Raw genomic sequence first — 57,671 nt, 5'->3', positions numbered from 1 at the left:
ATGCTCGCCTGAATACGTAGTTCCTGTTACATAAAAGCCCAGGCTGCTTTTAAAGCTATTGGCATCATTCGAAAATTCTGTGGCCATCTCTTTGCCTGAATTTCTGCCATGAGACACAAAAGTATTGAACAGCAATTTGCCAGTTGTTACATCAATTACAAACAATCTCTTTTTGGTAGAAGGTAAACTGAAATCGACAATGGATAGAATATGGTCGTTCCTGATCGATCCATTCGAAACCAGGTCGTTATAGCCCTGCAGCGCATAATCAAATGCGGTTTGCGAAAGCCCCATACTGTCTAGTTTCATTTGACCATACAATGTATGGTATCTGCTAACTGCTTCACTGGCATGGGCATTCCCCATGGCTGAATCATTTAAAAGGGTAGCTGTATCGGCTTTTTTATTGTATAGGAAATCAGCTGCAGGCGCTGCATACATAAAACATACTACTATCAGTAGTAATAGCGGAATGAAGATTAAAGCTTTGAATCTGGGATAGTTGGATTTTGACATTCACTTGGTTTTTGATTAAAGCTACAGTATAAAAAATCAGCTTACCCTATACTAACATATAGTGGTGCAAGTGGTTTGCCAAAGGGGACCGTTAAATAAATTTTAACAGTTGTATGGATCGGTGTTGCTTGCCCTGAAATACAGTATTTATTGTTTGTTTTTCTCTGCTTCTTTGCGGGCTTTTTCCTCCTGTTTAGCCTTCTTTTTAAAATAACCGCGGAATAAAAAATTATGCTGGATGGCTTCCAGATCATCATCGAGTTTCTCGCTTCCTACACTCAGGTTTTGGATAATGATTTTCATTTGCTCGGCAGTTTGTTGATCATTCAATAACATACCGAGTGTATTGTCGTTTGTATGCAGCTGATCACTTACCGTTTTTAAATTGGCCGTAAAGGAATGGGCAGCATCGGCCGCATTATTTATTTGTTGTACGGCAGCTTGTAAATTGGCCATGATCATGGTATCGTGCACCAGCCCATTGGCTAGACTGCCTGGCTTGTCTAACTGTGCTGTATAAGCAGCAATGCGACTACTTAACAATTCACTGTTGTGTGCAGCCTGCTGCAAATTACTGGCGGTGCTTGCAAGGCTTTTGTATAAGGTAGCATCATTCAATAAGGCGCCTGCTGTGCCTTCGCCGTTGGCAAGCCGGTTGCTTACTGTTTTAAAGTTGGTAGTAATAGCAACCAGGTTCTCATTATTTTTCTGCAGGGTGGCCATCATGTCATCGGTGCTTAAGGTGTTTTCTACCTGCAGGTGTTCCCCACCTTCAATTGCCTCGGCCTTTGTGGATCCGCCATAAATAACGATCAGCTTATTGCCTATGAATCCTTCCGCGCCTACTTTGGCTTTGGCATCTTTACGAATGAATTCCTGTGCCTTTTTTTCAATTTGCATCGTTACCCGTATGCGGGAACTGCCATCAAAATCCACCGCCTTTACAGTGCCTACCTTAACACCCGAAAACCAAACATTGTCTCCTTTTTGTAACCCATTCACATTATCAAAAACGGCCTGTACCTTTATAGAAGGTACAAATGATTTTTTCTGGCCGCCCAATGTAAATATTCCAACCAAAAAGATCAGCAGGCCCACTGTTACAAACAGGCCAACTATTACTGCGCGTTTGTTTTTTCCTGTGCTCATCGGATAATATTTTTAGTGGTATAGATCAGGTTATGAAATTGTAATCGTAAAAACTTTTTAACCGTTCATCATCACTGGCAAACACTTCTTCAAATGTGCCTTCTTTTGCAAACCTGCCATCCAGCAATACCGCCAGGCGGTCGCCGGTTGCTTTGGCACAGGTAAGGTCATGTGTAATAATAATAGAACTGGTGTTAAACCGTTCCTGCACTTCATTGATGAGGTCATTAATTTCCATACTGGTAATAGGATCAAGACCAGCCGTTGGTTCATCGTACAACATAATAGCCGGTTGCATGATCAGGGTGCGTGCAATACCAATGCGTTTACGCTGACCGCCTGATAATTCTGCCGGCCACTGGTTGATGGTTTGGGATAACCCAACTGCTTCCAGTGCGTTTTCAACAGCCTGCGTTAGCTGTTCCCGGCTTAAATCTTTTGAATTGCGTAACAAGGGGAACTCCAGGTTTTCGCGTACCGTCATACTATCGTACAACGCACTGCTTTGGAAAGAAAAGCCAATGCGCAATCGCAGTTGTTCCAGCTCCTGGTAGCTGATCTTCGCCACATCCTGCTCCAGCACATTCACTGTACCGCTGTCGGGTTTCAATAAGCCGGCTATGATTTTTATCAACACCGATTTACCGGTTCCTGATCTGCCCAGCACCACTACATTCTCTCCCTGGTAAACATCGAGGTTAATGCCCCGCAACACATGATTTGTTCCAAACGATTTATACAAGTCGTGTATGGAAATAACCTTTTTTGTTCTGTCGATATGTTTGTTCTTCTTTTCCATCAGGGCATTCTGAACCAATTGATGATCTGTACTACAATTATTTCTTCAATAAATATCAGGAACATGGCCATTACCACGGAGGTATTGGCGGCACGGCCTACGCCCTGTGTGCCCTGGGTAGTGTTATAACCCTGGTAACAACCCACTATACCTATAGTAAATCCAAATATTATTGACTTTATAAACGAGGAGTAAATATCCAGGAAGCTAATGCTGTGAAAGCCGTTCTCGATAAAGGAAACAAAACTGGTTTGTTCGTTGCTGTGCACATTTACAAATGCGCCCATCATGGCTAACAATGCCATATACAACATCAATAACGGCACCATACAAGTGGTGGCCAGTACCCTGGTAACCACTAAAAATTTAAAGGGATTGGTGGCCGACACTTCCATTGCATCTATTTGCTCGGTTACTTTCATGGAGCCGAGCTCGGCGCCAATGTTTGAACCTACTTTACCAGCAGTGATCAAACCGGTTACCAATGGCGCCAGCGCCCGCACAATGGCAATAGTTACCAGTGACGGTAACCACGAGGTAGCGCCAAAATCCGATAAGGAAGGCCGGCTTTGTTTGGTGAATACGATGCCTGTGATGAAACCGGTCAGTGTTATAAGCGGTAAGCTTTTTACGCCTATTGAATAACTCTGCCTCACTATTTCCTTAAACTCATAGGGAGGCAAAAACAGGCTTTTAAAAAAGCGTGAGATAAACTGACCAAAAGTATATACATCGGTAAAGAATGCATCGATCTTTCCGGTAAAAACATATCTGCGCGGCTGTTTCTGTTTTAAACTCATGGATGCATCATCCATCGAAATTTAAAACCAGCATTCCTTGGGCAACTAATTCCCCAATATGCATACTAACCGGCCTAAGTATTAATTATTTATGGGCAATGGGATAGGCTATGCCGTCGGGGGCGTTTTTTGATGTTCCGGATGACTTTATGGCGCTTCCTTCCAGCAATAACAAACCGGCTACATGCGGTGTCGCCATGGATGTACCACTGATGATGGCGTACTTGCCATTTAAAAAAGTAGAAGTAATGCGTTCACCGGGTGCCGCAAAATCCACCACATCATTCCCGTAATTTGAAAAAGAAGAAAAATTATCAAGACTATCAACAGATGATATGGTATAAACATTTTTTGCATTCACGCGGCCTGGTGAAAACTGCGCAGCTGGTTTATGATCATTGCCCGCTGCAATAGCTATATATATTCCTTTAGACGCGGTGTTTTGAACGGCCTGGTCCAAAATAGCCGATACGGTATCTTCACCAAGGCTCATATTCACTACATCACCGGCTTTGGCATTGCCGTTTACATAAGTCAAAGCCTGAATGATGGACCCCAGTGTGCCTTTGCCATCTTTATCAAACACCCTCAGGGCTACCAGGTTGGCGCCTGATGCTACGCCCAATGTTCCAAAAGAGTTATTCTTGGCGCCAATAATACCGGCAACATGGGTACCATGCCCATTTTCATCGCGGGCAGAGGTTACGCCATTTATAAAACATTTACTGCGTGCTGAATCTGCATTCAGATCGGGGTGGGTAAAATCTATCCCGGAGTCAATGATCCATGCGGTTTTACCGGTTCCATCGCCATAACCCACCCGGTTTACGTTCCAGGTAATCGTTTTTGGTTCAACCACCTGAAAACAGGAACCATAGGCTACAATGCGGTCCGGTTCAATCTTACTGATGGTAGAATCCTGCCGTAAACGAAACAATTCAGGGCCCGATAACCGGGCAATAAAACCTCTGGCGCCACCGAAGAAATTTCCCCTCATGGCACTCACATTGATCTTGTTCCGTTGCAATAAACTATTGGTAAAAGATGAAACACCTGCGGTAGAAGTCAGATCTACCCCGGTTGATTCCCTATAAGCTACTATGTATTGATCAGGAATAATTTCTCCGCTGCCAACACTTTGTCCTACCACACAATTGTTGGTAGAAGCATTGTCATTTCCTGAATCGGAAGCATTAAAATCATTTTTTTTACACGCTGCAAATACAGTCAAACCTGTAGCTAGTGTAAAGAATATTTTTTTTATCTGCATTTTTGAAAGGACCTCCGGGTTGTATTAACGGTTTTTGAGATTATATGGCTGGGTGTTTATGATTACTTTAACCCCTTTTTAATTTTTTAAATATGGGTGTTCAAGGTCAAATAACGAGCCAATGCTCCGCAAAGTTCGTTTTTAATAAGGCCAGGCAAAGGCATGTTGATTTTTTTTAACATTTATCAAGTTTGCTCCATTTCTTCAGATGCTTTTTTATCAATGGTTTGGATGAGCGCCTGCAGGGTATTGAGAATGGCTTCTTTTGTAGCTGCATCCGACACCTCCCCTTTTTCGTTGAATTTTGTGCGAATAAATGGAATTAATAAGGCGCCTCCTGCAGGAATGTCGGCCGACAGGGCTGAAAAGATCTGTAACCAGGCGGCATGGGCCTTATCGCCGCTGGAGGCAGCCGTTATTAATGCTAACGGTTTATTAACCAGCTCGCTTGATTTAACTGTCCACTCAATGGCATTTTTCAAAGCACCCGGAACACCAAAGGCGTATTCGGGCGAACAGATCAATACACCATCCGCGTCCGACAGTTGCCGGCGCCATTCAGTTACGCTTTCCGATATTGTTGTACTGTCGTCAAATGCAGGCAATGTGGCCAACCCTTCATAAATCGATATCGCAACATTTGCCGGCGCCCATTTTTGTATTTCCTTTACCAGTAACGCATTGGTTGAAGTGGGTCGCAACCCTCCTGACACGGCTAAGATCTTTATTCTTCTATTCATATATGATATGGATTATTAATTTTCAATTGCATGATCAATTGGAATGGCTTCCCCCTGCCAGGCTTTTTTGGCGGTCCAGTCGGCATCGGCATTTTGCCAGAAGGCATCCGTAGCTGGCAGTCCCAACACCAAAAATACCTGGGAACACAAATACAGGCTACCGGTTGAAATATACGGTTCGCCCACTCCCGGCTGGTGACCAGCCAATCCTATGGTGAGCCAGCCTGCTGAATCAAAAGTATGGGGGGCTTCCAGCTGCCGTTTCACCACTTCATAGAAGGCGCAGCGTACCTGCTGCGGCAGCACATCATTGGGTAGTTGGTGCATCAGGGCAATCTTCGACAATAATTGAAAGGCACCAAACCGGTAAGCCAATGAGCGGCCAATGGGCGGATAAGTGCCCTCCGGGGAGATCATACGTTCCTGGATGGCAGCATAACGCCGGGCCCGGTTCAACTCCAGCTCATAGGTTTTATTCTCATTCTGGCCGCTGTTGATCAGTATTTGCAATACTTCCAGGAACATGGGCTGAATGACGAAACTGTTGTAATAGTCCCAATGAAACGTGGCTCCATCGCCATAAGCGCCGTCCCCTTTATACCATTGTAGATGTTGTGACACGGCATAGTCTACCCGCATTTTATCGCAACTGCCCTCAAATTGTAACAGGGCCGCTTCAATCATGGCACTGAAAAAAAGCCAGTTGCTATGGCCCGGCGTTATTACCCGCGACGATTTAAGAGCTTCCAGCAGATTTTTTCTTGTTTTAGCATCGAGGCGCCCCCATAACTGGTTGGGTGCCCGTAACAGGGCCTGCGACAAAAACGCCGCATCTACCAGCGCCTGGCCGCCTTTATTAAAATTCATATAATCAGGCGCCGCCGGATCGGTGGCATTGCGAATGCAGGTGATCGATAGATCGAGGTATTTCTTTCGTAATTTTCCTTCTGTGGTGCTATCGGGTCCCAGTTCCAGCCAGGGCGCCATACCTGCCAGTAAACGGCCAAATGCTTCGAGATAGGTAAAGTTTTGCCGGTCGCTGGTTTTGGCTTCCACCGGCATTTTCTTTTTTAGTTCATTTTTACTCAGTGCAGTCAAAAGCGGATCTGCTATCCGAACCATAGCATTTACAAAGTAATCGCGGTGCAGGGCACCATTTGAATTTACTTTTTGTGCATGCATCCATAGGGGTAACAACAATAACACAACAAACAGGTGCTTAGTAATTTTTTTCATCTGATTATAGTATCGTTGGTTTAGCCGGCAGCCATGCAATCGATTGCCGGCGGTATCGCAAGGCTGAAGTTACCTATTTCAGGAACATTTTTTTGTGATCAGGCAATTTCCGGCATCTGTTACAGGTACAAACAGGAGGCGTTGTGTATAAACACTATCACAAATATGTATTGGGAAAATCTAACTCTTTTTACCAGATTAAAATATTCTGTGTAAGGGGAATTACTCCCGAAAATTGGTAATTTTATCTATTATTACCCACTTCATGGATAAAACCAGAACCCTTTTCATAATTGATGATGATGAAGACGATCGGCTGTTCATTAATGAGGCCATGAAGGACTTGAATATCCCTTTTGAATGCTTTTATGCCAACAATGGTGAAGCGGCATTAAAACATTTAAAAGATGAAACGGTTCCATTCCCCGATTTTATTTTCCTTGATCTGAATATGCCAAAATTGAATGGCAAGGAATGTTTGATAGAAATCAAAAAGCTTTCCAGGTATTCAACCGTTCCACTGATTATCTATACTACCAGTTCCAATCAAAAAGACAAACAGGAAATAATGCAGTTAGGTGCGCATTATTTTTTAACCAAACCCACCCGCATCAGTGAGCTGTGCGTCTGCTTGAATAATGTTTTCTCTATGGACTGGAACCAGGTTGCCGGCTAATAACTCATCTTACCAAAACTATCGTTCCACGTTGCACATACGGTGCACCCAGGTAGTCAATAGCTTTTACCATCCACACATACGTGCCTGCGGGTTGTACTTTACCACCAATGGTTCCATCCCAGCCATGTTCGTTGGTAGAAGTCCTGAAAATCAGTTGGCCCCAGCGATTAAAGATCTCGAAATAGCCGATGCGGGCTATTCCTACCGCAATCGGACGCAACAGATCGTTCTTTCCATCGCCATTAGGTGTAAATGCATTGGGCACAAAAACTGTTGGCACAGTTTGAAATACTTTCACTTTTACGTACGCAGAATCAACACACCCGGCATCATTAAACACTAACACTTTATAGGTAATACCGGTTGAAGGCGCTGTATAGGTGGCAGTGGGATTGTCAATACCCGGGTTCGATAAACCGGTGGCCGGGACCCATTGATAGGCTTTACCGCCACTTGCCTGCAATTGTAGTAATTGATTTACCACCACCGCCGTATCGCGGCCTGCAAACGGATCTATATCGGGTAATACATTCACCACTACTGTATCATACCCTGGTTTGGGACAGCCCTTATTATCATAAGCCGAGAACACGTAAGCCGTTGTTGCTTTTGGTGAAGCAACCGGGTTCAATAGGTTGATATTGCTCAATGAGGCCGCCGGCAGCCAAACAAACCGAATAGCCTCTGTGCTGCCCATAAGCCAGGCTTTGGTATCAAAACAAATGGTAGTGTCTAAACCGGCATCCGCCATGGGATAAGGGACAGTAGTAACCAGTATCTGGTCTTTAGCCAGGCAACTACCGATGTTGGCTGTTACCGTATAATTTGTACTGGTCGTGGTTACCACATCCGGATTAGCTGCGGTTGCATTCAATACCTGGCCGGCTGGTGTCCAGCTATATTGCAAACCGTCTGATTGTATATGCAGGTGAATGGCATCGCCCTGGCAGATAGTAGTATCATTCATTGCCAGCAAGGTTACATGGTCTACTACCCGCACTTGTACCGAATCACTATTGAGACAACCATTGTCATTGAGTTGAACGCTATACGTTGTAGTGGTCACAGGATTCACCGTGGGTGTTGCCGTATTCCCATTTACCAGGGCAGTGCCCGGCGACCAGCTAAAAACACCATTACCAATTGCCCGCAATTGCAGTGCATCGGGGATGCAGATAAGCGTATCGCGAAAAGCCAGTGTCAAAGGCGGTTTATCAACTATGGAAATATTTTTAACCATTGTATCGCGGCAGCCCCTGGTATTGGTGGCTATCAGTCGTACCTCTTTAAAACCCATCGACTGAAAAGTATAAACAGGGGAAGGCTGCGAAGAGAAATCATTCCCGGTTCCATCACCAAAGTCCCATTCCCATGAATCCACATTGCCATAAACAGTAGCCGACGCATCGAGAAACTGCGTTGGCTTATTAAAGCAAATGCCATGCACGCTAAAATCGGGTTTAAAGCCAGGATATACATAGGCTAGCGAAATGGCTGAATCGGAACATTGCTGATTGCGATTGATCACCAGTTTTACAGTATAAACACCCGTATCGGGAAACGTATAACTGGTAACAGCATCGTTTGAGTTGAACAGGGAAACCCCTTTGCTATTGATCAGCTCCCAGGTAGTAGAGGTAATGAGCGGACTGGTACTCAAATTGGCGAGCGTTATGGTTTGCGAATTCTTGCAAAGCATGTAATCGGGCGGCATAGATGCCGACGCAATGGAGCAGGCCGTAATGCGTATTTGCAGGTCTTTTCGTTGCGTGGCAATTACAACGCCATTTCTGATTTCTTCCACCTGTACCGTTACCACATATGTGCCCTGCCCGGGCGCTATACCCGTTATCATGCCCGTGTTCGCATTGATCTTTACATTGCCGCCTAGTGGTGCTCCAGGCCCGTAATTGGCGCCATAAGGCACGGAAGAATAGGGTGGGGAAACCGGGGGAAAATTCACACCACCGCCACCTGATCCGCCGATATAGGCATTGGTAAATGAATAACGCAACTGGTCGTTATCATTATCTACCGCTGCGAAGTTGTAAGAGAAAGAATTATTGGCGCAGATCACCACCATATCATCCCCATTAAATTGAGCGCTGCTGTTCTGCGGCCCTGATGCCACCACGCCATTGCCTGGAATTTCACCTGTATAGGTTGCACCAATATTACCATAACCCGGTGTAAGATTACTTATGCCCTGCACCCGGTATACAACCTGTATTACAATAATGTACCCTTCTGCCACCGGCGGCAGGTTCACATTGAAATCATAAAAACCAATATCGTAACAAACAGATGGCGGATCGGTGATACAGGGACTGGCATTACTTAAGATCAGTCTGTCCTGGTGGGCCATTGGGATGGACATATCCATAATATGCGCACCGGTGCCCTTATTAAAAACACCAAAATAAGCCGGGTCTGGCAGCCGCCGGTTACTGTAACAATCCATAAATAATTTGGCGGTGACCAGATAGTTGTACATACCATTACTAATGCCGGTATAGGTATAATGCATTTCACCACCGGTGATGTGATCGGCACGGGCGGTCAGTAATTGCATAAGCAGCAGCAAGCAGCCAACAATCGACTTCTTCATGCTTTGGCAAAAAGTAATGAGAATGAAATAATGTAAGTGAACGATGGTTTTGTAAAAGAGATTCTACAGTCAGTACTCCTCTATCAATTTACGATTTTTTAGGTAGAATTTTCGCCACGATTTTACTGTAAAAATGGATCGTCCCTGTTTTTGTGAATAAAACAGGCAACTGAATACTTTAAAATAAATTACTAATTCCCAATCACTTGAATAATTCCAATTACTTTTTAACCCGATTTCCCACAATAATGGAAGGATTATTGTGCACCTTTGTAGTGCGTTAAACAGTTGATCATGGAAACAGATTTTTCAACAACCATTTTATGTACCGACGGGCTGAAACGGGAGTTTCATTTTGCCCGCATTAATTCTGTGGCCATTTACTTTCATATTTCTGTTGTCGATAGCAGTGGGCGGCTGATCACTGCAACCCTTGCACGTGATTCAGCAAATCACTGGAAACTACATGAACAGGAATTACCTCGCTGGTTTATTACTGCTGAACCTGAATTAGGCAATGAGGTGGAACATAAAGCGGGTAGATAAAACAAAAAAAGGAACCGGTAAACACCAGTTCCCTATACCTTTATGTTATGACTGAAAGAAGTTTTTAATTAACCCAATACCACTTTCTTCGTCTGCAATACATAGATCCACAACGCAGCAGATAAATAACTGGTCAGAACCAACAGTGCAGAGAAAGCATAATGTCCATGTTTAAATAATACAAGGCTTACTAAACTGGCAATTACTATCAGAATAATGGTAGTGAGGGTAAAAAACGTTTTCATATAAAATGCTTTTAAGGTGAATATTTTTGTTACTTGTTATTAGCGTGTTGCTTTGTATAATAGAAGGCGCCAAAGGCTGGAAGTTTATTAAAGAAATGCTAAGAAGAAAGGCGTATTTGTATGGGATAAACGGGAGCCTGCAGGTATTAGTAATTCCTTAACAGACAGGGTTTAAACTAAAAAACGCCTGACGCAATAGATACGTCAGGCGTTTTTAGTCAAGTATTTCGCTTTATTGAACGGGATTCCTCAATGTTTTTATTCTTTCCTGTAAACCTGCATGGATATCCACATCAGCTACTTTCATGGTGGCGGCAAACTCCATAAAGAAGGCTGGGTGGTCTTTTCTACGGCCTGTTTTTATATCTACGCTGGTGAAGTTAGTCCACATAATAGCTTTCAGGTTTTCCTGCTTTTCATCAAACATCAACAATTCAACCAGTACATGCGATTCTCCTAACTCAATCAACCGCGATTCAATACAAACGATCTCGTTATAAAATACCGGGCGCAGGTACCGGATATTATGGCTATGGGTAACCCAGGCCAATCCCTGTTTATGATATTCAGACAACGTAATGTTGAAAAATTGTTTCAGGTGATCTTCGCGCGCGTTCAACATATAATCGATGTACCGGGCATTGTTCAAATGCCCCAGCGGATCGCAATCACTAAAGCGTACTGTATAAGATGTTATCAGTTGCATATATACTTTTTTATGGATGGTTCTTATATTCTGTTTCCATGCGATGCCTGAGGCTTTCCAGTAACCTGTTCAGCACCGTTACATCATCGAGCACTTTGGCCATCATGATTCCGCCTTCTATTTGGGCAAAGATCAATTCAGCTTCTTTCTTTACATTCAAATCGGTTCTGAACGAGCCTTCCTGTATGCCCTTTTTTAATATATGCTGCAGCGATCCCAACATTTCCTGCAATGCCAGCCGGGCTTTCTTTTTTAAAAAGGGATAAGCATCATCGGCATCAACGGCCGTATTCAACAACGGGCAACCACCTTCAATTGATGGTGTAACGGTGTAGTTCTTATAATACTGTAAAATGGTTTGCAGTTTTTCAACGCCTGTCTTTTTCGACTTAATCTTTTGGCCAATATCTTCCTTTAACTGATTATAGGAGTATTCAAATGCGAGGGCGGCAATTTCATCCTTGCTTTCAAAATTGCCATATAAACCACCTTTTGCCAAACCCGTTGCCTTCATGATATCGCTCATACTGGTACCTGCATATCCCTTTTTATTGAATAGGGGAGCGGCCCTGGCAATGATGAACTCTTTTGTTTTTTCTGCTTTTGTCACCTCACAAAAATAAACCGATCGGTCTAATTTAAAAATTAAAATATGCCCGCGCCCTTCAGTCCCGGAAAATCCGGTTTCATCGGTTATTATTTGTATCATGGCATCTTGCCGGCAAAAAAAGTTTTGGTTGTTAAAGCCATTCTCTACCTTTGCTTCCTCTTCAATTTTTAGAATTATGAAATTTTAAGACTCATCTCACTACAGCACCAGGTGTGTTCGTCGAATATGCCGTGATCCCCCTTGCCTTTTAATTGCGCTTTGCAGCGCTGGTGTTTCATTTATTGTATTACTTGTTAAACAGCATTTGTATGTCGGACCACACACCCAACATAGTTACTATGCGTATCAAATCTTTTTTCTCTTTATTTAAGCTGGCATTATCGGGCCAGGAACAGGATTACACGCAGGGTAGTATTCGCCGTGCCGTTTTTTTACTGGCCGTGCCCATGATACTTGAAATGTGTATGGAGTCGGTTTTTGCGGTGGTGGATATTTACTTTGTAGGTCATCTTGGCAAAAACGAAGCAGTGTCAACAGTGGTGCTTACCGAATCGGTGCTTACCATTGTTTATTCACTGGCTATCGGTTTAAGTATGGCCGCTACTGCCATGGTAGCGCGTCGCATTGGTGAAAAGAATCCCGAAGCTGCATCAAAAGCCGGGATGCAATCGCTGATCATTGCATTCATCTTAACTGTTATTATCAGTACTACCGGTTTAATTTTTGCGCCGGAAATTCTGAAAGCAATGGGTGCTTCTGCCGAAACCATTCATATAGGCACAAATTATACCCGCATCATTTATGGTGGCAGCGTGGTAATTATGTTGCTGTTCCTGATCAATGGTATCTTCCGGGGAGCCGGTGATGCATCCATGGCTATGCGCTCGTTATGGATCGCCAATTTCTGTAATATCATCTTATGCCCGGTACTGATTTACGGGTTGGGGCCTATACCTGCTTTTGGAATTACCGGCGCAGCTATTGCCACTACCATTGGCCGCGGTATTGGGGTTCTTTATCAGCTCTATCATTTATTCAGCGGTAAAAGATCGATCAAGGTAAGAAAGCAGGATTTTAAGCCCGACTGGCCCATCATTAAATCTATTTCAAATATTGCCTGGACGGGTACTGCACAATTCCTGATCGCTTCTGCCAGTTGGATGGTACTGGCCCGTATTATGGCTGAATTCGGTGATACGGCGGTTGCCGGTTATGGCGTTGCCATAAGACTGATCATGTTCTTCTTATTGCCCGCCTGGGGTATGAGCAATGCCGCAGCCACCCTGGTTGGTCAAAACCTGGGCGCACAGCAACCGCAAAGAGCCGAACAATCAGTATGGCGTACCGCCAAATACAATACCATCTTCATGATCTTTGTTACGCTGATATTTTTGTTATTTGCCCAACCAATAGTGGCATTCATGAACAAGGATGTTACGGTTGAATCTTATGCAGTAATGGCCTTACGCATCGTAAGCCTGGGTTATATCTTTTATGGTGTAGGCATGGTAGTTACCAATGCCTTTAATGGCGCCGGGGATACCCGTACCCCCACGCTGATCAATATATTTGGTTTCTGGATGTTCCAGGTGCCGCTGGCTTTTTTGCTGGCTATGGTGTTTAAGCTGGGCCCCAAGGGCGTATTTATCGCTATTGTGCTGGCTGAAACCGGTATTACTATTGCCGGTATCATCCTCTTCAAAAAAGGTAAATGGAAGAAAGTTAAGATATAACAGCTTTCTGGTTAAAAAGGGCTGACGGTACCGTCAGCCCTTTTTCATTTTTGGCGGAATAGCTTTTGCAATTACTGGTTAATTCCTTAAGTTACAACCAGCATGAAGCAACAAATACCTAACAATGCCATCAGGCAGGTCCTTATTTTAGCTACTATTATTATTCTCGGTCTGGTTTTATTTAACCAGTTAAAAAGCCTGATACCTGCTTTTCTGGGAGCCTATACCTTATATGTTCTGCTGCGTAAATGGATGTTTGTTTTACAAGGCCAGTATAAATGGAAAAAAAGCCTGGCGGCCACCCTGCTTATGCTGTTGTCTTTCCTGGTTATTCTGCTGCCTATTTTCCTGGTGGTAAATATGCTTAGTTCAAAAGTTGCCTTTGCCATGCAACATTCGCAGGATGTGCTGGAGAGCCTGAAAACATATATAGGAAAGCTGGAAGGCCAGTATAAAATAAACATCCTCACCGATACCAATCTGCAGAAAATAACCGCCTGGACCGGAGAAACAGTACCCAAGATCCTTGGCGGCGCTTTCGATACACTCACCAGCATAGTGATCATGTATTTTATTTTATACTTCATGTTGGTGGAAGGACGCAAAATGGAATCTAACTTTTACGACTGGGTACCCGTGAAAGACGAGAACACGCTGTTATTGCGCAGAGAGCTTAACACCATGGTATATTCGAATGCCATCGGGATTCCCCTCATCGCCATTCTGCAGGGTGTTGTAGGACTGATCGGTTATCTCATTCTGGGTGTTAATGAACCCTGGTTCTGGTTTGTGATCACCTGTATCACCAGTATGCTCCCTATATTAGGCGCGGCTATTGCCTATGTACCAGTAGGACTGTTATTTTTTGCCGGCGGTCACACAACCAAAGGCGTCATTATGCTTTTATATGGATTTGGCGTTATAGGCACGGTCGATAACCTGTTTCGGTTTGTAATACTGAAACGCATTGGTGATGTGCATCCCCTGATCACCGGTTTCGGAGTTATTATCGGGGTAGGCCTTTTCGGGTTTATCGGGCTTATATTCGGTCCTATTTTAATATCACTTTTCCTCGTCCTCATCAAAATTTACGCGAACGAGTTCAACATTGAAAGAAGGGACCATGCCGGTCCTCAATGATTTGTCGTCCAGATACTTGCTTACCACTACGTAGTTTTACTTAGTACACAATAGGCCTATTTGCATACCACCGGAAATATTTCGGAAAACACGGCATTTTAGGCTAAAATGACGAAAATAAATTTCGAAAACCTTCGTTAAAGGGCGTAAATCTTGAGAAAAAAATAGTCGTTAATCGTTTTAGAAGTTCAAAATTCCTATGAAGCGGACATATAAGAAAATGTCATTGGGTGTGTTGGTGTGCTTTTTAGCAGTATCACCAGTAGTGAAATCAGGAGCAGCAGAAGCCGAAATCGTGAAGGAGGAGCCAGTAACGGTAAAATCAACCAATCCCGTCCCGGTTTTTAAATCGGTGAAGGTGCTTGCAAAAACGGCAGCCCAAAAGCTGGCGGAAGAAGCAATAGGGCTGTATACGCAAATGGAACTGGGAAAATATGGTCTTTCGGTGTCAGCTTTTGAATATGCGTTAAAAGGATATAAATACCTGGTGGAAAAAGGACAAGTCGTGAAGAATGAAGTGCTTTCTATCTGCGACTTCAGCCAGTCGTCGCGCAGAAAGAGATTCTATGTAATTGACATGGCCGAAAAGAAAGTGCTGATCAACACCTTTGTAGCCCATGGCCGTAATTCTGGTGGTGAGTTTGCCCAGTCGTTCTCCAATAGCCCCGAGTCGCACAAAAGCAGCCTGGGTTTTTATGTTACCAGCAATACTTATTATGGTAGCCACGGCCTGTCTTTAAAAATTGAAGGACTGGAAAAAAATATCAACGACAAAGCCGACAAACGGAACATCGTGATTCACGGTTCTTACTATGTAGGTGAAGATTATTTAAGCCGCGCCGCTATGAATGGCCGCAGTTACGGTTGCCCTGCGCTTCCTGCAGATGAAACCGATAAAGTAATTGAAACAATCAAGGATGGTACCTGCTTATTCATTTATCATCCTACTAAAAGTTACATCCAGAAGTCTAAAGTATTGAACGGATAATAAGAACCCTTTACAATGGGTTTGAAACAAAAAAGAATCCCGACGGTAACCGTCGGGATTCTTTTTTGCCCTAAGTGGAATCGAAGGGTTATTGTAACCATACGGCGAGTAACTGGCAAAAGGCGCCACCTACAAGCCCCATGTAAATCTCTTTTTGGGTGTGATCTGAAACTATAAGACGGGAGGTACAAACTATTCCGGTAATCAATATAGCGATAGAGAAATAAACGCCTGTAACATCCTGCTGGTTAAATGCCTGTAACAAAAAGAAGGTCGCCAATCCGCCTACACCAATAGCATGCATGCTCACTTTTGCGATAATATTCAAAAACCAGGCGGCACAAACTCCTAGAAAAGAACCCAGCAGAAAATCAAGAAATGCCTGTGGGTTATCCTTCTGATTATGGAAAACGTACCAGGCCCAGAAGTAAAAGATCATGGCAGCGGCATAAGGAATGATCCTTTCTTTCTGCGTGCGCAACTGCATGGATTGTATCAGCTTCAACCGCCACATTAAAAACACGGCGAACCCCGGAATGAGGGCCGTATTAAAGAAAACGGAAATAAGCCGGAAGAACTTGTATTTATAATTTATTCCTGCAAACGAATAGGGATCAACATATAACAAATACGCGGTTACATACGCCGGAATAAACAACGGATGAAAAACATAGGAAAACAAATGCGCCAATACCCTGATGGGTGCTGGTTGTTGGGGGCGAGGTACAGCAGTAACCGGTGTTGTTGACATAAAAAGTTTGCTATTACAGTTCTTTCCGTAACCGGGCCACGGGAATGTTCAATTGTTCGCGGTACTTGGCAACGGTTCGGCGTGCAATATTATAACCTTTTTCCTGCAATAGCTCAGTGAGTTTTTCGTCGCTCAATGGTTTCTTTTTGCTTTCTCCTTCTATCAGGTCGCTGAGAATCTTTTTTACCTCCCGGGTAGATACCTCTTCCCCACTGTCGGTACTGAGCGATTCACTAAAGAAGAATTTTAACCGGTAGGTACCAAACTCAGTTTGTACAAATTTGCTGTTGGCCACCCGGCTTACGGTAGAAATATCGAGTCCGGTGCGTTCGGCAATATCTTTCAGGATCATGGGCTTCATGGTAGTTTCATCGCCGGTGAGGAAAAACTCCCGTTGATAGGTCATGATGGTTTCCATAACGCTGCTCAGCGTATGCTGGCGTTGTTTAATGGCATCGATGAACCACTTGGCTGCATCTATCTTTTGTTTTATGAATAATACCGCTTCTTTTTGCCGCTTGTCTTTCTTACTGCCTTTATCGTATTCCCGCAGCATATCCCGATAACCTTCGCTGATGCGCAGATCAGGAGCGTTTTTGGAGTTTAAGGTAAGCTCCAGCTTGCCGCCGTTGTTAAATACAAAGAAGTCGGGCACTACATAGCTTTCAGCCTTGTTGATGTCGCCATGGTTACCACCGGGTTTCGGCGTAAGCTTAATGATCTGACCAATCACATCCTTCAATCCCTCATCATCGAGGTTCAACCCACGCTGAATTTTATCGTAGTGCTTTTTGGTAAATTCATCAAAGTAATCGGTGAGCACGTCGATGGCTTTATCTACGTTTTTGCCTTCGCGTTGCTGACGGGCCAGTTGCAACAACAAACATTCCTGCAGGTCACGGGCGCATACTCCCGGCGGATCAAACTGTTGTATCATTTTGATCACCTTTTCCACTTCCTGCTCGTTGGTTTCAATATTCTGGCGGAACGCGAGGTCATCCACAATGGCCGCCGTTTCGCGGCGCAGGTAACCATCATCGTCTATACTGCCTACGATTTGTTCTGCGATCTTGCGTTCATTGTCGCTCATCTTCATCATGCCCAGCTGCCCCAGCAGGTGTTCATGAAAAGACGTTTCTATTCTATATGGAACAACTTTTTTGTCATCCATTTCGGGATAATTATCATCCCGCAACTTATAATCAGCTATTTCTCCGTCTTCGTCGCCTACGTATTCGCTAATGTCGATATTGTCGTATTCATCCTCACTGCCATCCACATCAAAATCCTCTTCATCGCTGCTGTCGAATTCATCCTTAGTCTCATTATCGTACTCGTCATGATTTTCTTCAGACACTTCCAAAGCGGGATTTTCTTCCAGCTCTTCTTTGATCCGTTCTTCCAAATTAGCCGTAGGCACCTGCAGCAGTTTCATCAGCTGAATTTGCTGGGGAGAAAGTTTTTGTAATAGCTTTTGCTGTAAACTTTGACTCAATGCCATGTGCGTCAATATTTTATTTCGATTAGTCGCCTGAAAATTTAACAAAAATTCGCGGCAACCACAAAAATCAGGCCGTAAATTTACAGACAAATGTAATCAACGTTGTGAAACGATTTTATAAAATTATTGTCTTTGCGGCTTTTTGTTTGCGGGCAGGAACAACTTCGGCTCAAAATCAGGTAAATATAACATTGGATAGGGTGTTATTTTCTTCCACAAGAGTGGCGCCGGTTTCTATGTATAAATTGCCGAAAAAGTTACCAACAATTGGTTTTCATGTGCTAAACCGCCCCAGCATGACCGTTCCGCCTGTATTTCAGCCACCCACGGCTGTTAATACAATAAGTAACAATTGTTACACCCAACAGTTTGGCTTCTTTTGCAAAAAGGAATTGCAATTCGAGAAAACCACAAAGGTTCCTTTGCGGTTCAGGCTGGGCTCTCTGGAATATGTGAATAGATTGGAGGGAAAGTAACTACCTCCGAACGATCTTATTGATCACCGTAGCATCGTTCTGAAATTTCTGTAAGGTAGTCAGTGCCTCTGTAGGCGTATTTCCCTGAAAGTATTTCTGCAACCATAACTTCGAGCTGTCTGGTTCGCGCATGGCCCGGTACTGGTCCTTTTCGGTATAGCTGGTGGCAAACACGGCCCCCGCCTCATACATTCTGCGCAGGGTCAAATACAAGGTATCTCCCTGGGTACTGTTAATAACCAGGCTATCGACCATCGCCTTTTTATTGCCGGCTATTTCGGCCCTCGTAAGCGCCATTTGGGTTTTCATGATCCAGGAAGTAGCATCGAGGAAAATTATCGAGAGGTCGTTATTCAAATAGTGGGTCTTTCTGAGGCTGTCTACGCGGTCCTGCACTTTGCGGGCAGAATCACTCACATTGTCGGGCCCGGCAGTAGTGGTATCCTGACTTTTACAACTGGCCAAAATTAATAATGCACCCAGGCCAAGGATAAGGCCTGTTTTTATAGCGATAGCGGTTCTTTTCATTTTCTAATTACGCCGGGTTTGTAAAGTTTAGAAGGTGATCGCTGTATGGCAACCACCTTCTAAACGCAGGCCCAATTTTAAAATTATTATCAGGCTGATATCTTTTGTGCAGCCAGTACTTTTTTAACTGCACTTACAATTTTCTCTCCTTTTTCTTTCATTTGTTGCTCTGTTGGCATCAATGAGATCTGGGTAGTGATACCACGGCTCATTACCGCATCACTGGCCGAAAAATCTTTATTGGCCTGGGCCATAATAGCTGCCTTGTACTCAGGATGCAGGGCATTGAGGGTAACGCCTTTTTTCAGGTGCTCCCATTTGCGGATATAATGCCAGTTGTGATCGAACCAGTAGAAATTACCGCCCCAGATATTCTGGGCTTTCATTTCTGCTACTACAGCCTGGGTAAGTTCTGTTGTTGGCAGGAACCAGCTCAGGAAGGTGCAGCTGTCGCCGGCTTCATCGGGCAGGCGGCGGAAGCTGATCTCCGGCACCTGGGCCAGTACAGCTTTCAATTGGGCATGGCCCGCGCGTTGTTTGGCCACAAACTCATCCAAGCGGTTAAATTGCGCCAACCCAACTGCAGCATGCAGTTCTGAAATGCGGAAATTATAACCCAGGAAGGGATGCAGATCGGCACCGCGGTCAACCCCTTTGTGGTCGTGACCATGATCACTGAATCCATCGCTGCCGATGTAAATATCTTCCCGGTTGGTTACAATAGCACCGCCTTCGCCGCAGGTTACTGTTTTTACAAAGTCGAATGAGAAGGTACCGGCATCGCCGATGGTTCCCAGGTATTTTCCTTTATAAGTAGCGCCAAAGCTTTGGCAGGCGTCTTCCAATAACAACAGGTTGTGCTCTTTACAAATCTGTCTCAGGGCATCCATATCGGCCGCAGCACCGCACATATGCACTGGCATTACACACTTTGTTTTGGGTGTAATGGCTTTGCGAACGGCATCGGGGTTCATGGTAAGGGTATCATCCACATCAACCAGCACGGGAACAGCGCCCACACTGATGATACACTCAAAACTGGCAACAAACGTAAAGGTGGGCATAATCACTTCATCGCCATACCCAATTCCCAATGCACTCATAACTGTGGTAAGGGCGGTAGTACCGCTGGATACGAGGTGTGTATACTGACAACCAAATTTTTTGTTGATAGCGGCTTCCAGTTCCTTTGCTTTCCAGATCCCTTTACGGGCACCATCAAAACCAAATCGCATCAGGATACCGGTTTCCATTACATCGTTTACATGTTTGCGTTCATCGGCGCCAAAAAGTTCAAAGCCAGGCATATTGAATTTTGTTTAATGTTATAGTTTATTGTGGTGAGGGCAAAGGTAGAGATTTAGGGGGAATCTGGTGGTCCAGTTTGTTTAAAATGGATCATCCAGTTGATAGCTTGTTCCTGGTGTCCGCACCTCCTATTTCGCTCAGAATCAGCCAATAAAAAAGGCCCCTTTTAAAAAGGAGCCTCAAAATAATGTTTCAACAACTGGTCAACTACTTAGTCGCCATATTCGATTCCTTACTCAACGTCCAACCTAACCTGTCTACCTTCACCGCTTCCAGCTTTATGGGCCAGTTGGGATAAGGCTTGCTCTCATTATTCTCATCATCGAGGGAGGTGACGTAGAACCGTACAAACTTCTTATCGTTACGAAGGGGTGCGTAAAAGATGCAGCTATCGGCTGTATCGAACCGGCAACCTATCAATTGTGAATTATAGAAATTGTTGTTATTGAATTCTTCGTTGTAGCAGGCATAGAGCCGGTAGCATTTGATCTTCTTTTTTTCTGAAGCTGTTTTTACCACTTCTATCCGAAGCGTGGTATCAACCGGTTTTATCGACAACACTTCGGGGTTCGCAGGTCTTACCGAATCGATCCACGGCATGGGTGGTATCATGGCCGGTTCCTTATAATAATTATAGCGCAGGCTGTCGTTCCACCCCAATGGATTTCTTACAAATGACTGCGTGCTGAAGTAAATGGCCCCCTGGATTTCAGGGTATTTGCGCATTGCTGCTATCTGGCGGGGAAGCTGGGTCTTATCGCGCCAGGCGGCGTTGGTGCCGGCTTTAAAAATGCCCAGTCCAATGTAGCAATGGCGACCGTAGGAGTGTTTAGCCCACCAGTCGAGCAGTACTGCATAATCTGCGCGGGGGTGTCCAAATTCAAAATACAACTGGGGAGCTACGTAATCTATCCAGCCGCTCTTCAACCAAAGCAGGATGTCGGCATACAGATCGCCATAATTGGTCAATGCAGCTGTGGCGCTGCCTTCGGGGTCCTGGCTGCGGTTTTTCCAGATGGCAAAAGGCGAAATCCCAAAGCGGCAGAGCCGGTTCTCTTCTTTTATTGCTATGCTCAGTTTTTGGATAATGGAATCGGTATTGCTGCGGCGCCAGTCGCCGAGGCTTAAACCGTTGCCATACTTCTTATAACTTTCACTATCCGGAAACTCTTTGTCTTCGGGATAGGGGTAAAAATAATCATCGAAGTGAATAGCGTCTATATCGTAGCGGCTTACAATATCGCGGATCACATTTACCACATATTGCTGCGCTTCTTTATTGCCGGGATCGAAGTACCGGGTGCCGGCATAACTCAAAAACCACTCGGGGTGCATCTTAGTTATGTGGTTGGGTGACACCGATGATTTTCCAATGGCAAACTCAGCCCGGTATGGGTTACACCAGGCGTGAAATTCCATACCCCGTTTATGGGCTTCTTCAATCATGAAAGCAAGGGGATCGTAATAAGGCGCAGGCGCCTTCCCCTGTTTGCCGGTAAGCCATTGGCTCCAGGGCTCATACTGTGACGGGTAAAAAGCATCCGCACAGGGTCGCACCTGCACAATAACGGCGTTCAGGCCATTGCGCTTATGCATTTCAAGCAGATTGATATACTCTGCTTTCTGACTCTCTGTGTTATAATTACCTCTTGTTGGCCAGTCAATGTTCTCTACTGTAGCTATCCACGCCGCCCTGAACTCATACTTGGGTTGCGCTACTACATAAGATACCAACAAACAGACCCCCGCCATCAGGCTTAAAGCTTTTTTCATGTTCGGATTAAAAGATTAACGGATGTTGTAAAGTACACTATTCTGAGCTTCTAATTTTATCGAGTAAATGATTTAACATTTTTGCATCTTCTTCGGTAAGGTTGCCGAGCATGGCATCCATTTGCTCGTTGTAACTGTCCAGTTTATCCAGTAATTGCAACCCAATGTCGGTGATGGTAACATCTACCAGGCGACGGTCGGTTTTGCAGATTACTTTCTGAACCAGTTCTTTTTTTACCAGCCTGTCTACAATACGGCTGGTATCGCTCATTTTGTCCAACATCCGCTGGCGGATCTGTAAGGTAGATAAAGGCTTTCCGGCGCCCCGTAAAATGCGCAGGATATTATACTGTTGTGAGGTAATGTCGCCTTTATCAAAAAACTGTTTGGTCTTTTCTGTGATCCAGTTGTAAGTAAAAATAAGGTTGACCACTGTTTTGTGATACTCGTTCCGGAATTTCGACTGTTGAATGTCTTTTTCAATACTCATGGCGCTGCTCAAGACTTTATGATTTAATTAGTGAATCAAACAGGAATCACCCGGCTTGGGCCGATCGTTGGTTGCTATCATAAGATAATTGGTAAATGCAATGTCATTATCGGTTACATACCGGATTGATGACGGTTTGTTTTCTTGATGTATTTTTTTGCAACCGGCTACAAACAGATGCAGACAAGAACATCCTAGTTACAGATTTAAACTTGTTCTGCGGTCAGGCATGGGGAGGATGAGGTTCGCTTTTCCGGTTCCGGATTTTAGCGTTTAGCTCCGGGCTGTTAGGGGTTTGGGTCAGGTTACTGTTTGACCTTATGTATAGTGCTGCTAAACCTATTCTGTTTTTCGAAATTACATTATTTTGTTCTCCATTCAGTACTTATTCCATCTTTATTCCTCAATTTTCATAGCACCCGATAAGGATAGATATATATTTATTCTGTACGCTATAACCGTATCAGGTTATTATCAATCGCCCCAGACTTTTGTACCCTCACTGCAATTGGCACAGATATCAATATTTTTTCTGCTCATCAATACCTGCTCCCGAAATCGCTTATACTTGTCATTATGCCATACCTCTTTAAAGCTCTTCCCCTTCAGGTCTCCCAGGGGGTGTTGGGCATCTTTATCAAAGCAACAGGGTACAACCAAACCATCCCAGCTTATCACTGTTGCATGCCATAAACGCCAGCAATGGTTGTTCAGAGCATTCTTAAATTCCATTTGCCCCTGCTGGTTTTTACGGTACCTGCTGTATTTTTCAATGGTAGGGATCAATTTATTGGGGTCTTGCTCATAGTCATATACCTGCGCCGTTTTAAACCTCACTTCATCAACACCTATTTCTTTGGCCAGTCGCTTTACATCTTCTATCTGATGCTCATTTGGTTTTACCACCAGGAACTGGAAAAACACAAACGGCGTTTTGCTTTTTAATTCCTTTTTCCACTTTACAATGTTGCGGGCTCCCTCCAGTACTTTATTCAGTTTTCCACCCACCCGGTATTGTTGGTATACATCCTGGGTAGTGCCATCGATGGATATGATCAGCCTGTCTAATCCGCTTTCTACCGTTTTACGCGCATTTTCATCGGTAAGGTAATGCGCATTGGTAGAGGTGGCCGTATAAATACCCTTTCCGGCTGCATATTTTACCATATCCAGGAATGCCGGGTTGAGGTACGGTTCCCCCTGAAAATAAAAAACCAAATACAGCAACTCCTTTGATATCTGGTCAATGGTTTGCCGAAAAAAATCCTTTTGTAACATCCCCGTCGGACGGGTAAATGCCCGTAAGCCGCTGGGGCATTCCGGGCAACGCAGGTTGCAGGATGTGGTAGGTTCGAACGAAATAGAGATCGGGTATCCCCACTGTACTGGTTTGCCGGTTATTTTACTAAGATAATAACTACTTAGTACCTTACCAGCATTCCATGCCCGGCGGGGTGTTAACCTCGTTAATAAGTTGAAACTATCGTGCCAGTTAATTGCGGGCATAGAAGTGTAAAATTAGGGTTCGCCGGCTTAAAGACAATGTTTTATGTACCTCAACGTTTAAAAGAGTTAAATTTTTCCACTTCAACAGATTATATCATCGCTTTGTTTAGGCGCTCTAATATATTTGTGAACCCTTATGGCAAAAAATAAAAAGGCAGCCATTTACTGGAGAATTGCACTTGGCCTGATCGTAGCTGCTACTGTAGTTATGCTGCTGTTTCGTGTATATGAATGGTGGCAGGAGCGTAGGGCACATTTTGCCCGGTATGAGGCATTTGGCATAGAAGTTCCCACCCGCTATACAATTCATGGCATTGACGTTTCACGCTACCAGGAAACTATTGACTGGGAAAGCGTTAAAGCAATGAATGTAGAAGGTTTAAAGCTTGGTTTCACTTTTATTAAGGCCACTGAAGGGTTGGTTAACGAAGACCGCTATTATAAACGTAACTGGAAACGGGCTAAAGAAGCGGGTATGGCCCGCGGTGCCTATCACTTTTTTATTGCTACTAAAAACGGCAAAGCCCAGGCTGAACATTTTATTAAAACGGTTGAACTAAGCCCCGGCGATATGCCACCTGTTTTAGATGTGGAAGCCACCTATGGAGTTCCCTATAAAAAGGTACGGGAACGGGTGAAGGAATGGCTGATTACTATTGAAAACTACTACGGGGTAAGACCCATTATATACGCGAATGTTGATTTTTACCAACAAGTGCTGAAAGACGAATTTGATGAATACCCATTATGGGTAGCCCATTACCTGCAAAAAGAAAAACCCCGGATTTACCGCAACTGGCATTTTTGGCAATACAGTGAACAGGGGCATGTAAATGGTATTTTCTGCCGGGTCGATTTCAACGCCTTCAGCGGCGACTCTGCCGAGTTTAAAAATTTGCTGATCAATTAAGTGCCGTATTTGTGCGATTTTGCAGCTGAAAAAAGCTTTACGTATGGGTTTAATGGAAGATGATGTAAAGGACTTTCTGAAGCGGATCGTTTGGACGGTTTCTTCAGGATTTTTATGGCTTACCGTTACTCTGGGTATTGGCGCCTACAATGGCCTGTTGGTTCCCGAACACGGTCTCAGAATCAGCAATATCATCTTTTACATTTGGGGGGTAGGCAGCCTGTCCGCACTGATCTATTTATATATCCGCATCTGGAGTAAAAAGTTCCCCCATGGTTGATGCCCCTCCTACGCCAAGGCTTCGGGGCGACGAAGGCAGCGGGCAGAAAGAAAAAAGGCTTCCCTTGCGAGGAAGCCCAAATCGTTATATCAGAATCCGGTAATTAGAAATGTGTAGCCGGACAGCCAACTTTTTTATCGCGGTTATAGGCAGGTAAACCGGCTATGCGTTTGTACTGATCAATAAACGAACGCACGGTAACGGTTAATGCCATATAATAATAACCGTCTTTCACATTTGAACCACCACGGGTTGTTTTTGCTGCAGGGTAACCACCGGCACCAACTTCATCGCCCCGGTATGCCAGGTCAACAGCAGTTTGGCCTTTGGCTGCCAACAAGGCGCCCTGATCGGCATATGTAGTGCTTACATCATCCACATAATCAGTGAAAAGTTTACGGTAACCAAGCTCCAGTCCAACCCTTATGTCTTCACTGATAGCATACGTAGCGCCGATACCCAGCGGTATGTTGAACTGGGTGAGTTTGTATTCTTTTTTTCCGGGTTCAATGCCCTGACCTTCAGTACTTAATGGTTGTAAAAAGGTTTTGGCGCCATCTTCAGTTTTAGTGAATGGGTTGAAATGGTACAATCCAATACCGGCAAAAATGTAAGGCGTCCACCAGGAGTTATTCAGGCTTAAAATGTTGTATTGAGCGCCTAACTCAATGTCCCACAGTTTGGTTTGAAAGTTCAGGTTGCGCGCCTTCATAGCGGTAGTACCTTTTTTATCATCACCCTGCAGAGAGGTTAGTGTGAAATAGGTACGGGCGGTAAAATGTTCCGACAGGTCGTACATGGCGCCCAGTGAACCCATAAACTTGGCCTGGTTAAAAGTAATGCTCTTTGCCTGCAAATCGCCCTGGTAATTCGCTATACCCAAACGGGCCGCAAAATGAAAGTTTTGGGCAGCCGCGGCCAGGGGTAAGCAACATAATAACGTGGTAATGACTCTCATTAGATATTCAATTAGGATATAATTCGTTCACACTCACAAATCTACGGTATGGTTGACACCCTTAAACGGTTTGATAGTGAATTTATTACACCTACTGTTTCCCATCCAGAATAACCGGCGTATTGCCCCTGCCGATAATCACCATTTTAGAATTGCTTGAACCGGCCAGTTCTTTCATGGCCTTTATTTGCTCGTATTGCAATTGCCGGTCGGTAAGACTTTCATTAATTATGCGCTGATAGTCTGAAATACCTTGCGCCTCTACCCGCTTGCGTTCTGCCTCCTGCCGTTCTTTTTGTAACACGAACTGCATTTTCTGGGCGTCCTGTTCGGCAGTGATCTTTTGCTCGATGGCTGTTTTTACCATAATCGGTAACGTTATATTCCGGATGAGTATTTGCTCCAGCAATAAGCCACGCCGTTTAAAATCACCTTCTATGGTTTTAAAAATGCGGTTTTGAAATTCATCGCGTTTGGTAGAATACAAGGCCACTGCATCATAATATACTGCGTTGTCACGGATCTTGGTACGGGTTACGGGCCTTACAATTTTATTGGTATAGTCCAAACCTGTTTCCCGCACAATGCTGGGAGCATCGGAGGGTAATACTTTATATAGCACAGTTAGGTCAATCACCACTTCCAGTCCATCGGAGGTAAGTACACGAATGGCATCATCCCCTGTTTTGGCGCCTTCATCATGCACACCGCTCATGGTGTAATTCTGGGTCTTAGTGTCCATTTTCTCTACATCGAGCAGGGGATTGATAAAGTGGAGGCCGCTATGCAGTACATCATTCTGCACCTTTCCGAATAATTTCTTTACGCCGATTTCACCGGCATCAATTTGAATGATACACGATGTAAAAATGCCAATTAAAACAAGGATGCCGCCCATTATGCGAACGGGTGAAGCAAAACGCCTGAAGTTACTGTCGTTGCTGCGGGTTATTGCCAGGCTTAGCAGAATAATGATAACCCCAATAATTAAAAGAGCCATACATTAAGGTTTGAAGTTGGTTGCCGCGTTGTGGAGTTAACTACTATGGTCAGCTACAATTACCCAGGTACCATTCACCTTCCGGAAGAGTAAGTTATAGTGGCCGCCCACATCGCCTATTTTCCTTATCAAATGCCATTTGCCTACTACAAAATAGTATTCAGGCGACAGGCGCTGTACTTTGATCAGGTCAAACGACAGGGTTCCCATAGCGTCGGCACTGTTGTAATTCTTTTTATAATTCATTAGTGTGTTCTGGTAGCCATATGTTACACCGCTCTTACCAATAAACATCAGGGAATCGTTGTTCCAGTAACCTTTCATAAAATCTTCTATATTCCCTTTATTCCAGGCAACGGTTTGGTCGCTTAGCACTTTGCGTATGGTTTGCTCATCTTTATCCTGCGCCAAGGCATGTTGTACAATAAAAAAGGAGAGAATGAATAATGGTAAACTTCTCATAATATGTAGTTGTTTTTTAAAGATACAGCTTAAAAAGAAAAGCCCGGAAGAACCGAAATTCTCCCGGGCTTTCGCTTAAAACAGGTAATGTTATATACTACATCTTAAATTTCTTCATGTATGCCGCATCTACCTCAGCGCTTTTCAGTGGTGTGCTGTTATCCCAATGTTCCTGTTCAACGATATAGTATTCCAACCCTTTTGTTGAACCGGCTTTCAGGATCTTTTTGAAATCGATAATGCCGGATCCCAGATCAGCAGAGGCATCGTGTTCTTTGGGATCAACGCCTTTCTTCCGGTCTTTCACATGACACAGTTTAAAACGGCCGGGGTATTTATTCAACCAGGCAATTGGGTCGGCACCGGCTGTAACTACCCAGTAAATATCCATTTCATAATCAACGGTATCTTTATTGGTGCCCTGCATCATAATATCCTGTGGCATTTGGCCATCTATTTCGGTAAAGCTATAACCATGGTTGTGGTAAGCAAAACGCAATCCGTTCTTTTTACAGATGTCACCGCAGGCATTGAATTTTTCGGCTGCTCTTTTAAAATCATCGATCGTTTTTGGGCCACCCAAACTTGGGCAGATCAAATACTTCATGCCAATTTCACCAGCCTGTGCCGCCTTGGTTTCAAAATCCTTGTTGATATCGCAATGGGTTGAAACAAAGGTGAGTCCTATTTCATCCATGTACTTTTTAAATTCTTTATTGGTCATGCCCCAGAAAATACCCTGCTTACCTTCAAAGCCTTCTATTTGTTTATAACCATACCCCGCTAACTGTTTTAAAACCGCTTTGGGGTCTTTTGACAAATCGTCGCGCACCGACCACAACTGTAAACCAAAATTCTTTATCGAGGCATTGGATCCAAATTCATCTCCCATGGAGAAAGCTGATCTTGAAATAAGTAATCCTGACGCCAATGTTCCGGTTGCTTTGAGAAAACTTCTTCTGTTGTACATATGGTTGGTTGATATTTTTAAATTCAAATACTGAATGAAGAAGTGTGTTCACTTCAACATTCAGTATTCGTTTTTCAACATGTAATATTGTTACAGTGCCCAGGCTTTGTCGCCTTTTTTATAAGGAATGCAGGCTTCAAAACGGCCTGGAACCGGCACATATCTCAAGGCTTTGGTAGCGCCTGGTTCAGAGGTAAAGTATCCCAACAGGGTAAGCTGTTTCATCAGCGTAAAGTAATGTTGCGGATCTTCCTTCTTTTTATCCTTTGCGTAGGCTTTTTGTTCTTTATCCAGTTCGTTCAACAATTCTTTGCGTTGTTCGGGTGTAATTTTCATAAACCCGTTACCGCTGAATTTTTTCTTGCTGGCTTCATTCAGTTTATTCATTCCCTCCAGGAACACTTTCTGATCACTCTCTTTATAGCAGTCCTTTACCATAACGCCCATGAATGCGCCTACTTTGGCGTCTTTGGCGCCTGGCGTATCGGTAGCAGGTATAATTGTTTCTGCTATTTCATCCAGGTAAGCAAGGTCGTCGGCAGTAAACTCAACTGATTGTCCGATCTTTTTATCAGCGCTGGTGCAACCGGCCAGAAAAAGTTCACCTCCTATCACGGTTCCTCCCAATAACAAGGCAACACGGGATAAAGCGTCTCTTCTGTTCATAATTATTAGTTTGAAGTATGAATCAATTCAGGATTTTTAAATATTACCTTTTTTCAGTTCACTCACTGCATGCTCTGCTGCCCGTGCAGTAAGCGCCATGTACGTTAATGATGGGTTTTGGCAGGCTGATGAAGCCATACAAGCCCCGTCTGTTATATACACATTCTGTACATCGTGCATTTGGTTATTGCCATTTAGTACCGATGTTTTGGGATCTCTTCCCATACGGGCTGTTCCCATTTCATGGATACAAAAACCAGGCGCGGGATCATTGTCGAATGTTTTCACATTTTTCAGTCCTGCTTTTTCCAATATTTCAACAGCACTTTCCGCCATATCCTTCCGCATGATCTTTTCGTTCTCCTTGAATTCACAATCGATATCGAGCGTTGGCAATCCCCATTTGTCTTTCTTTTCCTTATTTAAAGTCACTTTGTTCTCGTAGTAAGGGAGGTGCTCGCCCCAGGCGCCCAACTGCATCATCCAGTTGCCGGGTTCGGTCAGCTTTTCTTTCAACTCAATGCCTATACCTTCTGCACTGTCAACCCGGTCGCGACGGGCGCCACCCTGGTAACCAAAACCGCGTACGTAATCGGTGCGTTTTGAGTTGTCATCTATGTTCCTGAACCGGGGCACATAAATGCCATTCGGTCTTCTGCCATAGAAATACTGATCTTCAAATCCTTCGTATTCACCACGGGCGCCAATTCCATAATGGTGGTCCATCAGGTTATGGCCTACCTGCTCACTGCTGTTGCCAAATCCGTTGGGAAATACATCCGATACGGAGTTTAACAGAATGTGCGCCGTGCCCAGAGTAGAGGCATTCAGGAAAACCACTTTTGCATAGTACTCTTCGGTTTTCATGGTCTCTGAATCCAGGATGCGAACACCGGTAGCACGCTTTTTATCTTTATCGTACAACACATCCAGCACTATCGAAAACGGCCTCAGCGTTAAATTACCTGTTGCGGTTGCTGCCGGCAGGGTAGCTGAATTACTGCTGAAATAGCCACCAAACGGACAACCCTGGTGACATTTATTCCGGTACTGACATGGACCACGGCTACCAATTTGTTTGGTGTGGTTGGCTGAACGGCCTATGATCATGGTACGGTCCTTAAAGCTTTCTTTTATTCGGGCCGCCACGTGTTTTTCCAGGCAGTTCATTTCCATGGCCGGCAAAAACTCCCCATCGGGTAGTTGTGGCAGGCCATCGCGGTTTCCATTTATACCGGCGAACTTCTCCACATAGCTGTACCAATTGGCTACATCTTTATAGCGAATGGGCCAGTCAACGCCGTGGCCATCTTTGGCATTGGCGCCAAAGTCCAAATCGCTCCAGCGATAGCTTTGACGGCCCCACATCAGCGAGCGGCCACCTACATGGTTACCACGTACCCAATCGAAGCGTTTTACCTGGGTGTATGGATTCTCCAGATCGTTTACAAAGAACTTTTTTGAAACCTCATCAAATGCATAACATTTGCTTTGAATGGGGCTGTTGTGTTTATCTTCTGCCGTTAACTTATTACGGTGGGTCAGATCCCAGATGTCCTTTTCAGTTCCGGCGTAATCTTTAATGTGTTCTACGTTTTTGCCGCGTTCCAGTACCAGGGTCTTCAGTCCCTTTTCGCATAACTCTTTGGCGGCCCAGCCTCCACTTATTCCCGATCCTACTACTATAGCATCATAGGTATTTTGTGCGGTTGCTTTTGTGTTTAGGTGTACGTTTAGAGAATCTCCAGGCATGATTACAATTTGAAAATGTGAAAATTCGAAAATAATGGCTACCTCCTTAGATGGTTTTCATCAATTAAAGGTGGCAATGGCACAATTTAAATCAAATTAAATGTCTTTTTGCCATTTTCACATTTCCAAATTTTCAAACCAGTGCGCTAAATATTTCCTTTCTTCAATTCACCAACTGCATGGTCTACCGCACGGGCGGTCAATGCCATATAGGTAAGCGAGGGGTTTACACAGGCGGCGGATGTCATACAGGCGCCGTCGGTTACATAAACATTCGGTGCATCCCACACCTGGTTGTGCGCATTCAGCACAGAGGTTTTGGGATCTTTACCCATACGGGCCGTACCCATTTCATGTATGCCCATACCCATGAAATAATCGCTTTCAGATGGTTTTACATCTTTCAAACCGGCGGCTTCCAGCATCTCCATGGCATCGTTCTTCATATCGACACGCATCTTCTTTTCATTATCTTTTATCTCACAATTCATGGCCAGGACCGGCAAGCCCCATTTATCTTTTTTCGTTTTATCGAGCGAGATGGTGTTCTCATGGTAAGGCAGTATTTCACCGAAGGCGGTCATTCCCAGCGACCAGGGACCTGGCTCCGATAAGGCGTTTTTCAAGTCGGCGCCAATGCCCAGTTCAGCGATCTGACGGTTCCAACCCTGACGGCTGGCTCCACCCTGGTAACCGAAACTCCGAACATAATCTCTGGTATCGCTGCCTGTATTGCGGAAACGGGGTATGTAAAAACCTGTTGGCCGGCGACCGAAGTAATATTTGTCGTCATAGCCTTCAGCAATGCCTTCAGCACCTACGCGGAAGTGGTGGTCCATTACATTATGGCCTAATTCGCCGCTGCTGCTGCCTAAACCACCAGGCCAGATGTCGGTGGCAGAATTGAACAACACCCAGGTACTGTTAAAGGCTGAAGCGCACAGGAACACCACTTTCGATTTAAACTCGTAGGTTTTGTTATCCTGCGTATCCAACACTTCTACACCGGTTGCTTTCTTCGTGTCTTTATTGTACAGCACTTTTGTTGCAAGGGAGAAAGGACGCAGTGTTAAATTGCCGGTGGCCACTGCTGCCGGCAGCGTTGAAGACTGGGTGCTGAAATACCCACCGAACGGACAACCCAGCCAGCATTTATTGCGGTACTGGCAATTAGTTCTGCCCGGTAAAGGCTGGGTGATATTGGCCACGCGGCCTATAAATAAATGTCGTTCTCCTTTGTAATGTTGTTTCAGGCGGGCTGCTACGTCTTTTTCAACGCAGTTCAATTCCATTCCGGGTTGAAACTGTCCATCGGGTAAGTGTGGCAACCCCTCTTTACTACCACTGATACCGGCAAATTTCTCAACGTAATCGTACCAGGATGCGATGTCTTTATAACGGATCGGCCAGTCAACACCATGGCCATCTTTTGCATTGGCGCCAAAATCCAGATCGCTCCAGCGATAGCTCTGGCGTCCCCACATCAGTGAGCGACCACCCACATGATACCCCCGGTACCAGTCGAAACGTTTTGTTTCGGTATACGGACAATCTTTTTCGTTTGTCCAGTAGTTGAGGTTCATTTCATTCAGCGGGTAATCCCTGTCCAATACAGGATACTCCTTTGTCATTTCCGTGGTTTTGCCACCGCGATGTGGAAATTCCCAGGGAGCTTTGTTGGCGCTTTTATAATCTTTAATGTGCTCAATATTTTCGCCTCGTTCAAGCAACAAAACTTTTAATCCTTTTTGAGTTAATTCCTTTGCTGCCCAACCGCCTGCAATTCCCGACCCTACGACAATAGCATCATAAACATTATCTGGCATGGTTCAATCGTTTTTAATTATAAAGAAGACGTGAGAAATTTGAATCCGGTTTTATTTATACATCACAAATTCTGATTCCTTTTTCAAGTGAAACCAATTTTTCCTCATTGGCTTTTGGTGTTGGAATAAACTCCTGCGCTACATAACCTTTGAAACCGAGGTCAACGATGGCTTTCATGATGGCAGGATAATATAATTCCTGTGTTTCATCTATTTCGTTCCTTCCCGGAACACCACCGGTATGATAATGAGAAATGTATTGGTGATTGTCTTTGATAGTTCTAATTACATCACCTTCATCTATCTGCATGTGATAGATGTCGTATAACAATTTAAAGTTTTCTGACCCTACGCGTTTGCACAGTTCAACGCCCCAGGCAGTTTTGTCGCACTGGTAATCTTTGTGGTTTACCTTGCTGTTCAGCAGCTCCATTACAATCACCACCTTATTTTTTTCGGCCAGGCTCATGATCTGTTTCAGTCCTTCGGCACAGTTGTTCCAACCTGTTTCATCGTCTATACCCCGCCGACTGCCGCTAAAGCAAATGAGTTGTTTATAACCGGCTTTGGCAACAAGGGGGATCATTTCGGAATAGTTCTTTATCAGCTGTGGATGGAATTTTTTATCGTTCCAGCCATCAACCAGGTTCAGTTCGGCGCCATTACACATGGAAGAAAAGATGCCATGCTTTTGCAGGGTGGGCCAGTCTTTGGGTCCAACGAGGTCTATTGCACTAAAGCCTATTTTTTTAACTGCCACACACAGATCTTCCAGGGGAATGGACCCGTAGCACCAACGACAAACAGAGTGGTTGATATTTCCTTTCAAGGCGGTTGATTTAATTTCCTCGGGAGTGTTAAAAGACGTAAGCATGTTGGCCGTTCCCAGCGCAGCAGTGCCCGCTACCAGGTTCTTGATGGCAACTCTTCTCGATTGATTGGCCATTTTTTTAATAATTGTTAAGATTGAAATTTACAAATTGTTCCCACAAAAACGATTAAATGTAAAACCGTTAGCGTTAAAATATTACAAAAGGTTAAGATAGTACTATTATGCGCTAACAGGTGTTAACAATTGCGTCTTCCTTCTTCCTCGCATGTAAACCACCAATCCGGTAAATGCAAAAACCAGAACAATCGGTATTATTAAGGTCGTATCCAGAATTTGCGGACCGGCTGCTTTTTTAGCTTCGGCCAGGGCATTCGCCATGTCAGATCCGCCGGGGGCATCGGTATATGCTTTCAAATCTGCCCCCGCTGGTAATTTGTCACCCAGCAGTTTATCGTAATGGCTGCCCATGAGAATCATATAAATGGAAACGGCAAACATGCCGGCCCCACCCATAAAATTCAACCCTACGGCCCCGGTTTTGGGAAGATTTTCTGAAACAAAACCCAGCATGGTGGGCCAGAAGTAACACACCCCCATTCCAAAGATCAGTGCGCCGGCAAACACCATGTTCCCCGTTGTATGCCCCAGCAGGTATATTCCCAATGCGGCTAATGCGGAAGAGATCAGCAGTACGCCCTGTGGCGATAATTTATGCACCACGGGTTCTGCCAGTCCGCGGCCAACTACCATTACACCGGTCTCCAATGTGAGGATCAACAGCGGATTATCGGTAACATTTTTCAGCAGTACATCGATCCATTGACCGGTAAACAACTCCGTGATCGCGGTGCCAAACATGCAAATGATCATAAAAACGAAAAGCGGGTTCAGCAACGATCTGTACATGTCACCGGTTGATACGCCTGCCGCCACCCGTTCAGTAACCGGGAATTTCAGGCGAGACACCAGGTAACCATAAATTAATGTGGGGATCAACATCACAGCCACCTGTACCTTCCAGGGGTCCCAGCCGCCAATGGGGCCAACGCCTGCTTTATTATAAAAGAATACGATCAGCGTACCTATAAAAATGCCACCGGGAAACCAAAGATGGAAGTGATTTAGCTTAGTGGTTTTATTATCGGGATAGATAGCTGCCACCAGTGGATTACAGGCCGCCTCTACGGTGCCGTTAGCTATCCCTATCAATAATGTAGAAAGAAATAATGTCCAGTAACCGCTTGCAAATACGGTTAGCAAAATGCCCACCAGGTGAAACACACAGGCAAGCAGTAATAATTTTTTCATGCCAATGATATCAACGACCATACCGCCGATGATCACTGCCAATGGAAAACCCCAGAATGCAGTAGCTGCAATGGTTCCGAGTTGTGAGGCGCTGAGGTGAAAATTCTCACCCAGCTGATTTAAGATACCGGCACGGATGCCGAATGATAATGAGGTAACTAAAAGAGCTAAACAACTGGCCAAAAAAAGCTGGCCGCGATGAATCGTTGGTTGTTGCATGGCAAGAATCGTTTAGGTTTTTTATATGGTTGGTAATTGATAATTTTTAAACTTTATACCGAACCACCGTAACTTTATCGAACGCAATAGTAAATTCGTTAGATTCGAAAAGCATGTAAATGTAATTTTTTATTTTAAAACAAATCCTTTTTCACATTTTCTAATTTCTATTTCATGAACAGAAAATTAAGAATGGGAATGGTAGGTGGAGGCAAAGATGCCTTTATCGGCGCTGTTCACCGCATTGCTGCTAATATGGATGGCCTTATTGAGCTCGCCTGTGGCGCTCTAAGTGTAAATCCCGAAACAGCTATCGATTCTGGAAAAATGCTATTTCTGCCAGAAGACCGCATATATACCAATTATGAAGATATGATCAAGGCGGAAAGCAAATTACCAGCTGATAAGCGTATGGATTTTGTCACCATCGTAACACCCAACTTCGCACACTTTGCTCCTGCTATGATGGCGCTTGACCATGGCTTTCATGTGGTGATCGAAAAACCAATGACCTTTACACTCGATGAAGCTAAACAATTGCAAAAGAAAGTGCAGGAAACGGGTTTGCTGTTGTGCCTCACTCATACCTATTCGGGCTACCCGATGGTAAAACAGGCACGTGCCATGGTGCAGGAAAATGTATTGGGAAAGATCAGAAAAGTAATTGTTGAATATCCCCAAGGCTGGTTAAGCCGCCTCAGCGAACGGGAAGGCAATGCGCAGGCAGCCTGGAGAACCGATCCCAAAAAATCGGGCAAAGCCGGTGCAATGGGCGATATTGGTACGCACGCCGCTCACCTCACTGAATACATCACCGGTTTAAAGATCACACAACTGTGCGCTGATCTCAATATTATGGTAGAAGGCCGCCACCTCGATGATGATGGCAACGTATTATTGAAATTCGATAATGGTGCTGCCGGCGTTTTAATAGCTTCACAAATTGCAGCCGGTGAAGAGAATGCTTTGAAAATTCGGATATACGGCGAGTTGGGTGGTATTGAATGGGCGCAACAGGAACCCAATACCCTGCTGGTTAAATGGCTCGATCAACCTATGCAGGTACTGCGTGCCGGTGGTAATTATACCAATGTATTGTCTTCTTTTGCTACACATAATTGCCGCACCCCGGGTGGTCACCCCGAAGGGTACCTGGAAGCTTTCGGTAATATCTACCGCAACTTTACATTGACGTTATCTGCTCAAATTGACGGTGTTCAACCTACAAAAGAAATGCTTGACTTTCCCAGGGTAGACGAAGGTGTACGAGGCATGGCGTTTATCGACAATGTTGTAAAGAGCAGCACCAGCAAAGAAAAGTGGACACCATTTGAAGTGTAATACCTAATTCAAATCATTCATCTCAAAGCGCCATTTAATGAAAACGTTAAAAGGACCCGGATTATTCCTCGCCCAGTTCATGGGCGACAAACCGCCATTCAATTCGCTTAAATCAATATGCCAGTGGGCAAAAAGCCTGGGCTTTGTAGGCGTGCAAATACCTACCTGGGATAGCCGCTGTATAGACCTGCAAAAAGCCGCAGAAAGTAAAACCTATGCCGATGAGCTGAAAGGCCTCGTAAACGAATGCGGACTGGAGATCACAGAACTCTCCACCCATTTACAGGGACAACTAGTAGCGGTTCACCCCGCATACGATACCCTGTTCGATGGCTTTGCTCCGGAACAATATCGCAACAATCCCAAGGCCCGTACCGAATGGGCTGTTCAACAATTGCGTTATGCCGCCCAGGCTTCGCAAAATTTAGGGTTGAACGCGCACGCTACTTTCAGCGGCGCCCTGTTATGGCCAACCGTGTATCCCTGGCCACAACGCCCGGCCGGACTGGTAGAGACCGGCTTTAAAGAACTGGCCAATCGCTGGCTGCCCATCCTTAATCATTTTGATGAATACGGCGTTGATCTTTGTTATGAGATACATCCGGGCGAAGATCTGCACGACGGTATTTCGTATGAGCTATTCCTGCAACATACCAACAACCACCCGCGTGCCTGCCTGCTGTACGATCCTTCACACTTCGTATTGCAATGCCTCAACTACCTGGAATACATCGACAACTATCATGAGCGCATTCGCATGTTCCATGTAAAAGATGCCGAGTTTAACCCAACCGGTAAACAAGGTGTGTATGGCGGATACCAAAACTGGATCGACAGAGCCGGCCGCTTCCGCTCACTGGGCGATGGCCAGGTTGATTTTAAATCTATCTTCAGCAAGCTGGCTGCCTATGATTATGCGGGCTGGGCAGTACTGGAATGGGAGTGTTGCATCAAACATCCTGAAGATGGCGCCAGAGAAGGTGCACCCTTTATTAAAGACCATATCATCCGCGTTACAGAAAAAGCATTTGATGATTTTGCCGGTACAGGCAGCGATGAAAAATTTAACAGAGCCGTATTAGGTTTAAAATAATGTAATTTGCTAAACTATTAACTTGCATTTTCAGAACTTAAATTTTTGTTTCGATGAAGAAATTAGTTGTTTTTGCTGCTTTATGTACTGCTATGGTGGCTTGCGGTTCAGGAGACACCAATAAGGGCAAAGAGGATAAACCAGCTGAAAGCGCCAGCACACCAGCACCTGCTGCAACCGGCTCCAATGACAAAGGCCTGGATATGATCGCTGCACTGGATTGCACCACCTGTCACAAGATCAATGAAAAAAATATCGGCCCTGCATACACCGATGTAGCAAAAAAATATGAAGCCACCGATGCCAATATTGAAACCCTGGCTAATAAGGTGATCAAAGGCGGCTCTGGCAACTGGGGCACCGTACCCATGACACCGCACCCGGCTGTAAGTGTAGACAGTGCCAAGGAAATGGTTCGCTACATACTCTCTTTAAAAAATCAATAAGTTTTCATAGCCCCTGCTTCTCAAAAGCGGGGGTCTCTTTTTAATACCTGGCCTGTCTGTTTACGTGTACCATTTATTCTGATATAATACATGAAAAAGTTTATCATCGCCTTATTCCCTGTTGCCTTGCTGGCCTGCCATACCGCCAACAAGTCAACTGATGACTCCAAAGTTTCCAACACATCGAAGAAAAGTGACGGCTGGCAGTCACTCTTCAATGGAACCTCAAAAGAAAGCTGGCACGTTTATAATAGTAAATCAGATGGCGCTGCCTGGAAAGTGTTGAAAGATGGCGTTTTGTACCTTGACCCGGAAGCCAAGAAAAGCGGCGCCGGTGGTGGCGACCTGGTCACCAATGAAGAATTTGAAAACTTTGATCTGAAACTGGAATGGAAAATTGATTCGGCTGGCAACAGTGGCATCATTTTTCTTACCCAGGAAGATCCCAAATATGCCCAATCGTATTTAACAGGTCCCGAAATGCAGATCATTGACAACAATGGCCACCGCGATGCGAAGATCAATAAACACCGCGCTGGCGATCTGTACGATCTTATTGCCGGTGCGCCTGAAAATGTACATCCATTGGGCCAATGGAACCAGATAGAGATCATCATCAACAAAGGTCAGCTCGATCTGTTTCAAAACGGAGCCAAAGTGGTTACTACAACGATGTGGAACGACAACTGGAAACAACAGATCGCCAACAGCAAGTTCAAAAACTGGGCTGGTTTTGGCATGTTTCAGAAAGGCCGCATTGCCTTACAGGACCATGGCAATGGCGTAGCGTTCAGAAACATCCAGATCAAACGGTTATAATTCGCCTTTTCACTAAAATCACTAACATATGCGCACAACTTTTGCTTGTCTGATCATTGCCGGCGCTATTGCCGGTTGCCAGGGCGGAAATTCCGGCTCACAACAACCGGGAACCGACACTACTAAAACAGCAGATACCATGTCCAATGCAACTCCCGTTGAAATAATGGACAATGCCCTTACGGCCGATGAAAAAAATAGCGGCTGGCAATTATTATTCGATGGAAATTCGAAAAGCAATTTCCATGTCTTTAATAAGAAATCAGACGGTGCTGCCTGGCAGATTACTGATGGCTCAATACATTTGGACACTACCAGCAAAAAAGATGGTAAAATAACCGGTGGTGGCGACCTGGTTACCAATGATGAATACGACAATTTCGATTTGAAGCTCGACTGGAAGATCGCGCCGGGTGGCAACAGCGGTATCCTTTTTTATGTGCAGGAAGGATCTAAATTCGGGGAAACCTATCATACCGGTCCCGAAATGCAGGTGTTGGATAATGCAGCGCATCCTGATGCCAAGATCATAAAACACCGTGCCGGTGACCTGTACGATCTCATCACCAGCTCACCTGAAACAGTGAAGCCTGCCGGCGAATGGAACCATGCTGAGATCATCAGCAACAAAGGCGCCCTGGAGTTTCACCTGAACGGCACTAAAGTGCTTACCACCACCATGTGGGACGACGCCTGGAAGAAAATGATCGCCGCCAGCAAATTCAAACAATGGTCTGGCTTTGGTACTTTTAAAACCGGCCACATTGCCCTGCAAGACCACGGCAATTCAGTTTGGTACCGGAATATCAAGATCAAAAAATTATAAATGCTAGGCGTGTCACGGTTTGAAACCGTGACACGCCTTTATTGCTATACTTTAGGCAGCTTATAACCATTGTTGTATTCTTTCATCAGGTACCGGCTGTTTACCTTGTCGTCGGTAAATTTTCCTTTCTCTTTATCCCACATCAGTTTTTGTCCGCTTCTAAAAGCGATATTCCCCATTTGTGCAACGGTAGCTACGTGCGCACCAGCCTCTATGGAACAATGCAAATCTTCTGTTTTCCTTGATTTTACAACATCGATGAAGTTCACCCAATGCAGATCTACCCCGCTATCCATGGTTTTTGCAAATGCCTTCGTGGCTTTCTCGGTTGCCTTTGGTTCTTCTATTACCTCCCAGCCACCGCGCGAAAGAATGAGCGTTCCATTGTTACCAATATAAGCGATACCATGGTTTCTGCCATATGAACCATTATCGATACCCATCGCCGAATCCCACACCAGATTGAATTTATCAAACTCGTATAAGGTGGTCAATGTATCGGGTGTTTCTTCACACAGCTCAGGATAGGCAAACTTACCGCCCAATGCGGAAATTGATTTAGGCACATCGGCTTTCATCCCCAACAAGGCGTAATCCAATAAATGTACACCCCAGTCGGTCATTAAACCGCCGGCATAGTCCCAAAACCACCGGAAGTTAAAATGGAACCGGCTGGCATTGAAGGTGCGCATGGGGGCCGGCCCCAGCCACGTGGTAAAGTCAACTCCTGCGGGTGGGTTACTGTCGGGCACCACCGGTTGTGGGCGCATCCAGCCCTGGTAACACCAAACTTTTACCGTGCGTATCATTCCCAGCTTTCCGCTTTGTACATAATCTACGGCATCTTTAAAATGCTGCTGGCTGCGTTGCCACTGGCCAGCCTGCACTACTTTATTATATCGTTTTGCAGCCGCCACCATCGTGTTACATTCTATAATAGAATTGCCTACCGGCTTTTCAACATACACATCTTTACCAGCCTCGCAGGCATGAATCATTTGTAAGGCATGCCAGTGGTCGGGGGTACCTACAATTACAATGTCGATATCTTTTTGCTCAAGCAGCTTACGGTAATCGCCATATGTTTTCACTTTCGACGTATCGATATTCGCTTTTGCCAGCTCGGCCATTCTTTTATCAAGTACATTTTTATCAACATCACACAAAGCGACTATGTTAACGCCCGGCACTTTGAGGGCCGCCGAAACATTGGCCCAGCCCATGCCATTGATGCCAATGGCACCAACCCGTAACTGATCACTGGGCGCTATGCGGTTTTTAAAAATGGCAAATGCACTATTATTTAACGAAGACAATATTGTTCCACCGGCAAGCAACGTACCTGCCTGTAAGAACCTTCTGCGTTGCATCATATGACAAGAATATTAGGTGTGGAAATAGGATAACCAGTTTATTTTACGATGTTCTTTTTCAGATACGTTATGCTTTTAGCAGTACTTTCCAGTGGCGCACCCGGGCACTGGTCCTGTTCTACAAAGAAATACTTCATGCCGCTTTGTTTGGCGTAACTGAAGATCTTCTTAAAGTTGATAACTCCATTGCCCACTTCGGTAAAATTCTTTTGCGGCGTATTGTCCATATCCTTCACATGCCACATGGCAAAGCGGCCGGGGTATTTGGAGAAAAATGCCAACGGGTCTTTACCAGCTTTGGAAACCCAGTAAAGGTCCATTTCAAAAAACACCCCTTTGGGGTCTGTTTCTTTCAGTAAAACGTCGTATCCGTTTGTACCGGCGAGGGGAGCAAATTCAAAATCGTGGTTATGATAGGCAAGTTTGATCCCGGTTTGCTTACAAATTTCCGCAGCCTTGTTAAGAACGGCAGCTAATTTTTTAAAGTTGTTGATATCAATACGGTATTGTTCTTCCATCCAGGGAACAACAATAAAATCCTGGCCAACGGCTTTTGCATCTGCTACCGCAGGTTTCCACTTTTCTTCCCATCCACTTTGCAGGAATACACCGGCATTAAAGGTGTGACCACTGGGAGTAGTTAACCCAAGCGACTTTAATTCCGCGCGCAGTTCAGTGGCATTCATCCCAAACCATTTTCCGTTTCCATAACCAAACGTTTCAACGGTTTTATATCCTTGTGCCGCTACTTTGGCTAAAGTTCCTTTAGCATCTTTACCCATTTCATTGCGGAGTGTATATAACTGCAGGCCTATTTTCTGAGGTTCAAAAAACCATTCTTCTTTTGAGACAAATAAACTGGCGGTAAGCAGTGATGACTGCCTGAGGAAATCCCGACGGGTTGGCATAACGAATCGTTTTAGTGTATTGAAATTACTTAAAAATCGGACACCCTCAATGCGCCCGAAAGCAGAATAACAGAAAGATGCCCCTTGATAGATGCCTGTTGCCTACTCCGGGTTGCATAGCTTTTCCGGCCTTTCCTAACAGGCATAAAAAAAACCGGTTACTGGTTACCGAAACCAGCCACCGGCTATTGAAGTTATTAAGTTTATTAGTTATTTCTTACCAGCTTCCGGTAGCGCCGCCGCCATCGCTGCTGCCACCACCATAGCTTCCACTACCTGATGAGCTGCCGCCGCCTGAAGAACTTCCACCGCCAGAAGTTCCCTTGCTTGAACTTCCGCTACCTGAACTTCTCCCTGAGCTTCTCTTACTAAAAAAACTGCGGTCATCGCTTCTTCCCCGGTCATAGCCGTCGTCGTAGCCATCAGCGTAGGAAGATCTGTAGCTATTGCCCCGGGCACTGGAGCCATTGACGCCAGCGCTGTAAATAGCGCTATAGCTGTTTCTTTTACGGTACCACATGTAAATAAGCGCAAAAACCCACAAAAACACCCAAAAAAGCGCCCAACCAGTTGCTTTAATGAAATCCATCACGAGGGTGCTGGTAGATAAGTCAGTAGAAGTGCCATTTGCCTCATCGTTTTTTTTGCGCTTCGATCTAACATAAAGCACCCGTAAGCATATCGTCACAGCCAATGCAAAGAGAAAAAATATAAAATCGCCCCATGTAGGCTCCCTATCATTGGGACTATTTTGAGTTTGTGTTTGCGTGAGTGGTTGTGATTGCGTTACCCCGGGCTGTAAGGCATTATTGCCCTCTTCGGGTTCCGGCTGCACCTGAGCGTCCAGGACGGCCTCCATACCATGTACACCTTCTTTCAACCCGGTATAATATTTACCAGCTTTAAACAGCGGTACTATCGTTTCATCGATGATGCGCTGGCATTCGTTATCGGTTAATATTTTATCAACCCCGGTACCCGTAGTTATTCTTACCCGCCGGGGATCTTTGCTTAATAATACCAGCACCCCGTTGTTTCTGTTCCTATCGCCAATGCCCCACTTTTTAAAATACTGAAAAGCGGTTTCTTCCACTGACCACGTGGTTCCTGTTTTGGAATCGGTTAATGTAGACAGGGTAATAATTACAATCGCAGTTCCAGTTCTTCGCCGGTAAGAAACCAGACTGTCTTCCAAATTGCTTCTTTGACCGGGAGTAAAAAAGCCGCCAAAGTCATTTACCACCCGGTTGGGTACTGGCAGGTCTTTGATAAAGGAACTGTAATACTGAGCGAACGATAAGTTGCTAACGAAAAAAAGGGAAACTAATAAGAGGGTACGCATAAGGCTGAGGTATAGAGTGATCAGTTGACAAAATAATATTAATATACCGATTAGTCAATATCGGGTAATGCTGCTACCAGCTGGCACTGGGGCCTGGCACTTTTAGGTAACATTTTCTTCTGTTTCAGCATCCGGATTTGCCGCTGAAGAATAGGTTTCAAGCGGAGGTGGGTTTCTTTTAAGATATCTGAGACGTAACCAAATGATTACAACAAACACAATTATTCCCCTGATTACCCAAAGCCCTGGTGAATCTAAGTCAACTTCATTTTCGGGGGTCTGCTGCGGTGGGGGTTTAGGCGTTACATACACAGGGGTTGGGGCGTGCACTACTTTCTCCTCGTTACCAAGGATAGCCTCAATATCATGTACACCTTCTATCAATCCGGTAAAATAATCAAACGCTCTAAAAGCAGGAGTTATCTTTTCATCAATGATGCGCTGGCAGTCCCTGTCAGCCAGAATATTATCAAAGCCTCTACCAGATGTTATTCTTACCCGGCGAGGACTGCGGCTTACCAACAACAATATTTTATTCCTCGCATACCAGGCGCCCATACCCCATTTCTTATAATACTGGACAGATGTTTCCTTAAGAGAAAGAGGTAATGTTTTCAGGGTTATAATAACGATCGCATTCCCGGTTCTTTTACGATAGGCATCCAGTTCATCTTCCAGATCGCTTTCCTGCCCCCAGGTAAGCAAATCACCAAAGTCATTAACCTCCCTGGCAAATCTTGGCTTGTTTTTTATCTCAGGGTCGTATTGCCAGGCCAGCAAAACATGGCTGACCAAAAAAAGGGAAACCAATAAAAGGGTACGCATACGGATAATAGGATTGGGGCTATATGTTAACGGTCGAAGCTTATCGAATTGCTATCCTTCTTCTTCCATCTGGTACAGCAATTCTTTCAGCTTCTGAATATGCTGGCCATACATTTTATTGATCAGCCAGCGATTTATAAAATAACTTCCAACAGTAAGTACGGCGCCGATGGAGACAAATAAAACAAAAAAGCGATGATTGCTGATGTGCGAAACAATGGGAACCTGTGCAACAGATGTTTGGGCTTCCAGGGGCACATCATTCAGCCCGGTGTTAAAATCCTGTGCGTTGAATAGAATTATTACCCCGGCGGCAAAATAAGCAAGGGGCGTAAGTATGGTACCCGCAACAAAATAAAAACGTACGTATTTTTCCAGGGTAACCAGTTGTTGTTTCAAATTAGAACGCACTTCACAGGCCACACACTGCATTTGTTTCAGCAGCTTGCTTTTGCGATAATAATAAAACAGAAAGGCGCCACCTACCAATGCGAGCAACACAGACAGTTCGCTGTACATTTGCTGGTAGGTAACAATATACCAGATGGTTATTGAATATATAACCACTACAGCAATGAGCTCGCGGTTTAGATTGCGCTTGAGCCGGGCAATTGTGCTTTGCGAGCGCTTTTGTAACATGGACAAAATAGGCACTTCCCTGGCTGGTTGAAGATCTTCTTCATCCAGGTTTTTCCAAATATCTTTCAGGCTATCTAACTCCATGTTCTACAGATTTTGTGAGTTTACGTAATTTTTCTTTGATCCGGTTCATTTTCACGCGCAGGTTATTCTGATTGATCCCCAGAATGTCTTCCATTTCTTCGTAACTCTTGTCTTCAAGGTACAGCATTACAATAGCCCGTTCTATTTCAGTAAGATGGTTTATCGCTTTATAAAGTTGCTGCAACCGCTCTTCTTTTTCGTTACTGTATTGTATGTCCTGTATCTCAGTAGGCAATAATTCGGGTTCTACGCTCTTGATGTACTTCTTTTGTTTACGCAGGTCTGAAATGGCAGTGTTAAGTGCAATACGGTACAGCCAGGTGCTGAATTTTGAGTCCCCCCTGAACCGTGGATATGCGCCCCATAATTGTATTACGATCTCCTGGAATAGGTCCTGTTTATCGTATTCGGTGGTGCAATACAAATTGCACACCTTATACAACATAGCGCGGTGTTCATGCACCAATGCCACAAACTCATTCTGATTAAGTTTTGCCTGCAACTGGGTTGGTTTTAGCGAAAAGATACTCAATTGGTCGGCGAATTACCTAAAAAATTACAGTTCAACCGCCATATTTCTGTAAATAAAATGTGAAAGGCGGTGCCGGCAACATCCTATCTTCGCATCCTTATCAATTGATTTTAAGCATTTATGAAAAAAATCTATCATCTGGGCACCTGTACCACCTGCCAGGCGATCATCAAAGAAACCGGGATTGATAAAAAAGGATTCGAGATGCAGGATATTAAAACTGAAAGTATTACCCCGGCCCAGCTCGATGAAATGAAAAGCAAAACCGGCAGCTATGAATCGCTGTTCAGCCGCCGTGCCATGAAATACAAGGAAATGGGGTTAAAAGACAAAGCCCTCACAGAAAGCGACTATCGACAACTGATCCTTGACGAATACACCTTCCTGAAAAGACCCGTGGTTTTTGTAAATGACCAGATCTTTGTTGGCAGCGAAAAGAAAAACGTTGAAGCGTTAAAGCAGGCTTTAAGCTGAACCGTTTTTTAACAACGACATCCGCAGGGCCTCGAAGTTTATCACATTCACTTTAACCATACCCGGCTTACCGGTATAATCAATTGCTGAACTATAGGTATAATGTTCAGGACTGCTAACTATTCCATCCCGGATGGGATTTTCGTGAATGTACAGTACCCGTTCCTGCAGTTTATATACCTGCTTAAAGTCGATGTAAGAGGGATTGGTGCAGGTTTGCCACAACTGGAACTTCTCAATTTTTTTTAGGGAGAGGCTACAATTTTCAAAACGCTGTAACATCCACGACCGGCGCAGATCGGGTTCAATATCGATGGCTTCCAGTATTTTAGTAGTAGTATATCTTTTAAATTCCTTTTCTATCATAGCCAGGCCCGACCCGTCCTGGGCCCGCGCCAGTATATGCATATGATTGGTCATTAAGACCCAGGAATATATCGTGAACTTCTTTGTTTCAACACAATAGTTTAATGCGTCAACAATGATCTGTTTGTAAGTAGGTCTTATAAACACATCGATCCAATCAACTACATTAAATGTCAGGTAAGAACAATCCTGCAGATTCAGACCCTGGTTTTTGTTTTTATTGATCATAGGAGCATTGATTTATCAATGATGATTAATAAATAAGATTAGCGAATAATAAAACCATGCTGTTGATTTGGCTCCGGGCGCGGTGTTGCTTACAATCAGACCTAAATAAATTAGAGAGACAAGGAGGTGTAATATACAAAAAGATGTTTATAATACGGCTCAATGTTAATACCGTTACCGAATAATAATGCTTAATTAATGATTTTGATTTTTTTATAACTGCTTTAACGATATCGCGCGAACCTTATGGGGCAGGTATTTAGAAGACATAAAAAGAGTACACCCCCGCCAATTTATCTGTTTTAAACCGGCCGGTATTCCTTTGCAGGCAATCGGGTGTACGGAGCTTAACGGAAAGTTATTGCCAGGGCGCCAGCTTTACCCGTTGCTGGGGATGCGCACTGCTGTAAAAATAATGCTGCGGATCATCTACCAGTCTGGTCGAAACGGGCATATTCACTACTGTTGAAACATGATGGGTAAACAACTCGTTGCTGTCCAATACAACGGGATGGTTACCAAACTGCCAGAAGTGATGCTCCGCATCCTGCTGATACCGGTTGCTGTAATAATGAAACAATCGCATCATCCATTCCTTGCGTTTTTCTTCCGGATTTTCTGCAATTGATTTCAACACCTGTTTAGCAGTGCCATTCTTAAACTCCCTTAAAATAGTGGAGATGTGTTTTTTCTTCGAAGACGCAATAAGCGTAATGTAGCTGGGCATTAACACGTATTCATAAACATGCAGGTTTTTTGTGTCAATACAATGGTTTAGGTTGTCAATTAAAATTTCGCAATAAGCATGGCAGGTGAAAACGTCAATCCAGCCAGACACGCTTAAGGTTACATAATAAGAGCCGAAGGGTGGGGGTTTTTCGTACATTCATATAAGGTAGTAAAGTTTTGGCATTTAATTGCCGAAGTATAAGTTCTTTATCGGAAATTAATTTTATTTTGATACGGATCAACTATTAACTGCTCCCATTCAATGACTTAAACCCGTAAAAAATCGGTTTTTCACCCTGCCGCCGGGTGTTAGCGTTACATTACATCGAGCCGGTCCATTCTTCGTCGACTAAGCTTTCTAATAAGTTTTTAACCTTTTTGTCTACCGTTATCTGCATTCTAACATAGCGCAGGATCATATCAGCCACTTTACAATTGCCCAGGTCTGCTGCTGCAATAGCTTTACAGGATTCATCACATTCATATACAGTAAAGCACTTAGTCATGAAAAAACATTTAATGGTATCACTGATCGCCGGACTGCTATTTCAGGCCAGCACTTTTGCTCAGCAAAGGTTCTCCCCAAGGGGTACCTGAAAAAGGATGGTGGGTGGATGAACGAAAATATCGCATAAGGATTATATTAAAGTGCATACCCTGCAGGGTGTTATCATTACCAAACAGTCTATAGGCTCGGTGGAAGCCATGCTGCCGAAGAAATTATTCGTTCGCACCCATCGGTCGTTTATCGTTTCCATCAATAAAATAAAATCCTTCACCAGTGAACTGGTGGAGACAGATAAAACCGATATCCCCATTGGTAAATTATTCCGCAACGGGGTAATGAAAGTATTTACACCGTAAAACAAAACTGCCCCCGGAAACCGGAGGCAGTATATTATTTAATGCTTGAAGGGCTGCTTTACAATATTCTTAAACGCGCATAGTTCAGCATGATCTTCTTTTCCCCGTTCGTATCAAATTTCACCGTAGCAATGGGGTTGTGTGCACTGCCTTCCATTTTTATTACTTCGCCAAAACCAAACTTCTGGTGTTCAACCCGCTGACCAACCTGCAGGTTAGATATATCGCTGGCCACAAAATCAGGTGAGGGTACATGCTCCACCGGTTTGGGCTGTTGTTTGGGTGCTAAGTAAGAAGGAGTGCCTGGTGTGGTAGATGCCTTTTTTGAAGGGGGAGCACCATAACGCTTCTCTGCCTCTTTTGCTGAATTACCACCGCCCCAGCCACCGCCATTCATTCTGTCGTAAGCGCTGCGGTTGTTGATCTGGTTGCGCACGCCGCCACCGGCGAAGCTTCTGTCTACATATTGTTCAGGCAATTCTTCCAGGAAACGGCTGGGTTCATTTTGAACCAGGTTACCAAAGCGGTACCGGGTATTGGCGTAAGAGATCCAGAGTCTTTCTTTTGCCCTGGTAATTACCACATAAAACAGGCGGCGCTCTTCTTCCAGCTCTTCGCGGGTATTGATGGCCATCGCATTTGGAAACAGCATTTCTTCCAAACCGGCGGCAAATACACAGCCAAACTCCAATCCTTTTGCAGCGTGTATCGACATCAGTTTTACCGTATCGGCATTGGGATCTTTTTCGTCGGCATCGGTCAACAGGGTGATTTGTTGGAGGTAAGCCCCTAATCCTTTATCGGTTACTTCCCCTTCTTCGGTATCAGGGCTTTCGGTCCACTCTTTTATACTGTTCAGCAACTCCTGTACGTTCTCGTAACGTTGAACGCCTTCGGTACTTTTATCGTTAAATAACTCTTTTACAAAATTGGTTTGCTTACCAACATGTACTGCTACATCATAAGCATTTTTGTTTTGCAGCATGCTGGCGAAGCTCTTGATCATCACCACAAAGTTTTCGATCGCTTCCAGCGTACCTGCTCTAAAGCCGGCTTCCTTCGCCCGCTCCAACACTTCCCACATAGAAATGTTATGTTCATTGGCCATCAAAACCGTTTTGTCGATGGTTGTTTTGCCAATGCCGCGTACGGGGTAATTGATGATACGCTTTAATGCTTCTTCATCGCGGGGGTTTACAATAACACGCAGATAGGCTACATAGTCTTTGATCTCCTTGCGTGAATAAAAGCTGACGCCGCCAAACATGGTATAAGGAATAGCCATGCGGCGCAGGCTTTCTTCAAATGCCCGGCTTTGTGCGTTGGTGCGGTAAAGAATGGCAAAATCCCGGTTGTTATAATGGTTGCGCAGTTTTTGTTCCTGAATGGTGTCGGCAACAAACTTGCCTTCATCATTATCGGTCATCAAACGCACCAGTTTTATCTTTTCGCCTTCGCCTTTATCTGTCCAAAGGTTTTTAGGAATTTGTCCTTTGTTGTTTTTGATAACCTCGTTGGCTACATCGAGAATGCTTTTAGAGCTGCGGTAGTTTTGTTCCAGTTTCACCACTTTGGCGTCTTCATAATCTTTCTGGAACTGCAGAATGTTTTCAATGGTGGCGCCGCGGAAGCTATAGATACTTTGCGCATCGTCACCCACCACGCACACATTCTCATGCATGGCGCCCAGCAGTTTTATTACTTCATACTGGGCCGGGTTGGTATCCTGGTACTCATCCACCAGAATATATTTGAACTTACGTTGGTATTTGCTCAGTGATTCGGGTACATTTCTCAGCAGTTCGTAAAACTTCAACAGCAGATCGTCAAAGTCCATGGCGCCGTTTTTAAAACAGCGTTTAACATACGCATCATAGATCTGTGCAATGGCCGGACGGTTCGCACGCATATCTTCCTGTTGCAGGGCATAATCGTTGGCATATTCTGCAGGGCCAACGAGTGCGTTCTTAGCGCCTGAAATGCGGTTGTAAACAGCAGCAGGTTTGTAGTGTTTGTCATCGAGGTTCAGCTCGTTCACTACCGTTTTTATAACGCTCTTTGTATCGTCGGTATCGTAAATGGTGAAGTTATTGGGATAACCAATGTTATGCGCTTCACCCCGTAAAATGCGGGCAAACACGCTGTGAAAAGTACCAATGTATAAATTTCTGGCGTCATTGTTACCGAGCACTTTTTCAATACGCTCTTTCATTTCCTTGGCCGCCTTATTCGTAAAGGTGAGTGCCAGAATATTAAATGCATCTACACCGGTGGCCATTAAGTGTGCAATACGGGTAGTAAGCACTTTTGTTTTACCACTGCCGGCGCCGGCCACAATCATTAACGGTCCATCTCTATGTATAACAGCTTCACGTTGCTGTGCGTTCAATCCGTGTAAGTAATCTTGCATTTATGCAAGTTAATGCCTCTGCCTGTTATTTGTATCGAAAAAATAAAAGTCCTCCTCAATTAAGAGAAGGACTTCTTAATTCATTGTCCGATATAGGAAAATGTAAGGGTTAAAGACTTGAATGAAAGATAATTGCTTACGCAGTAGTTTCTTCCAGTGCTAATGCCTCAGGCTGAGGTGTCACATTTTTAATGCTAACCTGAAATTTAGTGTTCAGACTAATAGTGTAGTTATTAGTGGTGAACAACTGTTTCATGGTAGCATCTTCCAGCATAACAGCAGCCAGGTCAAGGGCCAGCTGTGAGGTGCTAATCACATTCGCCACTTTACCATTGGTAAATTCGATAGTGAATTTGTATCCGGCTTTGCGGGCAACACCGGCCTTTTCAAAATCTGGACGATTGAGGTTGAGCACTTGATCACCTGCAGCCGATTTCTTCATCAGAATCCTAATAATGGGCAGGTATTTCAGCCAAATGTGAGTATACATTATTATAAGCGGTTTTACTATGGAAATAACAAACTTGGAATGGCAGCAAGCGTCTGCAAAGATGTAAATTTTATTTGCAAAAACGAATGAAAATTAAAAAAAACTTAAACTGATTTTCCACTTTAACATCCTTAAATAAGCATTAACCCTGCTACATACAAAAAAACTATTACTTGTTATTCCAGGTATTGTCCTTTCTGTTAACATCCGGAACATAGGTACTTCCCAGCAAAACAGATTTTAGCACCTTCTTTTCCGGAATGGAAAACAAAATTGAACTCGCTTTTTCCCACACCGAAATCGACCGGTGAATGTTTTCTGTTGAACCGTCAGTATATGTCAAGGTGACATCGACCGGTACAGGTTTATTTCCCTTGCACTCAACAGTAATTTTGTACCCCGCCTGTTTTTTTACTTTTACTGAAAGATCAGGAACACCTCCATCGATAAACCACCTTTTCCAGAACCAGTTCAGATTTTTACCCGAACCGGTGTTCATGCAGTTGAAAAAATCAAATGGAATGGGATGTTTTCCCTGCCACTGTTGAATATAATAATGCAATGCCCTGGTAAAAAGCGTATCACCCAGCATATCTTTCACATACAAATATCCCAGGGCAGGCTTGGGATAGGAATTTATAAAATAAGTAGTATTCGTCATCTGGGTTGACAGGATACTCATTGGCGCATCGGTTTCAGTCCCAGCTACTCTTTCGTATCCATGAACGCCGTAATCATCTTTTAAACTTGTATCGATAATCGAGGAAATGAGCCATTCGCCCATGGTGGCCCAGCCTTCATCCATCCATGCGTATTTTGTTTCATTAATGCCCATATAAAAAGGGAACATGGTATGAAACACTTCGTGGTCAACCAGCTCGATGGTCTCAGCACGACTTTCCAGTGGATTATCATTTACCATCATGGGGTATTCCATTTGATCGAGGCCGTCGAAAATGGTTTCATGTGAATAAGGAAACGGCCAATGGGGAAACACATGGCTCATGGCCCACACGGTCTTTTTGTTAAAATCAATTACCTCATAATAATCTCTGTGCACCGGGTTAAAAACGGCATCTACCCGCGTTCTTCTTTTCGTAGCCGGATCTACTTCAACACTCGCAGATTTCCACAGGTAATGATCACTAACGGCAAAGGCAAAATCAGTAACATTGGCGGCGGAGAATTTCCAGGTATTAAAAGCGTTTGGCCGCGTAACGTTTTTTTGTCTCAGGTCGGCAGAATCAATAATGTTAACAATGGCATCCTGCTGTTCAGCTGTGCGCAACCGTTGACAATGAGTTTCATTCAACACGTCATTGCAATTGATCAGATCGCCGGTAGCCCACACTACATAATTTCCGGGTACTGTAATGGAGGCATTGAAAGTGCAGAAATCATTATAAAACTCCTGCGGGCCCAGATAGGGTTCCATATTCCAGCCATCGATATCGTCGTACACCGCAATACGGGGGAAGAAATAAGCAACAAAATCTGCCCCGGGTTCTATTTCGCCGGTACGGATGTGCGATGTTTTATTGAGCGTATATACGTATTGAATACTAAAATGAATGGTGCCGCCGGGTGCCAGTGCAGGAACCGGTACCATCATATTAGTGCCATCTATCCGTAACCGGTTGCTGTCGATTGTAGTGTTATTAGCCTGTAAGGATGAAATGTGCACGCCATCCGTGATATCTGCCGATTTCACTGGCATCATGCGCATGCTTCCCTTTTTATAAATATTGGGATACAGCTTGAAAACGATTTGTTGCAAAGTATTGGGACTGTTATTGACATAATCGACATCAACCTTACCGGTCAGCAACCGGCTCTGGGGATTGAAATTGATATCGATGTTATATGTACCCGTATTCTGCCAGTATTTGCTGCCTGGCTCTCCACTGCTGCTACGGGTTTCTTTTTCATAGGCTGCCGGCAAATTGCGGGGCAGGGTTAAGGTTACCTGGGCATTTACGGTTACGCTTCCAATGAATGCAAGTATGGCCAATGACCGTTTAATCGACATACACATCGTTTAATTATAGATAAATATACAAACCTCGCCGGCTATTTCACAGCCACTCATAAAAAGCAAAACCTCCCGATGGATCGGGAGGTCTTGCTTATTCTATATAAAACTATAATTAACGCCGGTGTTTACTTTGTAAATACTTTCCATATACAATTTCCTGCATTGGTTTCTGGTATACTTTGCTTTCCGTCCAGGAAATAATATCCAGGTAAGCAAAGGCCCTTGTTTCATAAGGGTTCTTTTCCAGGTGTTTGATCTTGTTCAGGAACTTTTCCAATTCAGGTTTCAATTCGCGCGGACTGATGCCAAACGAGTGACGAAGGAATTTCAGCATTTCTTCTTCTATCACTGTAATGTTCTTCATGCGGGCCATAAACCGGAAAACCGATTTGCTCAGCGATTCCATAAGCTCATAATTCCCCATTTCGTAGTGGGCCAGCATGTGCAACAGCCGGGAATAACATTGCAGGTCGATGCGCATGTCGAGCGGCCCGTTGATAATGCGTTGCAGGTAATCGATCGCTTTTTCAAAATCACCATTGCCGAAATGCAGGGTGGCAATTTTGTAATTGAATACCAGAATGCGGTGCTGGTCAACAAACAGCGCGTATTCTTCCAGCTTTTCTTCTATTTCAGGTACCAGTGCCAGGCCTTCCTTAAAAGTGCCCTGCATCAGGTGCTGGTTGATCTTTGCGCCGTTGATATAAATGAACGTATGTGTGCGGAAATTATCGTGGTGAGTAGCTATTGGTGTTTTTGAAAACTCCTCAAACTGCTTCAGCGTAATTTCAAATTGCTTGAAGTTACGCAGGTCAAAATGGGCATTCAGCAGGTTGTGCATGCCTTTTATGTAGTGGCCCGTTTCCACTTCCTTCATTTCCGGATGCTCCTCGTACAGGTCAATCCATTTTTGACCGTAGCGGTAGTACATTAAAAAGTCCTGCTTGATAAATGCGTACCAGTTGTAGCTCTGGTACAGATATAGCTTTTCGTAAAAGCCGTCTACCACTTTTTGGTCGGTAGGCATATATTCTTTCAGGTACTTTTTCAGGGCCTGTTCATCTTCGGGGTTGCGGGCATGTCCGTTTAGGACGAACCAACGGTACAGCAGCAAGGCCAGGTTCGATAAACGTGTAACGCGATCGATGTGGCCGCTGATCTCCTGGGCTTCTTCAGCCAGCTGACCTGTTTTTTCGGTAGAACTGCGGGTAATATGAAGGGTCTCAATCTTTTTTTCGAGGGAAATTACCTGGGCCAGAAAATTGAATTTCTGGTTAGCGCGTGCAATCTCCTTAGCCCTTTCAAGAATTTTAAGGCTTTGCAGTTTTAATCCCTTATTGTAAAGCACCCGCGCATGGTCAAGGTGTTCACTAAGTTGAAGATCAATGTTTTCGGTGGCTTTTAACAGCCTAAGGCTGCCCAGTAACTGTTTATATAAATGGGTTTTTATGTTGGCAAGCTGCGGCTTCTGAATATCTGGTAGCTTTTTAAGCAACAACTTTTCATCATACTCTGGTAATTTATCCAACGCGTCGAACAGTCGTATGATCTTCAAGTCTTCGTTAGCCGAACTCCTTTTTATATAAAGTTTAAAGTGCCTTTTTTCCGACTTCTCCAGCGAGTGAACCAATTGAAACAACGCATCTGTAAATCGGTTGGACATAATTATGAAATTTGCCTGAAATTCAATGCTGGCAAGGCTTTTAGGATTTTTTTCACACTCTTGGCGTAATTAAACTGGTACCAACATGTTTTGAAAGGTACCACTTTACATCCTACTTTTGAATAAGCAAATGAGCAAAATGGTTATGGGAAGCAATCGTTAGTGTGAATTAGCAATCATTAGAGGCTCAAAAAAGAATACGGCAAGATAATATGCAGTATTCAAAAAGACAAATTAGATTTATCTCTTTTTTCATATGGCAAGCAATCGTTAGAGGCCAGCTGTTTCTACAGGTGGCTTTTTTATTTAGCCACTGCTAATATAGGTCATTTCTACAATATCCCCTTTTTTTATTGTGCAAATCATACATTAAGACCAGCCTTTTCTTATTTCATTGCTTAAAATATGATATAATTATCCCCTCATTTCCATTTTTCCATCAAAATTTCCATACAATAACCATTTAGCTAAAAATTTCGCTGAATGTAAAAATATTTAATGCATCAGGTCGGTGGCGGCCATTTTATTACCTGTTTATGGTTTTTCGATGACCTCACTGGGACTTCAGGGACCAAACAGGGACCAGGTAGGGATATTCTCCCAGGGAGGTGCGGGTAAGCTCCCGGCCAAATACCTGAACGTAAATACTTAAGTCATTCATAACTTGGGATCAAAGAAATCTGAGGCATTACTTATCTTGCCGCAAAGAGAGTGTGACCATGGCTTTTTCTACCGACACATCCAATCATTTATTTCAACTGGCTGTTCGGTTTGTGAATCAAACAAACCGCCATATTTTCCTTACCGGGAAAGCCGGCACCGGCAAAACCACGTTTTTAAAGTACATCCGGGAAAATACCTTCAAAAAGCTGGCGGTGGTAGCACCAACCGGTGTGGCGGCCATCAATGCCGGCGGCGTAACCATGCATTCCTTTTTTCAGCTGCCCCATGGTTCGTTCTTACCCACACAGCCCGGTGGCTGGAACAGTCACAGCTCCTTTAACACCCCGCATACCCTGCTTGCCGGTTTACGGCTTACCAACGATAAAAAGGTATTGCTACAGGAACTGGAACTGCTGATCATCGATGAGGTAAGTATGCTTCGGGCCGATATTCTGGATGAAATTGATTGCATCCTGCGACACGTTAGAAGAAAGCACTATGAGCCGTTCGGCGGCGTACAGATGTTGTACATTGGCGATCTGTTTCAATTGCCACCGGTAGTGAAAAATGAGGAGTGGGACCTGTTGAAACAGCAGTATAAAAGCCCCTTCTTTTTCGATGCCCAGGCCCTGCAGCAAAAACCACCGTTGTACCTGGAATTAAAAAAGATCTATCGCCAGCATGAACAGGAGTTTATTGGCGTGCTAAATAACATCCGCAACAACAGGGCAACGGCCGCCGATCTTGACCTGTTGCATCAGCATTATCTGCCCGGGTACGAGAGCTCGGAAAATGAAAGCTTCATCACCCTAACCACGCACAATGCAAAGGCCGATACCATCAACCAGAATCAGCTGGATAAGCTTTCCAACCAATTGAATGAGTTCAAAGCGGAGATCACCGGCGATTTTAATGAACGGGCCTATCCGGCCGACCTGGTGCTGCAGTTAAAAGAAGGCGCCCAGATCATGTTCATTAAAAACGACAAAGGCGAATCGCGGCGATTTTTTAATGGCAAGATCGCCACCATTTCCCGCATCAACGGTGAAGAGGTATATGTGCGGTTTGAAGGGGATGAACACGATATGCTGCTGGAAAAGGAGACCTGGCGGTCTATCCGTTACCAGTACAACAACGAAGAAGATAAAATAGAAGAGGAAGAAGTAGGTTCCTTTAAACAATACCCGGTGCGACTGGCCTGGGCCATCACCATTCACAAAAGCCAGGGGCTTACTTTTGAAAAAGCCATCATCGATGCGGGCGCTTCCTTTGCACCGGGACAGGTATATGTGGCGCTTAGCCGGTTAACCTCGCTGGCCGGTCTGGTACTCTACTCCCGTATTCATCCTTCCAGCATAAATACCGATACAAGGGTTATTGAATTTACCCGGCTGGAACAGGAAGAAGACCAGCTGGCACAGGAATTACAGCAGGAACAGCAGTTATTCATTACCCGCTCCCTGGTTCAAACATTTGACTGGCTAAAGCTGGCAGAAGGCATGCAAATGCATTATGACGATTACGAAAAACGCACCATCCCTGATAAAAACGCCTGTATTCTTTGGGCAAAGAACCTGCTGGACGCTGTTTTAAAACAACAGGAAATGGCAGATAAGTTTATCCGGCAACTGGAGCAGTTACTACCCAATGCGCAGGAGGATGGCTACCAGTATTTACACCAACGCGTAACGGCCGGCAGTGCTTATTTTTTACAGGCAATGGATGAAATGGAAACCGCCATTACCAGCCATATAACCGAAGTAAAACCCAAACCCAAGGCAAAAAAATATGTTTCCAACCTGCAACAGCTTGGCTTATTGCCCTATCGAAAAAAGCAATTGCTGCAACAGGCGGTTGAAATAACAGAAGGGCTGGTAAAGGGTGCAAAAGCTGCCGATCTGTTGCAGATGGTAGAAGACCAGAAAAGAGCCGAAGGCATAAAAACAGTTGAAGAAGCAGAGAAGAAAACCCCCAAAACACAAAAAGGTGATTCGAACCGAATAAGCCTGCAACTGTTTAAGGAGGGTAACAACGTTGTTGAAATAGCCAATCTGCGTCAACTGGCCCCGTCGACCATTGAAACACACCTGGCATCTTTTGTAAGAACCGGTGAGCTGGATGTAAAGGAACTGGTTGCTGAAAATAAAATAGCCGTCATTCTTCAAACCGTAGAAGAGTTGAATTTACAAACTGCCGCAACAACCCCGGTGAAAGAAAAACTGGGTGATGCTTATTCATAT

The 57,671-nt window shown here is 44.4% G+C and carries 55 protein-coding genes (2 of these 55 running past the window's edge); 15 read left to right on the top strand and 40 right to left on the bottom strand.

What is annotated here, in order from left to right:
* The 7 genes from BMX95_RS04215 to BMX95_RS04185 form a co-directional block, all read right to left on the bottom strand.
* Window positions 1-516 carry the 5' portion of a murein L,D-transpeptidase catalytic domain family protein gene (locus BMX95_RS04215; protein ID WP_081198677.1) on the bottom strand. It extends 294 nt beyond the left edge of the window, so only the first 516 of its 810 coding nucleotides appear in the window; the start codon lies at window positions 514-516; the stop codon falls past the left edge of the window.
* Between the two features lie 147 nt (window positions 517-663).
* On the bottom strand, window positions 664-1,665 hold the full coding sequence (locus BMX95_RS04210; RefSeq protein ID WP_081198678.1) for an MlaD family protein: 1,002 nt from the start codon (window positions 1,663-1,665) through the stop codon (window positions 664-666).
* 25 nt (window positions 1,666-1,690) lie between these two features.
* A complete protein-coding gene (locus tag BMX95_RS04205; RefSeq protein WP_081198679.1) occupies window positions 1,691-2,464 on the bottom strand; it encodes an ABC transporter ATP-binding protein in 774 nt (257 codons plus the stop codon).
* Entirely contained in the window at window positions 2,464-3,279 is an 816-nt protein-coding gene (locus tag BMX95_RS04200) for an MlaE family ABC transporter permease (RefSeq protein WP_242673050.1), read from the bottom strand. The genes BMX95_RS04205 and BMX95_RS04200 overlap by 1 nt, the downstream gene beginning before the upstream one ends.
* Window positions 3,280-3,349: 70 nt before the next feature.
* Entirely contained in the window at window positions 3,350-4,534 is a 1,185-nt protein-coding gene (locus BMX95_RS04195) for a S8 family serine peptidase (RefSeq protein ID WP_081198680.1), read from the bottom strand.
* A 185-nt stretch (window positions 4,535-4,719) separates the two neighbouring features.
* Window positions 4,720-5,274, bottom strand: coding sequence for an NADPH-dependent FMN reductase (locus BMX95_RS04190; RefSeq protein WP_081198681.1), 555 nt, complete (start codon window positions 5,272-5,274; stop codon window positions 4,720-4,722).
* A 15-nt stretch (window positions 5,275-5,289) separates the two neighbouring features.
* The gene (locus BMX95_RS04185) at window positions 5,290-6,510 is read right to left on the bottom strand and encodes a DUF2264 domain-containing protein (RefSeq protein WP_081198682.1); all 1,221 of its coding nucleotides are present in this window, start codon (window positions 6,508-6,510) and stop codon (window positions 5,290-5,292) included.
* A gap of 265 nt (window positions 6,511-6,775) precedes the next feature.
* Between BMX95_RS04185 and BMX95_RS04180 the strand changes: the two genes are divergently transcribed.
* The gene (locus tag BMX95_RS04180; RefSeq protein WP_081198683.1) at window positions 6,776-7,186 is read left to right on the top strand and encodes a response regulator; all 411 of its coding nucleotides are present in this window, start codon (window positions 6,776-6,778) and stop codon (window positions 7,184-7,186) included.
* 4 nt (window positions 7,187-7,190) lie between these two features.
* Here the strand turns inward: BMX95_RS04180 and BMX95_RS04175 are convergent, their stop codons facing one another.
* Window positions 7,191-9,797, bottom strand: a complete 2,607-nt coding sequence (locus BMX95_RS04175) for a T9SS type B sorting domain-containing protein (RefSeq protein WP_081198684.1) — start codon at window positions 9,795-9,797, stop codon at window positions 7,191-7,193.
* A gap of 294 nt (window positions 9,798-10,091) precedes the next feature.
* Here BMX95_RS04175 and BMX95_RS04170 point away from each other — a divergent pair, with 294 nt between their 5' ends.
* On the top strand, window positions 10,092-10,343 hold the full coding sequence (locus BMX95_RS04170) for a hypothetical protein (RefSeq protein WP_081198685.1): 252 nt from the start codon (window positions 10,092-10,094) through the stop codon (window positions 10,341-10,343).
* 68 nt (window positions 10,344-10,411) lie between these two features.
* Here BMX95_RS04170 and BMX95_RS34835 read toward each other — a convergent pair whose 3' ends face one another.
* From BMX95_RS34835 to BMX95_RS04160, 3 genes are all read right to left on the bottom strand, one after another.
* Window positions 10,412-10,588: a hypothetical protein gene (locus BMX95_RS34835; protein WP_165758857.1), complete on the bottom strand. Its 177-nt coding sequence runs from the start codon at window positions 10,586-10,588 to the stop codon at window positions 10,412-10,414.
* A gap of 232 nt (window positions 10,589-10,820) precedes the next feature.
* A complete protein-coding gene (locus BMX95_RS04165; protein ID WP_081198686.1) occupies window positions 10,821-11,294 on the bottom strand; it encodes an acyl-CoA thioesterase in 474 nt (157 codons plus the stop codon).
* 10 nt (window positions 11,295-11,304) lie between these two features.
* Entirely contained in the window at window positions 11,305-11,904 is a 600-nt protein-coding gene (locus BMX95_RS04160) for a TetR/AcrR family transcriptional regulator (RefSeq protein ID WP_165758858.1), read from the bottom strand.
* A gap of 308 nt (window positions 11,905-12,212) precedes the next feature.
* On the opposite strand from BMX95_RS04160, the gene BMX95_RS04155 reads away from it, so the two are divergent.
* The 3 genes from BMX95_RS04155 (at window position 12,213) to BMX95_RS04145 (ending at window position 15,765) form a co-directional block, all read left to right on the top strand.
* On the top strand, window positions 12,213-13,637 hold the full coding sequence (locus tag BMX95_RS04155; protein ID WP_081198688.1) for an MATE family efflux transporter: 1,425 nt from the start codon (window positions 12,213-12,215) through the stop codon (window positions 13,635-13,637).
* Window positions 13,638-13,739: 102 nt separating this feature from the next.
* Window positions 13,740-14,777 carry an AI-2E family transporter gene (locus BMX95_RS04150; protein WP_081198689.1) on the top strand — a complete coding sequence of 346 codons (1,038 nt, stop codon included), beginning with the start codon at window positions 13,740-13,742 and terminating at the stop codon, window positions 14,775-14,777.
* A gap of 199 nt (window positions 14,778-14,976) precedes the next feature.
* On the top strand, window positions 14,977-15,765 hold the full coding sequence (locus BMX95_RS04145) for a murein L,D-transpeptidase catalytic domain family protein (protein ID WP_242673053.1): 789 nt from the start codon (window positions 14,977-14,979) through the stop codon (window positions 15,763-15,765).
* An 88-nt stretch (window positions 15,766-15,853) separates the two neighbouring features.
* Here BMX95_RS04145 and BMX95_RS04140 read toward each other — a convergent pair whose 3' ends face one another.
* The 7 genes from BMX95_RS04140 to BMX95_RS04105 all read right to left on the bottom strand — a co-directional run bounded on the left by BMX95_RS04140 (window position 15,854) and on the right by BMX95_RS04105 (window position 24,098).
* A complete protein-coding gene (locus tag BMX95_RS04140) occupies window positions 15,854-16,516 on the bottom strand; it encodes a hypothetical protein (protein ID WP_081198690.1) in 663 nt (220 codons plus the stop codon).
* A gap of 13 nt (window positions 16,517-16,529) precedes the next feature.
* The gene (gene rpoN / locus BMX95_RS04135) at window positions 16,530-18,017 is read right to left on the bottom strand and encodes an RNA polymerase factor sigma-54 (RefSeq protein ID WP_081198691.1); all 1,488 of its coding nucleotides are present in this window, start codon (window positions 18,015-18,017) and stop codon (window positions 16,530-16,532) included.
* Window positions 18,018-18,493: 476 nt separating this feature from the next.
* The gene (locus BMX95_RS04125; RefSeq protein ID WP_081198693.1) at window positions 18,494-19,021 is read right to left on the bottom strand and encodes a hypothetical protein; all 528 of its coding nucleotides are present in this window, start codon (window positions 19,019-19,021) and stop codon (window positions 18,494-18,496) included.
* A gap of 89 nt (window positions 19,022-19,110) precedes the next feature.
* Entirely contained in the window at window positions 19,111-20,328 is a 1,218-nt protein-coding gene (locus BMX95_RS04120) for a DegT/DnrJ/EryC1/StrS family aminotransferase (protein WP_081198694.1), read from the bottom strand.
* A 208-nt stretch (window positions 20,329-20,536) separates the two neighbouring features.
* Entirely contained in the window at window positions 20,537-22,102 is a 1,566-nt protein-coding gene (locus BMX95_RS04115; protein ID WP_081198695.1) for a glycoside hydrolase family 10-like protein, read from the bottom strand.
* Window positions 22,103-22,139: 37 nt separating this feature from the next.
* Window positions 22,140-22,604 carry a MarR family winged helix-turn-helix transcriptional regulator gene (locus tag BMX95_RS04110; RefSeq protein ID WP_242673055.1) on the bottom strand — a complete coding sequence of 155 codons (465 nt, stop codon included), beginning with the start codon at window positions 22,602-22,604 and terminating at the stop codon, window positions 22,140-22,142.
* A 462-nt stretch (window positions 22,605-23,066) separates the two neighbouring features.
* On the bottom strand, window positions 23,067-24,098 hold the full coding sequence (locus BMX95_RS04105; protein ID WP_081198697.1) for a radical SAM/SPASM domain-containing protein: 1,032 nt from the start codon (window positions 24,096-24,098) through the stop codon (window positions 23,067-23,069).
* Between the two features lie 136 nt (window positions 24,099-24,234).
* On the opposite strand from BMX95_RS04105, the gene BMX95_RS04100 reads away from it, so the two are divergent.
* Window positions 24,235-25,008, top strand: coding sequence for a glycoside hydrolase family 25 protein (locus BMX95_RS04100; protein ID WP_081198698.1), 774 nt, complete (start codon window positions 24,235-24,237; stop codon window positions 25,006-25,008).
* 43 nt (window positions 25,009-25,051) lie between these two features.
* Window positions 25,052-25,288 carry a hypothetical protein gene (locus BMX95_RS04095; RefSeq protein ID WP_081198699.1) on the top strand — a complete coding sequence of 79 codons (237 nt, stop codon included), beginning with the start codon at window positions 25,052-25,054 and terminating at the stop codon, window positions 25,286-25,288.
* Between the two features lie 103 nt (window positions 25,289-25,391).
* Here BMX95_RS04095 and BMX95_RS04090 read toward each other — a convergent pair whose 3' ends face one another.
* The 9 genes from BMX95_RS04090 to BMX95_RS04050 form a co-directional block, all read right to left on the bottom strand.
* Window positions 25,392-26,246, bottom strand: a complete 855-nt coding sequence (locus BMX95_RS04090) for a DUF6089 family protein (protein ID WP_081198700.1) — start codon at window positions 26,244-26,246, stop codon at window positions 25,392-25,394.
* Between the two features lie 91 nt (window positions 26,247-26,337).
* Window positions 26,338-27,246 carry a prohibitin family protein gene (locus BMX95_RS04085; RefSeq protein ID WP_081198701.1) on the bottom strand — a complete coding sequence of 303 codons (909 nt, stop codon included), beginning with the start codon at window positions 27,244-27,246 and terminating at the stop codon, window positions 26,338-26,340.
* A gap of 36 nt (window positions 27,247-27,282) precedes the next feature.
* Complete coding sequence (locus BMX95_RS04080; protein ID WP_081198702.1) at window positions 27,283-27,708, bottom strand: YybH family protein; 426 nt, start codon at window positions 27,706-27,708, stop codon at window positions 27,283-27,285.
* 97 nt (window positions 27,709-27,805) lie between these two features.
* Window positions 27,806-28,678 carry a sugar phosphate isomerase/epimerase family protein gene (locus BMX95_RS04075; RefSeq protein WP_081198703.1) on the bottom strand — a complete coding sequence of 291 codons (873 nt, stop codon included), beginning with the start codon at window positions 28,676-28,678 and terminating at the stop codon, window positions 27,806-27,808.
* 90 nt (window positions 28,679-28,768) lie between these two features.
* A complete protein-coding gene (locus tag BMX95_RS04070) occupies window positions 28,769-29,344 on the bottom strand; it encodes a gluconate 2-dehydrogenase subunit 3 family protein (protein ID WP_081198704.1) in 576 nt (191 codons plus the stop codon).
* A gap of 36 nt (window positions 29,345-29,380) precedes the next feature.
* The gene (locus BMX95_RS04065; protein ID WP_081198705.1) at window positions 29,381-31,096 is read right to left on the bottom strand and encodes a GMC oxidoreductase; all 1,716 of its coding nucleotides are present in this window, start codon (window positions 31,094-31,096) and stop codon (window positions 29,381-29,383) included.
* A 146-nt stretch (window positions 31,097-31,242) separates the two neighbouring features.
* Window positions 31,243-32,922 (bottom strand): GMC oxidoreductase, encoded by a 1,680-nt coding sequence (locus BMX95_RS04060; RefSeq protein ID WP_081198706.1) that lies wholly within the window; start codon window positions 32,920-32,922, stop codon window positions 31,243-31,245.
* 55 nt (window positions 32,923-32,977) lie between these two features.
* A complete protein-coding gene (locus BMX95_RS04055; protein ID WP_081198707.1) occupies window positions 32,978-33,868 on the bottom strand; it encodes a hydroxypyruvate isomerase family protein in 891 nt (296 codons plus the stop codon).
* A 105-nt stretch (window positions 33,869-33,973) separates the two neighbouring features.
* Window positions 33,974-35,281 carry an MFS transporter gene (locus BMX95_RS04050; RefSeq protein ID WP_081198708.1) on the bottom strand — a complete coding sequence of 436 codons (1,308 nt, stop codon included), beginning with the start codon at window positions 35,279-35,281 and terminating at the stop codon, window positions 33,974-33,976.
* A gap of 174 nt (window positions 35,282-35,455) precedes the next feature.
* Here BMX95_RS04050 and BMX95_RS04045 point away from each other — a divergent pair, with 174 nt between their 5' ends.
* The 5 genes from BMX95_RS04045 (at window position 35,456) to BMX95_RS04025 (ending at window position 39,806) form a co-directional block, all read left to right on the top strand.
* The gene (locus BMX95_RS04045) at window positions 35,456-36,622 is read left to right on the top strand and encodes a Gfo/Idh/MocA family protein (protein WP_081198709.1); all 1,167 of its coding nucleotides are present in this window, start codon (window positions 35,456-35,458) and stop codon (window positions 36,620-36,622) included.
* A gap of 37 nt (window positions 36,623-36,659) precedes the next feature.
* A complete protein-coding gene (locus BMX95_RS04040; protein ID WP_081198710.1) occupies window positions 36,660-37,715 on the top strand; it encodes a sugar phosphate isomerase/epimerase family protein in 1,056 nt (351 codons plus the stop codon).
* A gap of 53 nt (window positions 37,716-37,768) precedes the next feature.
* Entirely contained in the window at window positions 37,769-38,161 is a 393-nt protein-coding gene (locus tag BMX95_RS04035; RefSeq protein ID WP_081198711.1) for a c-type cytochrome, read from the top strand.
* Between the two features lie 90 nt (window positions 38,162-38,251).
* Complete coding sequence (locus tag BMX95_RS04030) at window positions 38,252-38,980, top strand: 3-keto-disaccharide hydrolase (RefSeq protein WP_081198712.1); 729 nt, start codon at window positions 38,252-38,254, stop codon at window positions 38,978-38,980.
* Between the two features lie 28 nt (window positions 38,981-39,008).
* Window positions 39,009-39,806, top strand: coding sequence for a 3-keto-disaccharide hydrolase (locus BMX95_RS04025; RefSeq protein WP_081198713.1), 798 nt, complete (start codon window positions 39,009-39,011; stop codon window positions 39,804-39,806).
* A 44-nt stretch (window positions 39,807-39,850) separates the two neighbouring features.
* On the opposite strand, the gene BMX95_RS04020 is transcribed toward BMX95_RS04025, so the two are convergent.
* The 6 genes from BMX95_RS04020 to BMX95_RS03995 all read right to left on the bottom strand — a co-directional run bounded on the left by BMX95_RS04020 (window position 39,851) and on the right by BMX95_RS03995 (window position 45,479).
* Window positions 39,851-41,179 carry a Gfo/Idh/MocA family protein gene (locus BMX95_RS04020; RefSeq protein ID WP_081198714.1) on the bottom strand — a complete coding sequence of 443 codons (1,329 nt, stop codon included), beginning with the start codon at window positions 41,177-41,179 and terminating at the stop codon, window positions 39,851-39,853.
* Window positions 41,180-41,217: 38 nt separating this feature from the next.
* On the bottom strand, window positions 41,218-42,087 hold the full coding sequence (locus BMX95_RS04015; protein ID WP_081198715.1) for a sugar phosphate isomerase/epimerase family protein: 870 nt from the start codon (window positions 42,085-42,087) through the stop codon (window positions 41,218-41,220).
* 217 nt (window positions 42,088-42,304) lie between these two features.
* The gene (locus BMX95_RS04010) at window positions 42,305-43,429 is read right to left on the bottom strand and encodes a TPM domain-containing protein (RefSeq protein WP_081198716.1); all 1,125 of its coding nucleotides are present in this window, start codon (window positions 43,427-43,429) and stop codon (window positions 42,305-42,307) included.
* A 102-nt stretch (window positions 43,430-43,531) separates the two neighbouring features.
* Window positions 43,532-44,254 (bottom strand): TPM domain-containing protein, encoded by a 723-nt coding sequence (locus BMX95_RS04005; protein WP_081198717.1) that lies wholly within the window; start codon window positions 44,252-44,254, stop codon window positions 43,532-43,534.
* 51 nt (window positions 44,255-44,305) lie between these two features.
* Window positions 44,306-44,977: a hypothetical protein gene (locus BMX95_RS04000; RefSeq protein WP_081198718.1), complete on the bottom strand. Its 672-nt coding sequence runs from the start codon at window positions 44,975-44,977 to the stop codon at window positions 44,306-44,308.
* On the bottom strand, window positions 44,964-45,479 hold the full coding sequence (locus BMX95_RS03995; protein WP_014222401.1) for an RNA polymerase sigma factor: 516 nt from the start codon (window positions 45,477-45,479) through the stop codon (window positions 44,964-44,966). The genes BMX95_RS04000 and BMX95_RS03995 overlap by 14 nt, the downstream gene beginning before the upstream one ends.
* Window positions 45,480-45,629: 150 nt before the next feature.
* On the opposite strand from BMX95_RS03995, the gene BMX95_RS03990 reads away from it, so the two are divergent.
* Entirely contained in the window at window positions 45,630-45,983 is a 354-nt protein-coding gene (locus BMX95_RS03990; RefSeq protein WP_081198719.1) for an arsenate reductase family protein, read from the top strand.
* Here the strand turns inward: BMX95_RS03990 and BMX95_RS03985 are convergent.
* The 3 genes from BMX95_RS03985 to BMX95_RS03975 all read right to left on the bottom strand — a co-directional run bounded on the left by BMX95_RS03985 (window position 45,975) and on the right by BMX95_RS03975 (window position 47,812).
* Complete coding sequence (locus tag BMX95_RS03985) at window positions 45,975-46,577, bottom strand: transposase (RefSeq protein WP_081198720.1); 603 nt, start codon at window positions 46,575-46,577, stop codon at window positions 45,975-45,977. The two genes, BMX95_RS03990 and BMX95_RS03985, sit on opposite strands and share 9 nt — an antisense overlap.
* Before the next feature lie 358 nt (window positions 46,578-46,935).
* Window positions 46,936-47,463 (bottom strand): hypothetical protein, encoded by a 528-nt coding sequence (locus BMX95_RS03980; protein ID WP_081198721.1) that lies wholly within the window; start codon window positions 47,461-47,463, stop codon window positions 46,936-46,938.
* Window positions 47,464-47,626: 163 nt separating this feature from the next.
* Window positions 47,627-47,812 (bottom strand): hypothetical protein, encoded by a 186-nt coding sequence (locus BMX95_RS03975; RefSeq protein ID WP_081198722.1) that lies wholly within the window; start codon window positions 47,810-47,812, stop codon window positions 47,627-47,629.
* Between the two features lie 118 nt (window positions 47,813-47,930).
* Between BMX95_RS03975 and BMX95_RS03970 the strand changes: the two genes are divergently transcribed.
* Window positions 47,931-48,170, top strand: a complete 240-nt coding sequence (locus BMX95_RS03970) for a LytR/AlgR family response regulator transcription factor (RefSeq protein WP_262493570.1) — start codon at window positions 47,931-47,933, stop codon at window positions 48,168-48,170.
* 58 nt (window positions 48,171-48,228) lie between these two features.
* Here BMX95_RS03970 and BMX95_RS03965 read toward each other — a convergent pair whose 3' ends face one another.
* The 4 genes from BMX95_RS03965 to BMX95_RS03950 all read right to left on the bottom strand — a co-directional run bounded on the left by BMX95_RS03965 (window position 48,229) and on the right by BMX95_RS03950 (window position 54,768).
* On the bottom strand, window positions 48,229-50,580 hold the full coding sequence (locus BMX95_RS03965) for an ATP-dependent helicase (RefSeq protein ID WP_081198723.1): 2,352 nt from the start codon (window positions 50,578-50,580) through the stop codon (window positions 48,229-48,231).
* Window positions 50,581-50,716: 136 nt separating this feature from the next.
* On the bottom strand, window positions 50,717-51,070 hold the full coding sequence (locus tag BMX95_RS03960) for a hypothetical protein (protein ID WP_081198724.1): 354 nt from the start codon (window positions 51,068-51,070) through the stop codon (window positions 50,717-50,719).
* 169 nt (window positions 51,071-51,239) lie between these two features.
* Window positions 51,240-53,099 carry a M1 family aminopeptidase gene (locus BMX95_RS03955; protein WP_081198725.1) on the bottom strand — a complete coding sequence of 620 codons (1,860 nt, stop codon included), beginning with the start codon at window positions 53,097-53,099 and terminating at the stop codon, window positions 51,240-51,242.
* Window positions 53,100-53,217: 118 nt separating this feature from the next.
* Window positions 53,218-54,768 carry a hypothetical protein gene (locus tag BMX95_RS03950; protein ID WP_081198726.1) on the bottom strand — a complete coding sequence of 517 codons (1,551 nt, stop codon included), beginning with the start codon at window positions 54,766-54,768 and terminating at the stop codon, window positions 53,218-53,220.
* 719 nt (window positions 54,769-55,487) lie between these two features.
* Between BMX95_RS03950 and BMX95_RS35625 the strand changes: the two genes are divergently transcribed.
* On the top strand, window positions 55,488-57,671 hold the 5' portion of the coding sequence (locus BMX95_RS35625; protein ID WP_081198727.1) for a helix-turn-helix domain-containing protein. The gene runs 63 nt beyond the window's last position; 2,184 of the gene's 2,247 nt are visible here — the first part of the coding sequence; the start codon lies at window positions 55,488-55,490; the stop codon falls past the right edge of the window.

Origin of the sequence: Niastella yeongjuensis, assembly GCF_900110245.1 — a bacterium.
Taxonomy (GTDB): Bacteria; Bacteroidota; Bacteroidia; order Chitinophagales; family Chitinophagaceae; genus Niastella; species Niastella yeongjuensis.
The sequence above is the reverse complement of the archived record's forward strand: the minus strand, read 5'-3'. Positions and strand labels throughout refer to the sequence as shown.

Bases quoted from the DNA above. Each gene is read 5' to 3' on its own strand.
- BMX95_RS04070 (WP_081198704.1), bottom strand. From the start codon at position 29,344: ATGAACAGAAGAGACGCTTTATCCCGTGTTGCCTTGTTATTGGGAGGA.
- BMX95_RS04180 (WP_081198683.1), top strand. From the start codon at position 6,776: ATGGATAAAACCAGAACCCTTTTCATAATTGATGATGATGAAGACGAT.
- BMX95_RS04025 (WP_081198713.1), top strand. From the start codon at position 39,009: ATGCGCACAACTTTTGCTTGTCTGATCATTGCCGGCGCTATTGCCGGT.
- BMX95_RS04035 (WP_081198711.1), top strand. From the start codon at position 37,769: ATGAAGAAATTAGTTGTTTTTGCTGCTTTATGTACTGCTATGGTGGCT.
- BMX95_RS04115 (WP_081198695.1), bottom strand. From the start codon at position 22,102: ATGAAAAAAGCTTTAAGCCTGATGGCGGGGGTCTGTTTGTTGGTATCT.
- BMX95_RS04050 (WP_081198708.1), bottom strand. From the start codon at position 35,281: ATGCAACAACCAACGATTCATCGCGGCCAGCTTTTTTTGGCCAGTTGT.
- BMX95_RS04170 (WP_081198685.1), top strand. From the start codon at position 10,092: ATGGAAACAGATTTTTCAACAACCATTTTATGTACCGACGGGCTGAAA.
- BMX95_RS04140 (WP_081198690.1), bottom strand. From the start codon at position 16,516: ATGTCAACAACACCGGTTACTGCTGTACCTCGCCCCCAACAACCAGCA.
- BMX95_RS04010 (WP_081198716.1), bottom strand. From the start codon at position 43,429: ATGCGTACCCTCTTATTAGTTTCCCTTTTTTTCGTTAGCAACTTATCG.
- BMX95_RS04195 (WP_081198680.1), bottom strand. From the start codon at position 4,534: ATGCAGATAAAAAAAATATTCTTTACACTAGCTACAGGTTTGACTGTA.
- BMX95_RS04175 (WP_081198684.1), bottom strand. From the start codon at position 9,797: ATGAAGAAGTCGATTGTTGGCTGCTTGCTGCTGCTTATGCAATTACTG.
- BMX95_RS04155 (WP_081198688.1), top strand. From the start codon at position 12,213: ATGTCGGACCACACACCCAACATAGTTACTATGCGTATCAAATCTTTT.
- BMX95_RS34835 (WP_165758857.1), bottom strand. From the start codon at position 10,588: ATGAAAACGTTTTTTACCCTCACTACCATTATTCTGATAGTAATTGCC.
- BMX95_RS04105 (WP_081198697.1), bottom strand. From the start codon at position 24,098: ATGCCCGCAATTAACTGGCACGATAGTTTCAACTTATTAACGAGGTTA.
- BMX95_RS04125 (WP_081198693.1), bottom strand. From the start codon at position 19,021: ATGAAAAGAACCGCTATCGCTATAAAAACAGGCCTTATCCTTGGCCTG.
- BMX95_RS04145 (WP_242673053.1), top strand. From the start codon at position 14,977: ATGAAGCGGACATATAAGAAAATGTCATTGGGTGTGTTGGTGTGCTTT.
- BMX95_RS04080 (WP_081198702.1), bottom strand. From the start codon at position 27,708: ATGAGAAGTTTACCATTATTCATTCTCTCCTTTTTTATTGTACAACAT.
- BMX95_RS04165 (WP_081198686.1), bottom strand. From the start codon at position 11,294: ATGCAACTGATAACATCTTATACAGTACGCTTTAGTGATTGCGATCCG.
- BMX95_RS04150 (WP_081198689.1), top strand. From the start codon at position 13,740: ATGAAGCAACAAATACCTAACAATGCCATCAGGCAGGTCCTTATTTTA.
- BMX95_RS03980 (WP_081198721.1), bottom strand. From the start codon at position 47,463: ATGTACGAAAAACCCCCACCCTTCGGCTCTTATTATGTAACCTTAAGC.
- BMX95_RS04210 (WP_081198678.1), bottom strand. From the start codon at position 1,665: ATGAGCACAGGAAAAAACAAACGCGCAGTAATAGTTGGCCTGTTTGTA.
- BMX95_RS04120 (WP_081198694.1), bottom strand. From the start codon at position 20,328: ATGCCTGGCTTTGAACTTTTTGGCGCCGATGAACGCAAACATGTAAAC.
- BMX95_RS03975 (WP_081198722.1), bottom strand. From the start codon at position 47,812: ATGACTAAGTGCTTTACTGTATATGAATGTGATGAATCCTGTAAAGCT.
- rpoN (WP_081198691.1), bottom strand. From the start codon at position 18,017: ATGGCATTGAGTCAAAGTTTACAGCAAAAGCTATTACAAAAACTTTCT.
- BMX95_RS04085 (WP_081198701.1), bottom strand. From the start codon at position 27,246: ATGGCTCTTTTAATTATTGGGGTTATCATTATTCTGCTAAGCCTGGCA.
- BMX95_RS04200 (WP_242673050.1), bottom strand. From the start codon at position 3,279: ATGGATGATGCATCCATGAGTTTAAAACAGAAACAGCCGCGCAGATAT.
- BMX95_RS04090 (WP_081198700.1), bottom strand. From the start codon at position 26,246: ATGAGAGTCATTACCACGTTATTATGTTGCTTACCCCTGGCCGCGGCT.
- BMX95_RS03955 (WP_081198725.1), bottom strand. From the start codon at position 53,099: ATGTCGATTAAACGGTCATTGGCCATACTTGCATTCATTGGAAGCGTA.
- BMX95_RS04065 (WP_081198705.1), bottom strand. From the start codon at position 31,096: ATGCCTGGAGATTCTCTAAACGTACACCTAAACACAAAAGCAACCGCA.
- BMX95_RS03965 (WP_081198723.1), bottom strand. From the start codon at position 50,580: ATGCAAGATTACTTACACGGATTGAACGCACAGCAACGTGAAGCTGTT.
- BMX95_RS04060 (WP_081198706.1), bottom strand. From the start codon at position 32,922: ATGCCAGATAATGTTTATGATGCTATTGTCGTAGGGTCGGGAATTGCA.
- BMX95_RS04030 (WP_081198712.1), top strand. From the start codon at position 38,252: ATGAAAAAGTTTATCATCGCCTTATTCCCTGTTGCCTTGCTGGCCTGC.
- BMX95_RS04190 (WP_081198681.1), bottom strand. From the start codon at position 5,274: ATGAATAGAAGAATAAAGATCTTAGCCGTGTCAGGAGGGTTGCGACCC.
- BMX95_RS04100 (WP_081198698.1), top strand. From the start codon at position 24,235: ATGGCAAAAAATAAAAAGGCAGCCATTTACTGGAGAATTGCACTTGGC.
- BMX95_RS03960 (WP_081198724.1), bottom strand. From the start codon at position 51,070: ATGTATACTCACATTTGGCTGAAATACCTGCCCATTATTAGGATTCTG.
- BMX95_RS04045 (WP_081198709.1), top strand. From the start codon at position 35,456: ATGAACAGAAAATTAAGAATGGGAATGGTAGGTGGAGGCAAAGATGCC.
- BMX95_RS03990 (WP_081198719.1), top strand. From the start codon at position 45,630: ATGAAAAAAATCTATCATCTGGGCACCTGTACCACCTGCCAGGCGATC.
- BMX95_RS04185 (WP_081198682.1), bottom strand. From the start codon at position 6,510: ATGAAAAAAATTACTAAGCACCTGTTTGTTGTGTTATTGTTGTTACCC.
- BMX95_RS04000 (WP_081198718.1), bottom strand. From the start codon at position 44,977: ATGGAGTTAGATAGCCTGAAAGATATTTGGAAAAACCTGGATGAAGAA.
- BMX95_RS04055 (WP_081198707.1), bottom strand. From the start codon at position 33,868: ATGGCCAATCAATCGAGAAGAGTTGCCATCAAGAACCTGGTAGCGGGC.
- BMX95_RS04095 (WP_081198699.1), top strand. From the start codon at position 25,052: ATGGGTTTAATGGAAGATGATGTAAAGGACTTTCTGAAGCGGATCGTT.
- BMX95_RS04015 (WP_081198715.1), bottom strand. From the start codon at position 42,087: ATGCCAACCCGTCGGGATTTCCTCAGGCAGTCATCACTGCTTACCGCC.
- BMX95_RS04075 (WP_081198703.1), bottom strand. From the start codon at position 28,678: ATGTACAACAGAAGAAGTTTTCTCAAAGCAACCGGAACATTGGCGTCA.
- BMX95_RS03950 (WP_081198726.1), bottom strand. From the start codon at position 54,768: ATGTCCAACCGATTTACAGATGCGTTGTTTCAATTGGTTCACTCGCTG.
- BMX95_RS04020 (WP_081198714.1), bottom strand. From the start codon at position 41,179: ATGATGCAACGCAGAAGGTTCTTACAGGCAGGTACGTTGCTTGCCGGT.
- BMX95_RS03985 (WP_081198720.1), bottom strand. From the start codon at position 46,577: ATGATCAATAAAAACAAAAACCAGGGTCTGAATCTGCAGGATTGTTCT.
- BMX95_RS04040 (WP_081198710.1), top strand. From the start codon at position 36,660: ATGAAAACGTTAAAAGGACCCGGATTATTCCTCGCCCAGTTCATGGGC.
- BMX95_RS04205 (WP_081198679.1), bottom strand. From the start codon at position 2,464: ATGGAAAAGAAGAACAAACATATCGACAGAACAAAAAAGGTTATTTCC.
- BMX95_RS04005 (WP_081198717.1), bottom strand. From the start codon at position 44,254: ATGCGTACCCTTTTATTGGTTTCCCTTTTTTTGGTCAGCCATGTTTTG.